Raw genomic sequence first — 47,729 nt, 5'->3', positions numbered from 1 at the left:
CGGGTCCGTTGAAATCGGAACGAAGCGGGATCGCTGAAGCCATGGCAAACCTCCGTTTGCCTCCATCGATTCAGACTTCGCCCGCCTTGGGAACCCCTACAGAGTCAGCTATCGCGCACGTTGGTATCAGACCATCATTACGATCGCGTGCAACGTCAATGGTCGGAGTACGGCGGTCGGCCAGACGCTGGCGGAACGATGCGATGTTGAGCTTCTCGTCGAAGCGCTCGGCCTCGACGACGAGGGCTGCGAGCTTGTCGGTGTCCGGCGCGTCCATATCGAGGATCTCGTTGCTTGCTTCGCGGAGCAGGCGATCGCAATCGACGACGACCCGGACGTCGGCACGGTGCCGCGTCATGGCAACATAGGTCTCGCGTGCGTCGGTGCGCGATCCGACATGAAACACCGCCGCTGCGGCCGTCCTACCCTGCACCGAATAGACCGTGCCTGCATAGGCGTGGGTGATCCGCGGCAGCGGCCGAACGGAGGTGCCGCGCTGTGGCGGCGCGTAATCGCTCCAGCGTAGGGCGACGGTCCTGCCGTCCTCGAGCTCTACATGGACGATGGGATCGGCAGCATCGCCTTCGCTGTCGATGGCGACCACGGTCCCCCGCGTGCCGTTGCGGATGCCGAGCGCCTTCAAATTGGCACCAAAGCGGATGCGGTCTCCCGTTGCGAGAGCCAAAGCCACGGCATTGTTGCGGCGATCGATCGCCCGAACATGAATGTCGGAAGCTGCAAGCGTCCCGGCTTGCCGAAGCGTCTGGCGAGCAAGGTGGTTGAGGAGAGCAGCGTCGCGGTTGGACCGGGTGACGATGACAACGTCGTCCTGATGCGCTTCGCGAAGATCGGTCCAGTGGCGGATCGTCTCGGACAGCGCCGTCACCTGATCCTTAGCGAACTGAATGGCGCCATGATCATGGTAAGCGCTGAACGCCTCGTCAAACCGGCCTTCGCTCATCGCGATGGAGGCGGAACGCTGCCAAGCGTGGTGCTGGCGCCGAATGACCGTCAGCGTCTCGACATGCCGCAACTCCTCGGCGATGAGAGCCAGGGGGTTGCCTTGCGAAACCGCCTCAAGCTGCCGGCGATCGCCGAAGGCGATGACCTTCGCGCCTGCGGCCGCCGCCGCGGTGAGAACCGCGGCCATGTCGAGCGTGCCCAGCATGCCCGCCTCGTCGAGGAGAATGACCGTACGGGAGTCGAGCGGAGGAAGCTCCTGCATGCCCCTCATCGTCGCGCCACCCTGAGCCTGCCGATCATACCGCCATTTGGCTACGGCCTGAGCCGGCACGCCAATCGACCTGGACAGCTCGTCGGCGGCAAGCCAGGTCGGCGCGAGCCCGACCACCTTGAGGCCGGAACGATCGGCAGCGGCTTTGATCGCGCTGGCAAGCGTTGTCTTGCCGGTTCCGGCGCCTGCTTCGATCAGCGACACACCGTGCCGGCTTGCGGCGCCCAAGACCGCCGCTCGCTGCTCCTCGGAAAGATGGCTGGCCTCCTCGATAGCATCGTGGATGGCATCGGCCTTGAAGAACTCGCGCTCGTCGGCCCGATTGCAGGCCTTCAGCATTGCGGCCTCGCGCTCCATCAGGTGCTCGGTCGTCCACGCGGCACTGCGGCCGTCCTGAAGCATCAACAGCGAACCGTCCGCCTGCAAGGCCTTGAGCTCCGCCTCGACGGCTGCGATCCCTATGCCTTCGCGGCTGGCTTCGATGAGTGACTGGCGCAGCACTTCGCGCCGATCGATGACGCTCTGGTGCGACAGGAGGGAGGAGGCGCCGCGCGCTGTCGGGCCTGAGCCCTCCACGGGGATTGGGTCGAGCTGCGGACCGTCGCCTCTGGCCGGGTCTACGCCATCTCGGCCGTTTCTATCGCCGCGGTGATCCGTCGGAGTTCGCTGCCGGGCGAGGTCCCGCCCTCGAGCTGCCTCCAGCGCCTGCTCCCACAACTGTTCCCGCGCCTGCCCGAACTCCTCATGCCAGCGTGCCTCGAGCTCGGCATCGGTTGGAAGCATCTCCTTTAACTGCCTCGTGCTGAGCGCAGCCAGCTGCTTCCGGACTCCCGACGCGGTCTCTCGGTCGCCGACGATGGCTTCGATCTCGCGGGAGCGTTTGGAGAAGGTCTCAATCAGGTCCTCACCGACGCCGACGATCTCGATCTGATCGCGACCGGCGGGCCTCAAGACGAATCCCCTCTCGACAAGCATTCGGGACAGCTCGGCGCGGTAGGCAGCGCCAATCGTCTTCGTCCATTTGAACATCGCGTCCGGCTCGAGCGTCCGCCAACGGCCATCGGCGGATCCAGCGACATTCATCAGGACACAATGAGTGTGGATGTTCGGATCGCCGGCGCGCGATGTCGTATGGGCAAAGCGGCCGACGATGATGTCGGTGGGTGCCTCGCGTATCGTCCCGCCGGCGCCGAGCCGCACTTCGAGAAGTGCCTGGCGTTCGACAAAGGAAAGGGCCGCTTCGACGGCTTTGCCTTGCAGCTCTTCGATCGCAGCACGCTGGACGTCGCTTCCGGCGGCCCAGAGCAGGGAGACTGACTTGGGCGCAGAGAACGTCACGTCCCAGCCGGCGCGATGGCGCTCGCCGGAGCCGCGAACAATTCCTTTGCCTGAACGCGGGTGTACGCCGGCGCAGAGATCGCGAAAGCTCTCCTTGTCGATGGGGGCCGCGTGCGTCACGACGCTGCTACCTGTCGACCACCACACGCCGCCGCCATCGGCGAGGTAGTACTCATCACGGTTGCGCGGACGAGCCTCACGATTGGGATCGCTGACGTAGTAAAGGCCTGCGTCGCGACCGGCGCCAAGCGCATGAAACGTAGCAGTCATCAGGATTGCCCGGCGTTCTGGAGCTTCGGTGCGAGCGACGTCTCGGCCCAAGCCGGGATGAGGTCGATCGCCGTCTTCAACACCGGGACAGGAAACTCGCCGTAGAGCTCGCCTTCGGTGCGGGGCGCATGTCCCTGGATGAAATCGCGGATCTCGGGACTCATGCCGACGCGCCGTGCCACCGTCTTGAAACGGTGGCGGAAGCCATGGTTCGGCGCGACGGTCGGATCGGCGACACCCAGCTCGCGGATCCAGGCCGCAAGGTTCTCGCCCATCTTCTTGTAGGGCGTCAGGGCAGCTCCGGTTGATTTGCCACGGGCGGTGAAGAACAGCGTCGAGCGCTGGCAGCCTTGCGCGAACTCGACGAAGCCCTGTTCGACGAGATGATCATGCAAAGGAACAACCCGGACCTTGTAGTTCTTCACACTACCGGCTTCCGGCGTGATGGTCAGGCTCCATACGCCGTCGATCATCGACACGTCTTCCTTCCGCAATTGCGTCAGCTCGTTGACACGTGCCCCGGTGTAGAGCGCCAACCAGGGAACCCAGCGTCTCGCGTCGATGTGGCAGGGCGCGAGCTTCTGCGGCGGCGTCTGGAAGGTTCCGTTGAGGACGAGCTGGACTTCCTGGTCGGTCAACCCGGGCCCACGGAGGGTCCGACGCTTCGGCACCCGGACGTTGAAGGCTTCGATCGGGTTGGCCGCCAGCTTCCGCTCGCCGACATAGTAGCGGAAGAGCGCCTTGGCCGAGGCGAGATATACGTCCTTGATCGTGCGCTGCGCCTTGCCCTCGGAGCGAAGCCATTCGATCCAGTCGGCGATATGAGTCTCGGTGATCCGCGCAAGGTCGTTGATGCCGCTGTGCGCGGTCAGCGTCCGGAGGGCCGGCAACCAGCGCTTTTTGGTGGCAGCCGATAAGCCCACAATCTGCGCATACGCTTCGAAGGCGGCCTCCAAAATTAGGGCCGGCTTCGCGGCAGAGGAATTGCGGTATTTTGCTTCTGCAGAACCCGCGGCGTAGTCGTTGTCGAGAACCCGTGCGGCACGGATGGGCAGTGCTTCACCAATCGCCTTCGCGATCCGGAGATCGACCGCGCCCCGCATCTCTGGGTCGATCCTGATCCCTCGCATACCAAAATAATCGGTGATCTCTTGACCACAGAGACGATTGAACTCCCTGCCAGCGCCAGGATCATCAGGACTCTCGATGAACTGGCTGACGACTGGGCCTAGGGCATCATCCCAGAACGGCGACCAACGGCCGCCTTCGATCTCCTTGCAGTAGGTGTCGAAGAAGTCTGCACTGTAGGCGTTCATTTGCTCGTAGGTCGGGCGGACGAGCCCCTGCCGCAGGTTCGTCCACCGCTCGACAAGGTCGGCCATCGCTCTCGAGAAGCGAACTCGTGCTTCGCCGACATCCTTCGTCCGCAGCGACTGCTTCTCGACAGCATGCCCAAGGAGGCTGACAAGGTCGTTCGGCACACGAACCCGCAGATAGTAGACGCCGCTCTTCGGATGCTTCCAGGGACGAGCCATTCGCAACACCATGTGTACCACCATTGTGTACCACGCGGCGATTGCGAAACCCTTACACTTTAGGGCGTAACTTGAATTCAATGACTTAGAGGATAACTGGCGGAGAGGGGGGGATTCGAACCCCCGATACGGTTGCCCGTATGCCGCATTTCGAGTGCGGTGCATTCGACCACTCTGCCACCTCTCCGGCCGTCCGCCCGCGTCGTCCGGGCGGCATCGTGTCTTCGGAAGCGGGACCGGTGCGGCCAGGGCCGCCCGCATCCGCCGCCGAACTGCCAAGGCATGGTCGGCGCTGTCAGCGCGCCGGTCTCTTAGCAAAGGCGCGCGGTTCGGCACAAGCGAAAAGGCGCGATCGTTCGTCTCCGCGCCGGCATGGCGGGCGCTGGGAGCAAGAAAACCCCTGAGACCCGAAGGAATCGACCGGATCGCTGCCTCGACCACGCGCCCGTATCGTCGTGCCGGTATCCCGCCTTCAGATCCGTGGTCGCGGTCGCGGTCATGGTCCCTCCCGTCCCGAGCGTCGAACGGCCTGGCTGAGGCCTGACCGGACGATGGCATTCGGCCCCGCGGACGGATCGGCGGGCCGTTACAGGCGGGGCTTGGCCACCCTGAGATGATCGGGCAGCAGCCCGCTTGCCTCCGCCGACCGGCGCAACGAGTTCAGGAGGCGCCGCAGGGAGCACCGCAAGCAGCGCGGCGCAACCGCCGGGCGAGCTGACGGCGAGCACCGGTGGCGATTGACGCGTGCCGCGCGGCGCCGGCCTATGGCGCTGACGGCGCCAGAAGCGACGGCAGTTCCGGCCAGCAGACGGCGGGTTCGCTGGGTGCCAGCAGATCAAGCAGCGCGGCGAGCAGCATCCAGGCCGCCGCGTCGTGCTGGAGGTGGTGGGTGAGAAAGCCGATCGGCTCTCTCGCCGGGCCGGCGGCGATGCGCAACGCGATCTCCCGGGCGAGGCCCGAATCGGCCTCTTCCGCCGTCAGCCCCCGCTTTGCCCGCCAGTCGATGATGTCGAGATGGGTGTTCACCTGGCGCGGGGCGCCGCCGCCGGCGGGGCCGAACACCGACAGGACCGGCAGGCCGAGCCCCGGCAGCGCGGCGCGACATGCGGCGCCGATCCGGTTCCAGGGTGGCACGAAGACCGGCAGGAAGCGCTCGGGGAACAGGTCGGCGAGCGCCAGGCGGCCACGGGCGATCTCCGACCGCATCACCGCGGTCGGCCGATGGTCGCCGAATTCGGCGCGTTTCTCGCCGGATGGCGCATGGTTCGCGTGGCAAAACCCGTGCTGCAGGAGGACGATGTCCGCCTCGCCGGCGAGCCTGTCGGTGAGCGCGCGCCCGCTGCCGGCCGGGATCGCCGCCAGCGCCAGCGGCACTTGCGCGGCGCGGCGCAGCGCCAGCAGCCGGTCCAGCGCGGCGCCAGGCGCCTGGACGTCGTCGTCCCGCCACCAGAGATCGAGCCGGCAGCCGGCGTCCCGCGCGGCATCGAGCCCGGCGGCGGCCAGCGGAAACAGCGCCCGGCTCACGCGGCCTGGCGCTCGGCGGCGCGCCGCAACAGCGCCGCGACGTGGTCGATTCCGGGCTCCGGCGAAAACGCGGCGCGCACCCGCGCCTCACCGGCTTCGGCGAGCGCCGCGGCCAGAGCCGGCTCGTCCATCAGCCGGGCGATGGCGGCCGAGAGCGCGGCGGGATCGCGGGACTCGACGAGCAGCCCGGTGACGCCGTCCTCGACCAGTTCGGGGATCGCCGAGATGCGTGTCGAGACGACCGGCAGGCGGTGCGCCTGCGCTTCCATCAGCACGTTGGGCATGCCGTCGCGGTCGCCGGAGCGGGCGATGCGCGAGGGCAGGACGAAAAGATCGGCGCCGGCCAGCAGCTTGAAGACATATTGCCGTTCGCGCGAGCCATGCCAGCTGATGCGCTCCCCGATCCCGGCGCGCGCCGCCTGCGCCTTCAGCCTGTCGGTCAGCGGCCCGCCCCCGACATGGTCGAGGCGCCAATCGCGATCCTTCAGCTGGCCGAGCGCCCGTACGAGGTCGGAAAACCCCTTCTTCTCGACGGTCCGCCCGATCGTCACGATGCGGAACGGCCCCTGCCGCTCGTACGGCGACGGCGGCCGGACTTCGGAGAGGTCGAGGCCGTGATAGACGAGTTCGACGCGTTCGGGGTCCGCGGCCAGCCCTTGCAGATGGTCGAGATTGACCTTCGTGCAGGTGACGCCGAAAGCGGCGGAGGCCAGCTTCTCGCGCAGTTCCCAATCCGGGCTCGTCCAGATGTCCTTGGCATGCGCCGAGAACGACCAGCCGACGCCGAGGATCGCCGCGACATAGCGGGCGACGGAAGCCGGCGTGTGGAGATAATGCGTGTGGATCCAGCCAACGTCGTCCGGCAGTTCGCGGGCAAGGACGCAGGCTTGGCCAAAGCGGCGATAGCGGTTCGCCGTCCTGTCGCGGGCGAGATCCGCCTCGAAGGCCTGCCGCGCGGCGGCGTAGCCCGGCTGGCGCGCGGCGAAGTCGCGGCCGGCGCGCACCCGCTGCGGATCGTCCTTCAGATATTCCGGCAGATACAGGATCTCGGCCCGGATCCGGCGATGCACCGGATGCAGCTGCCCTTCCGCCGGCTGCCGCAGCGAGACGATCAGCTGCTCGATGCCGCGGGCCTCGAGCCCGGCGATCTCCTGCGCGATGAAGGTCTCCGACAGGCGCGGGTAACCTTTCACGAGGGTCGCGATGCGCCCTTTGACGGGAAGCGCCCGATCATCCAATGCCTGCGTCTCCGGTTCGGTCCACGCGTCCCTTGAGCGACGCGGGAACACGCCGGGAGGCGCCGGCATCTAGGCGAATTGCCGCGCGCGCCGCAAGTCGCGGCCTCTCCTGGGAAATATGACAGTTTTGCCTGCGTCGGCGTGGCCTGCGGTCGATTGACAATCGCATCGGGCTCGCCGCTAACTGCTGCAATGGCCATGCGACAGGGACGATGCCATGCGGAAGACGACAGACGCGGGATCGCGGCGGCAGGGTAGCCGTTCCGCTGCCTTGGCGCTGTCGATCTGTCTGGCTTTTGCCGATCTGGCCGGCGCAAAAACCGCCCCGGTCGAAACCGCCGGCCTCGCCGCCGCGGTCGCCGACGGCAGCCTGCCGCCGATCGCCGAGCGCCTGCCGGAGCTGCCGCGGGTCATGCCGATCCACAGCGCCTGCCCGGCCGACCAGCTCGGCGGCACGCTGCGGATGCTGGGCGGCAGCGCCAAGGACACCCGCACCCTGCCGGTCTTCGGCTATTCCCGCCTGGTCGGCTACGACACCGATTTCACCATCGCTCCGGATATCGCCGCCGGGGTCGATGTCGAGGATGGGCGGGTCTTCAGTTTTCACCTCCGCCCCGGCATGCGCTGGTCCGACGGCGCGCCGTTCACCTCGGAGGATTTCCGCTATTTCTGGGAGGACATGGCGAAGAACCCGGCGATCGCCAAATTCGGCGTGCCGGTCGAACTGCTGGTCGACGGCGAGGAACCAGAGGTCAGCTTCCCCGGCCCCTACGAAGTCCGCTATGAATGGAGCCGGCCGAACCCGAACTTCCTCGCCGCGTTGGCGGCGGCGACCCCCTTCGAGATCTTCCGCCCGGCCCATTACCTGAAACAGTTTCACGAGCGCTATCAGGACCCGGAAACGCTCGAGGCAAAGGTCGAGGCGGAAGGCCAGCGCAACTGGGTCGCGCTGCATTTCAACAAGGATCGCGGCCAGCGCAACGACAATCCGGACATGCCGACCATCCAGCCGTGGAAGCTCGCCAACGAGCCGCCGGCGGAACGGCTGATCTTCGAGCGCAACCCGTACTTCCACCGCGTCGACCAGGAGGGACGGCAGCTCCCCTATATCGACCAGGTGTCGCTGACCATCGCCAATCCGGACCTGATCCCGGCCAAGGTGGCGAACGGCGAGGCCGACCTTCAGGCCGCCTATCTGGCCTTTCCGAACTACCCGTTCCTGAAGCGCGGCGAGAGCCGCAGCGACTACACGGTGCGGCGCTGGCGCTCGGGGCGCGGCTCGCATGTCACGCTGTTTCCCAATCTGAACGCCACCGACCCGGTGTGGCGGACGATGCTGGAAACCGCCGATTTCCGCCGCGCGCTGTCGCTGGCGATCAACCGCGACGATATCGACAAGGCGATCTTCTATGGGCTTGCCGAACCCGCCGCCAACACCGTCCTGCCGGGCTCGCCGCTTTTCGATCCGGCGTTGCGCACCAGCTGGGCCAATTACGACCCGCAGGCCGCCAACGCGCTGCTCGACGGGCTCGGCCTGATGCGCGGACCGAACGGCCTGCGCCGCCTGCCCGACGGGCGCGAGATGCGGATCGTCGTCGAAACGGCCGGCGAAAGCAGCGAGCAGAGCGACGTCCTGGAGCTTGTCCGCGAGGACTGGCGAAAGATCGGCATCGACCTTCTGACCCGCGAGGCCCAGCGGGAGATCTTCCGCAACCGGGTCAAGGCGGGGTCGACCCTGATGTCGGTGTGGAGCGGGCTCGACAACGGCCTGCCGACGCCGGCGACCGATCCGCGCGAACTGGCGCCGGCGACCGCCGAGCAGCTGCAATGGCCGGGCTACGGCATGTGGGTGGAAACCGGCGGCAGCGGCGGCGAAGCGCCCGGCGAGATCGCGGCGCTCGCCGGTGTCCGCGAACTCATCGCGCTGCGGCGCGCGTGGCGGGACACGCTCGACGAGGCCGAGCGAACGGCAATCTGGAAGAAGATGCTGGCGATCAATGCCGACGAGGTCTTCACCATCGGCATCGTCACCGAGGTCGACCAGGTCGTCGTCGTCTCCAACCGGCTGAACAACGTCCCGGTGCGCGGCACGTATAATTACGACCCGGGCGCCTATTTCGGCATCTACAATCCGGACGGCTTCTATTTCGACTGTGCGGCCGTGGCAGTGGCGGGCAATCCCTCGTGATCCGATATCTCGGCGGGCGTCTCGTCACCATGGCCTGGACGCTCGTCGCCATCAGCGTCATCGTCTTCGTCATCATCCAGCTGCCGCCGGGCGACTATTTGACCAGCTACATCGCCGAGCTGCAGGCCCAGGGCGAGAGCGTCAGCGGCGACAGGATCGCCTTCCTGCGTGAGGAGTACGGCCTCGACCGGCCGCTCTGGGAGCAATATCTCGTCTGGGCCAGCGGCCTCGTCCAGGGCGATCTCGGCTATTCGTTCGAGTACAACCAGCCGGTTGCCGACATCGTCGGCGAGCGCATGCCGATGACCATCCTGCTCAATGCGGCGACCATCCTGTTCGTCTACCTGGTGTCGTTCCCGATCGGCATCTACTCGGCGACGCATCAATATAGCTGGGCCGACCACGGGCTGAGCTTCGTCGGCTTCCTGGGCCTGGCGACGCCGAACTTCCTGCTGGCGCTGATCCTGCTCTATCTCGCCAATGTCTGGTTCGGCACCTCGATCGGCGGCCTGATGGCGCCGGAATTCATCGACGAGCCCTGGTCGCTGGCCAAGGCCGGCTCGGTCCTGTCGCATCTCTGGGTGCCGGTGCTGGTCATCGGCACGGCGGGAACCGCCGGCATGATCCGGCGGCTGCGGGCAAACCTCCTCGACGAGCTGAACCGGCAATATGTCGTCACCGCGCGGGCCAAGGGCCTGACCGAAAGCCGGCTGCTGCTGAAATATCCGCTGCGCATGGCGCTCAACCCGTTCGTCGCCGATCTCGGGACGCTGCTGCCGCAGATCGTCTCCGGGTCGGTGATCATCTCGGCGGTGATGTCGCTGCCGACCACCGGGCCGATGCTGCTCGCCTCGCTGCGCAGCCAGGACATGTATCTCGCCGGTTCGTTCCTGATGTTCCTCGCCGTGCTCACCGTCGTCGGCATGTTCGTCTCCGACGTGCTGCTCGCTCTGCTCGATCCCCGCATCCGACTGGGCAAGAGCACGCCGCGATGAGCAGCCTGCCGCATTTCGTCTCGCAGGAACCCTTCGACCCGGAGGCGACGATTGCCGAGGGCTCGATCGTCTCCGGCGCCTATGCGCGGGCCTCGCAGGCGAAGCTGATCTGGTGGCGCTTCCTGCGCCACCGCGTCGCCGTCGTCTCGCTCGCCTTTCTCGTCGTCAGCTATGTCTCGATCGTCTTCATCGAGTTCCTGGCGCCCTACGAGCTGCAGTCACGCCATACCGACTACATCTTCGCCCCGCCGCAATCGGTGCATCTGTTCCACGACGGCAGTCTCGTCGGGCCGTTCGTCTATCCGCTGCAATACGAGCTCGACCTCGACACGCTGCGGCGCGTCTATACGCCCGACACCAGCCGCCCGATGCCGCTCCGCTTCTTCTGCCAGGGCGAGCCCTACCGTTTCTGGGGCCTCGTCGAGGCTCGCACCCACCTCGTCTGCCCGCCCGAGGACGGCACGCTGTTCCTGCTCGGCACCGACCGGCTCGGGCGGGACATGTGGTCGCGCATCCTCTATGGCGCGCGGATCTCGCTGACCGTCGGCCTGGTCGGCGTGACGCTGAGCTTCCTGCTCGGCATCACCATCGGCGGGGCGGCCGGCTATTTCGGCGGCTGGGTGGACTCAGCCGTCCAGCGCGTCACCGAGATACTGCGCTCGATCCCGGAACTGCCGCTCTGGCTGGCCCTCTCGGCGGCGCTCCCGGTGACCTGGAGCCCGCTGCTGATCTATTTCGGCATCACGCTGATCCTGGCGCTGCTCGACTGGCCCGGGCTTGCCCGCGCCGTCCGCTCCAAGCTCTTCGCGCTGCGCGAGGAAGATTTCGTCGTGGCGGCGGAAATGCTCGGGGCGCGGCCGCGCCGGATCATCTTCCGGCATCTCCTGCCGAACTTCATGAGCCACCTGATCGCCTCGGCCTCGCTGTCGATCCCGACCATGATCCTTGCCGAGACGGCGCTGTCCTTCCTCGGCCTCGGCCTGCGGCCGCCGATCACCAGCTGGGGCGTGCTGCTGTCGGAGGCGCAGAACATCGAGGCGGTGGCGCTGTATCCATGGCTGCTGCTGCCGATGCTGCCGGTGGTGCTGACGGTGCTCGCCTTCAGCTTCGTCGGCGACGGGCTGCGCGACGCGGTCGACCCGCACCACTGACGGCGATGATCACTCGGCTGCGGCGGCAAGGCCGAGCGCGACCTGTGTCTCGGGGCAGAGGGTGAACAGTTCCATCTCCCGCTCGACGCCGTTCAGCATGTGCAGGCCCGTGGAACACCAGCGACCCGGCACCAGCGCGGCGACGTTGGCGCTGGCGAGCACGTTGGTGTCGAGCGACTTGGTCAGCTTCTCGATGCGCTCGACCTCGGTGACGGTGGCGCCGATGACGGTGAAGGCGAGACGCTCGGGCACGCCGATATTGCCGAAGACGACATCGCCGATATTGAGGCCGATGCCGAACTCGATCAGGTCGAGGCCGGCTTCCCGGCGAACGTCGTTGGCCGTATCGCGCATCTTGAACGACTCGCCCACGGCATCCAGCACCCGGGCGGTCAGCGCCTCCGGGTCGGTCACCTCGTCGATCGGAAAGATCACCAGCACGGCGTCGCCGATGAAGGCGAGCACCTCGCCGCCGGCGCGGATCGCCGGGCGGGCGGCGCATTCGAAATAGTCGTTGAGCAGCTGCAGGAACGCCTCGCTCGGCAGGCTGCCGGTCAGCCGCGTCGAGTTCCGAAGGTCCGAATACCAGACCAGCGCCCGCGTGGTGGCGCCGCCGCCGAGACGGATATTGCCGTTGAGGACGCTGCGGCCGGCCTTCTGGCCGAGATAGGTCTCGACGATGTTGCTGGTGATCTGCGACTGGATGATCGACTTGCAGGCCAGCGCGAAGGTTTGCTGGATGTCCTGCAGGACCCGCAGATCCTCGTCGGTGAAGCCGGTTTCCCGGTCGCTCGCCCAGATCACGATGATGCCGCCGGCCCGCCCTTCCATGAACATGCCCGGCTCGGCGAACTCGGTCCGCAGGGCGAGATAGTCGGTGTAGCCTTCCGCGGCGAGTTCCTCGAACAGCGGAAAGTCGAGGGTGCGGCCTGGCCCGACCAGCCGGCGCCGCAGTACCGGCAGGTTGGCATCCAGCATGTAGCGCAGCGGGCTGCGCTGCCACGCGTCGGTGTTGGCGTCCTGGTGATGGAAATGGTCGAGGATGGCGGAAGGCTGGTTGCGGTGCCAGCTGATCATCTCGGCGCGGAACAGCGGATGCAGCGTCGGCCAGTTGAGCCGCGCCCGCGCGATCGGCACGCCGATGCAGTTGAGCCGCAGGCAAAGCTGCTCGAAGATGGTTTCCAGCCGCGGCCTGCCGAGGGCTTCCTTCAGAAGCCAGTCGTCGACCTGTTGCGTCAGGCTCATCTCAGCTCGCCTCCACGATCCTTACCCGTTCAGCGATATCGAGTGTCAGCCCAGTCTCCGCAACCAGCGTGCCCGGAAAAACCGCCTGTGCCCGCCCGACGAGATCGGCGAGCCAGGTATCGGTGCGCGAGATGTCGTGGTGGAAGGCGACGAGACGGGGCACCCCCGCGGCACGGCAGAGCCGCACGCCCTCCTCCCAGGTCGAGTGGCCGAAGCCGCGATACTTGGGATATTCCTCATCCGTGTACATGCTGTCGTAGATCATGATGTCGGCACCGGCGACGAGGTCGATGATACCCTGGTCGAGGCCGCCGGGCCGGTGCTCGGTGTCGGTGATGTAGCAGACCGCCCGTCCGCCATACTCGACCCGGTAGCCGACCGCGCCATTGGGATGGTTCAGCCGAACGGTGCGCACGCGCAGGTCCGGGAAGAGGTCGAGCACGTCGGGCGGCCGGAAGTCGCAATATTTGATGTCGGCCGCGAACTGCTTCGGCGTGACCGGGAAATAGGGCGGGCACATGAAGCGCTCGACCATCTCCCGGCAGGTCGTGTCGTCCTCGAAATGCCCGGCATGGATACGGACCTGCGTACCGGCATGATAGAGCGGCATGAAGAACGGCAGGCCGATGATATGGTCGAAATGGCAATGGGTGAGCAGCACGTCGATGTCGCGCGCCTCGCCATTGTAGAGCTTGCGGCCGCAGCCGACGACGCCGGTGCCGGCGTCGAGCACGATCACGTGGTCGCCGCAGCGCAGCTCGACGCAGCTCGTGTCGCTGCCGAAGCGGGTATTGGCGGCGGCGGGCGCCGGAATGCTGCCGCGGGCGCCCCAGATGGTCAGCTCGAAGCGGCTCAAGCCTCGCCGCCTCTCGACGCCGCCAGATTGCGGGCGCGCACGAGCTCCTCGTTGGTGTGGGTCAGGCGTTCGGCGAGACCGCGCATCACCTCGGCGGCGATCTCCGGGAACTGCTTCAAAAGCTGCAGGAAGGACTCCTTGCGCACCCTGAGCGCAGTCAGGCTGGTGCGAGCGGTCACCGTGGCGGTGCGGGGGGTGTCGCAGAGGATCGAGATCTCGCCGACGACGTCGCCGGACCGGAGCGTCGCCACCAGGTAGTCCCCGGCTTCCGTCGCCACCGAGACGTCGGCCTCGCCATCCACCAGCACATAGGCCGCGTCACCGGGCTGGCCCTGGCGGCAGATGACCTGCCCGGCGCGATAGGCGATCGAATCCGAGGTGAAGGCGATCAGCTTGAGCCGCGCCGGCTCGATGCCGGCAAAGATCGGCACGGATCGCAGAAGGTCGATTTCAGACTTCAAAAGCGTCAATTCGGGCCTCTCCGATCTACCGTTGGGGTCGCCATCGCGTCACGCCGGCTCGTCGACCGGCTGCGGGACAGGGGCATCGATCATGGTCATTCGGCCAGCGCGAAATTCCAGGGTCCGGTCGAAGAAGCGCGCGTGATCTGCATGACTCAGGACCCAGAAAACTGTCTGCCGCGGGACACCAAGGGCCTCGCGCGAAGCAAGGACGCGCGCAATTGTCGCCTGCTGGCTGTCCCCGTCAAGGGCCGAGAGCGGTCGATTGAGGACCAGCAGGTCGGGCCGCTTCAACAGGGCCCGGCCCAGCGCGAGCTTCTGCTGCTGGCCGGCCGAGAGGCGCTTGGCGCCGCTGCCAATGTCGAAATCGAGACCGATCTCGAATACCACCTCGGCAAGGCCGGTATCGTATAGCGTCGCGACCAGCACCTCGTTGATCCTGGCCGCCGCCTCGGCGTAGCGGTCGACGACGCGGCCGAACAGGACATTGTCCTGGAAGCTGGCAGCACGATTGAGCGCCGTCGGCGAATGCACCGAAACCGCCTGGGCCATGTCCGGCTCGAGTTTCTCGCGGAAGCGGGCACGGGCCGCCAGCACCGCCGACTTGATCCGGTCGTCGAGCAGGCCGAGCCGGTGCCGCGGCTCGATATAGCCGAAGGCGAGTTCCTGGAAGGCACGCCGGTATTTGCCCGAGTGCGGCCCTTCGCCGGCGGTGCGGCGCAGCGCCGTGCGATAGTCGTCCACCTCGTCCGGCGACATCAGGTCGACGCTGTCCATCAGCGGGTTGTCCGGCGACAGATCGCCGAAGATCTCGATCAGGGTCTCGGCGATCTGCCGCCCCATGTCGAAAAGCATCACGTCGAGGCCGGTCTGCTTCAGCACTTCGCGCATCTGCGGGCGCTCGGCCAAAGGATTGCCCATCAGCGCCTCCGGCAGCGGGATGCCGAAGACGAGGTTCTCGACCAGCGTGGCGTAGTCGGAATAGCGCTCCGGATCGAAGGTCTCGAAATAATCCTCGTAGCCGCCTTCCGAAAGCCGCTCGCGGAACCGCCCCCGGGCCGCCAGAACCCGTGGCGCGATGTCTTCGGGGAGATCAGCCGGAAGCCGGTTGCGCAGACCGAACCGGGCGATGTCGATCCGCAGGTCGACGATGTCGAGCACCTCCGCCAGCCGGCCGGACATCTGCTGCTGCCCCTCGACGCCCGCCGCTTCGTAGTCGATCCAGTCTTCGGGGGAGGCGCCACTGGCGTCGCCCGACCGCCATGCCTCGGCCAGCCGCTCCGCCGCCTTCGGGTCGAAACCCTCCTGGCGGGTCATCGGCGCGTGGCGCAGGCCATAGAGAAGGGCGTCACGCACCGACATCTGCGCGAAATAGAGCCCCGAACTGCTGTAGCCGACGCGCCGCCCCACGAAGGAGTCGGGCAGATGGTCGAGCGAATGCCCGTCGATGCTGATCCGCCCGCTGGCGGGATCGACGAGCCGTACCAGCGCGTCGGCCAGATACTCGCCGCCGCCGCCGACGGGACCGGTTGCCGCCACCGCCTCGCCGGGCGCCAGCCGCAGGCTGGTGGGCTCGAGGAGATCGTTGCCGCCCTCGTCGGCGATCCTGAGGCCGACGATGGCGATGTCGCCCTCGATATGGGCGGGGGTGTCCTGCGACACCTTCTGTCGCGCCGGGTCGATCAGGTCCGGCATGGTAAACTGCTCGGTGATCTGGGCGTATTTCGACTGCACGTCGACGCGGAACTGGTCCCAGGCGATGAGCTCCTTGAGCGGCGCGGGAAGATCCTTGTAGGCGGCGATGACGGCGACGAGCTGGCCGATGTCCAGCCGCCCGACAATGACGAAATAGCCGCCGACAAGATAGAAGATGAAGGGCGTGGTCTGGGCCAGAAGATTGTTGATGAAGTTCACCAGGAACTTCCAGCGGAAGAAGTCGGTGCGGATGCGCAGGATGCGCCCGAGCCGGCCGCCGATCTCCGCCCGCTCCCAGCTCGACGTGTCGTTGACGCGGATCGAGGGGATGCTGTCGACGATCTCGCCGATCCGGCCGGACAGGAGCCGGGCGGTCAGCTGCCTTGCCCGCGCCAGCACGACGAGGCGGCGGCGCATGCGCGGGATGATGATCAGCTGCACGAGCACCACAGCGCCGGCGACGCCGCCGAGCCAGACATTCTGCAGGAAGATGAACAGGAGTGCCGTCGCCGCCTGGCTCAGCAGCAGCGCCGGATCGGCGAAGGCGCTGCCGCCGAAGCCGCCGACCGGCTCGGTCTCGTCCTTGATCATCGAGGCGATCTCGGGCCCGCGCACCTGCTTGAAGCGCCCGGTGGGGAACCGCAGCACGCGGTCGACGAGGTCGTAGCGCAGCCGCCGCAGCAGCTGCTCGCCGAGCCGGCCCTTGTAGTTCGACAGATAGAACTTGAAGAGCCCGTTGACGACGACGAAGAACAGGAACGTCAGGCTCAACGCCAGCAGCATGCCGAACCGATCGAGTTCGAGGCCCCCGAACAGCTGCAGCGTGCCGCCGCCGAGGAAATCCGGCAGGGTCGGCGTCCAGCGGAACAGCGATTGCGTTTCGCCCGCCGCCCACTCGCCCTGGATCGGACCGTTGACGATCCGCTTCGGCAGGTCGAGCGTCAGGTAGTAGAGCGGCAGCGACAGCGCGAGGACGAAGAACAGCCACAGCTGCTGGCGCTTGGTGTGGCGCCAGACATAGCCGAAGATGCTCTCGTCGAGCTGGTCCCCCCGCGTTGCCATCTCACCCTCCGGTAAGGGCGAGGGCGGGCGACGCGGCGAGGAAATCGAGATTGGTCGCCCGGACGAAATGGCCGGGCGAAGCTTCCAGCAAAGGCCTGTCGCGGCCCTCGACGACGGCGAACGGCTCCGGCCAGTCCCGCTGCCCGATCTTGCCTACCGCCGGCAGATGGTCGAAATCCAGCTTCCTCGCCGGGTCGGCGTGCGGCACCGCCTGCATCAGCAGGCGCGTGTAGGGATGCAGCGGGGCGCGGAACAGCTCCTCGCGCGGCGCGAGTTCGACGAGCTCGCCGTCGCACATCACCGCGATCCGGTCGGCGACGTAGTTCACCACCGCCAGATTATGCGAGATGAACAGGTAGGTCAGGCCGCAAAGCCGCTGCAGGTCCTTCAGGAGGTTGAGGATCTGCGCCTGGACCGAGACGTCGAGCGCCGCCACCGGCTCGTCGCAGATCAAGAGTTCCGGCTCCAGCGCCAAAGCGCGGGCGATGCCGATCCGCTGGCGCTGGCCGCCGGAGAAACTGTGCGGGTAGCGGCCGGCATATTGCGGCTCGAGCCCGACCGCCGCGAGCAGCCGCTCGACGCGCTGCCGCCGGTCGCCGGCCGTGCCGATGCCGTGAATCTCCAGCGGCTCGGCGAGGATCGCGCCGACGCTCATGCGCGGATCGAGCGAGGAGAACGGATCCTGGAAGACGTACTGCATCCGCCGCCGCGCCTCGAAGAGCTGCGGGCGCGAGGCGGTCGCGAGATCCATGCTTCCGTCGCGTCCGCCATGCAGCACGACCGAGCCGGTCGTCTGCGGCACGGATCCCATGATCGCCCGGGCGAGCGTCGTCTTGCCGGATCCGGATTCGCCGACGAGACCCAGGCATTCACCCCGCTTGACCGTGATCGAGACGTCGCGAAGCGCATGAATGGTCTGTGCCGGCGCCCGCGACAGGAGCCGCCGGTCCCGGCGCAGCGAGAAGCTCTTGCCGAGTCCGGTGACCGTCAGGAGCGGCGCCCCGGGCGGTACACTGTCCGCGTCGTCGCCGCGCTGCATCAGCGCCTCGGCGTCGACCTTGATCTCGCGAATAGGCTTCAGCCGCCGCGCCTCGCCGGGCTCGAGATCGGGGACCGCCTTCATCAGCGAGATCAGATAGGGGTGCTGCGGCGCGTCGAAGATCGCCGCTGCCGTTCCCGCCTCGACGACCCGGCCGTGATGCATCACCACCACTTCCTCGGCGAGATTGGCGACGACGCCGAGATCGTGGGTGATCAAGAGCACCGCCATCTTCAGCTCGGCCTGCATGTCGCGCAGGAGCTTGAGGATCTGCGCCTGCAGCGTCACGTCGAGCGCGGTGGTGGGCTCGTCGGCAATCAGCAGCGCCGGCTGGGCGATCACCGCCATGGCGATCATCGCCCGCTGGCGCAGCCCGCCCGAAAGCTCGAACGGATAGGACCGCATGGCGCGGGCGGGATCGGGGAAGCGCACCAGCCGCAGCGTCTCCAGCGTCAGCTCGCGCAGTTCGGCGCCACTGGCGCGGCCGTGCACTTCCAGCACCTCGCCGATTTGGTCGCCGAGCGTGTGCAGCGGCGAGAACGACGTCATCGGCTCTTGGAAGACGATCGAGATCGCCCGGCCGCGGATCGCCCGGAAACACGCGCTGCGCGGCGACAGGGCGGCGAGGTCGACGACGCCCTGTTCCGGATCGCGGAAGAGGATGCGCCCCGATGTGATCGCGGCGCTCTTCGGCAGGAGGCCGAGGACCGCCTGCGACGTGACGGACTTGCCGGAGCCGGATTCGCCGACCAGCGCGACGGTGCGCCCCGCCCCGACCCGCATCGACAGGCCGGACACCGCCTTGACCATCCCGGCCATGGAGCGGAACTCGACCGACAGATCCTCGATCGAGAGGAGCGTCTCGGCCGCGGGGCCGCTGCTCGTCGCCCGCTTCTTGCGTTCCAGAACCGGTGCGTCGCTGGCCAAGACGGCCCCCTCCCCGACCATGAACGAAGGCTGCCGCGGGTCGTGCGGGTGGTTCATGCGACGGCCACCGCCCGGCTGGCCCGGGACCGGAAACGCACCGTTCGCGCGCCACCGGCAGGAGCGCTGCAACCCTTGCCGGCATAGCACTGGGGCCACGGCCAAGTCATGCGGATTTTAGTCCCTTGAGAGACCCCTCGTCGGCGACAGGTGCCGTGCCCAGCGCCCCCTGCGCCAGCGCCTCGAGCATCCGGGCGGCATGCGCCGCGCCGTCGAGGTCGATGGCCGGCCGCGGGCCGGCGGATCCGGCCAGTGCGGTCCGGATCGCGGCCGCGAGCGTTTCCGGCGACAGCGCCGTCTCGGGAACGACCGCAAGCAGTCCGAGCGCTTCCATCCGCTTCGCCCGATGCTCCTGCTCGGTCTCGTCCCCTTCGGCATAGGGCACCACCACCGCGGGCGCCTCGGCCCGCAAGAGGTTCATCACCGTGTTGTAGCCAGCCTGCGATATCGACAGCGCGCAGCCGTCGAGCCGCGCCTGGAACTGCGGGTCGAAACGTTCGACGATCGTCCGCTCGTCGGCTTGGCTGCGCAGCGCCTGAAATACGTCCTCCGGGCAGCGCGGCCCGGTGAAGAAGCGCCAGACGCGGTCGGCGAGCGCGGTCTGCGGGCGCGCGGCCATCGCCGTCGCCATCAGCGCTCCCGCCGCGGCGCCGCCGCCGGCAGAGACGATCACGTCGCCGGTCTGCGCCCCCCTTTGCCGATCGCCGGCCTCGGTGACGTAGCCGGTATAGTGGATCCGGTCGGCAAGGCTGGCGGCATGCGGATAGGTCTCGTCGAAGGTGAACAGTGCCGGGTCGGAATGGACCAGCACCGCATCGAGATGGTCGCGGGCGATCTCGGCGCCTCGCGCCGCCCGTTCTGGGTGCTTTGTCTCGACCAGGATGTCGCGGACCGAGGCGACGCATTTCACCCGTGGCCTGTCGCGGGCCGCACGCGCCAGCAGCGGCTCGAGCTCGAAGCGGAACCGCCAGCGGCCGAACGGAAACATCTCCATGAGGACGATGTCGGGCTGCAGCCGCTCGTAGAGATCGAGCAGCGCGTCGCGTCGCGCATCCCGCCAGGCGTCGGTGATCGGGTTGCCGTCGCCATCGTAGAGGACCTTGAAGTTCGCCCCGTCGAGCCGCGTCGGCGGCAGCTGCGCGATCTCGGCGCCGGCGAACGGCATTTCGGCGACCGGCATGCCGCCGAGCGCGACGGTCACCGCGATGCCGCGCGCGGCCATGGCCGCGACGAGCAGTTCGGCGCGGCGAAGATGGCCGACGCCGAGCAGATGCTGGACGTGAAACAGGACGCGCATCAGACCGCCACCGCTTGCCGGGGTGCGTTACCGGCTGCCACGACGGTACGAAGCGCTTCGTCGAGGCGTGCGGCCGCACGATCGATATCGTGATGCGCCAGGGCCCGCTTGGCTGCCGCCCGCCCCATCGCCGACCGCGTCGCCGGATCGAGCAGGCGCCTCACGCCCGCCGCAAACCCGTCCGCGTCGCCTGCCGCCGCCAGGAAGCCGGTGACGCCGTCTTCGACGACGCCCGCGACACCGCCGCTCCGCCCGGCAACGACGGGCAGCCCTGCCGCCTGGGCCTCGATGAATGCCATGCTCCAGGATTCCTTGATGGCCGGCCAGACATAGAGGTCGGCGGCGGCATAGAGTTCGGGAACCGCGTCAGGGTCGGCCGCACCGTGAAAGGCGACCCGAGCCCCGAGCGGTGCGAAGGCGGCACGGACAGCGGCTTCCGCAGGACCGGCGCCGATCAACAGAAGCTGGAAGCGTGGCGTGTCGATCATGGCCAGGGCTGCGGCGAGCACACGGTAGGAGGCAAGCTTCTGATCGTCGCGCATCATCGCGACGGTCACCAGCCAGGGCAGTGCGGGGTCCAGCCCGTGGCGCGCCGCGAGCTTGGCGCGGGTCGCGCCGCGAGTGCCGGTCGCCGCCGCGAAGGGTCGCGTATCGACGAAAGGCGGTAGATCGAGATAGCGCGTCTGCGGCTGCAGATGCGCCCTGACGCCCGGTCGGTCGGCCGGATTGAACCCGATCACCAGCTCGGCACGCGCGAGCGCCGCAAGGCTAGCCTCGTAGCCCGGCTGCCAAAGCCCGCCGCGCTGCTTGCCGGCCACCGAGGCCTCGGCGACGACGTAGGGAATGCCGAGACTCCCCGCGACGTGCGGGCCGATCCAGTCGGGCGCCTTGTGATAGAGGTGATAGGTGAACCACAGGTCGAACGGCCGGCCCTGCCCGGCATGCCGCGCGACGAGCCTGTCCGCGACCCGTCGGCCGAGATCGCGCAGCCGGCGCTGGCGCGCCGGGTCGCCGCGATCGTAGCTGCGCAGGCGCGAGGGAACGACGACGTCGTGGCCGGCCTTCCGCAGGGCCGCGACCAGCAGGCGGCCCACGGTGCGATCGCCGGAAGGGGTCGGATCGTCCAGCGCCTTCATCGGCGCATAGAACGCGACTTTCATCCCGTCCCGGTCCTCGGCAGCAACGGCCGCGCCTTGCCTGCCCAGGATTCGCCCCGCGAGCCGGAGCCCCGGCCGGCGGCGATATAGCTGTCGGTGAGGGCGCAGATCGTCTCCAGCCCGCCCAGGATGCCGTCGATCGCGGCAGACTTCGGCCGCGCCTGGGTCGGCAGCGCCCGGATCGCCTCGGCCATGGCCGAGGCATCGTCGAAACGATCGTCCGGCAGCATGCGCAGGAGCCCCAGCGCCTCGGCCTGCGACGCGCGAATCTGCTGTTCGAGCCGCGGCTGGCTGCGCGGCACGACGACCGCCGGCTTGTCGAAGGAAAGGATCTCGCAGAACGTGTTGTAGCCGCCCATCGCGACGACGCCCTCGGCGTTCTCGAACAGCGGCTCGATGCTCGCGGCGAAGGTGATCGCGTCGACCTCGTCGAGTCCGGCCGCGCGGCGCTTGAAATCGGCCTGCAGGGCGGCGTCCATGAACGGGCCGAGCACGATCTTGGCGCGCACGCCGATCGCCTTGTCGCTCTCGTAGGCGCGCAGCACCCAGTCGACCAGCATCGCCCCGTCGCCGCCGCCGCCCGTGGTCACCAGCACGTAGGGCTTCTCGCCGAGGCGGATGCGCTCCGGCAGGGCCCCGGACGGCTCGTCGGCGCGATGCAGATAGCCGGTGAACACTGCCTTGCGGCGGACCGCGTCCGACACGCCGATGCCGGCGAGCGGATCGCAGATCTGCGGCAGGCCGTAGATCCAGATGTCGTCATAGAGGTCTTCGATGGCGGCGAAGGAGCCCTTGCGCGTCCATTCCTCCACCAGCCGCGACGGCTCGTCCATGATGTCGCGGAGCCCGAGCACCAGCCGCGCGCCGTTGCGGCGCAGGAGCTTCAGCGAGTCCTCGACCTCGCCGCGCATGCCGAGCGGCTCCTTGTCGACGATGAAGATGTCCGGGTTGAAGATCTCGGCGGTCTTCTTGATCACCGCGCTGCGGATCTCGGTGAGGTCTTCGAGGGAGAGGCCCGGATTGGACGGCGCATAGGTGTCGGCGCCCAACTTGACCACGCCGGGGACCCGGATGAAGTCGACCTGCGGCGGAAAGCTGAAGGAGCCGACGACCGGCGAACCGGCGACGATGAGAATGGTGATGTCCGGGCGGTGGGCGACCAGCGCCTGCGCGATCACGCGGCAGCGCCGCAGATGACCGAGACCGAACGTGTCATGACTGTAGATCAGGACGCGGGGGGGCCGAGCTTGCATCAAAAACTCCTGGCACCGCCGCCCTGCTTCCTGCACCTTACACTGGCGTCTTTTCTGCTGCGACGCAAGATCGCATGGTCCTACGTCGACTGCTTCGGCGGATGCCGCACCCAGATGGTGCCGTCATCGCCGCGTACAAGGTGACGGACCTTACAGGACCAGCGAGCCAGGGCGCGGACATGGCGAAACGATCCGACCTCCTGGCGCCGTTCAAGGGCTCGCCCCGGGGACGAACGATCCCCGACCGCGTCAGGGACGTCGTCGAGCAATTCGATCGACGCAGCGAGCAGCTGATCGGCTGGGTGCAGCTGACGCTCGGCTGCTTCCTGGCGATCCTCTATCTGGTCGCGCCGCGGCCGACCGATGCGCTGATGCAGCAGCCGGTGCCGGTGAGTCTTGCCATCTATCTCGCCTTCACCGGACTGCGCCTGTTCCTGTCCTATCGGATGCGGCTGCCAGGCTGGTTCCTGGCCCTCTCCATCGTCGTCGACATCGCCCTCCTGTTCGGGCTGATCTGGTATTTCCACATCCAGTACGGTCAGACGGCGAGCTTCTATCTGCGGGCGCCGACGGTGATGTACGTCTTCGTGTTCATCGCCATCCGCGCCTTCCGCTTCGAGCCCGCCTGGGTGCTGGGAGCCGGGGTGACGGCGGCGGTCGGCTGGCTGCTCATGGCGCTCTACGCGATCTGGGCCTCCGGGCCGGAAAGCATCACCCGCAGCTACGTCACCTATCTGCAGGGCAACGGCATCCTGATCGGCGCCGAGGTCGACAAGATCGTCGCGATCCTGCTCCTGACGACGGTGCTGGCACTGGCGCTGGCACGGGCAAAACGCCTGCTGGCGGTGGCGACGCGCGAGCAGATCGAGCGCGAGGAACTGCGCCGTTTCCTGCCGACCGACGTCGAACGGGCGATCACCGAGGCGCCGTCGGGCATCGTCGCCGGCGCCGCCGAGGAGCGCGACGCGGCGATCATCGTCCTCGACATCAGGGGCTTTTCGGCCTTCGTCAACCGCAGCGAACCGAAGGACGCGGTGCAGACCCTCGTCGGCCTGCACCGGCTGATCGTCCCGGTCGTCCAGCGCCATGGCGGCGTCGTCGACAAGTATCTCGGCGATGGCGTGCTCGCGACCTTCGGCGCCACACGGCCCTCGCCGACGGCGGCAGCGGACGCGCTCCATGCCCTCGTGGAGATCATGGCGATCGCGCGGGAATGGTCGACGGCGACCGAACTCGCCGGGCTGGCCCTGCGCATGAACGGCGCGGCGACGGCCGGAAAGGTCGTCTTCGCCGCGCTCGGCGACGAATTCCGCCTCGAATACACGGTGATCGGCGACGCCGTGAACCTCGCCGCCAAGCTCGAGAAGCACAACAAGGCGGCATGCACCGCCGCGCTGACGACGCGCGAGACCTATGCGCTGGCCTTGTCGCAAGGCTTCAGCGCGCAGGTGCCGGCGGAACTGCGCAGCGCCTGCCTTGTGCAGGGCGTGGCCGGCCCGATCGATATCGTCGTGCTCGACCCGTAAGCGCTCATGGCAGTTTCTGGTCGAGCAGGATCACCTCGGAGAACAGATGGTCCACAGCTGCCGGCGCCAAGTCCGGCGAGCGGAACCAGCGCGGCAGGACGATGGGCTCGACCGTGCCCTGGTCGTCGCCGGACGCCATCCAACGCGAATCCACCGCCAGCACGCCGTTCTCGCCGGTGACCAGCGTGTCGGCGATAGCCTGTGCCTCGGCCGAAAGCCGGGCCGGATCGCTGGCGTGGAGGATCTCGTGATAGGCGACGGCGTCGCCCTTCAGCTTGCGCTGGAACACCAGCCACAACCCCGGATCGCCGACCAGCGCGTGATGGATGTCGAAGCCCTGATGGGCGTCGAGAACCCTCTGCTGCACTGCCGTCAGGCGTTCGCGAATGGCGGCGGGATCGCGCAGGCAGGGCAGCTTTGCCCGCCCTCTCCCCTCGCGCGGGCGAAACAAGCTGCGCGTCGCGTCGAGAACGTCGAAGCCGAGGGCGCGGATCTTGCGGCCGGTCGCCCGGCGCGCGGTCATCGTCGCATAGGTCACGTCCGGCTGCGCCATGCCGGCCCGCAGCAGTTCGTCGCCGGTGCCGTCGCCCCGATAGTCGGCGAGAAGATACCAGGACGACAGGTCGCAGAAGCGCCGGACGTCACGGCCGACCGGCCGGTCGCTGTAGATCGTTCCCATGAAGCCGACTATACGGCCGCGATCCTCCACCAGCCACCCGCGCTCCACGCCCGGCGGCCGCCACGGATAGTCGAGCAGGCGCCGCCACCGCTCGGCCGGGATGCGGGCATTCATCCGCTCGTGCAGCAGACGGGCGACGGGGTCGATGTCCGCGTCCCCCGCGGGCCGGACGATGGCGCTCATCGCGGCGCGACGCCGGTATCGGGCGCGAACAGCGCCGCGGCACTGCGGAACCGGACCGCTTCATGCGCCGCCAACGTGTCGAGCAGCTCGCCGAGAAAGGCCCAGGTCTCCGGATCATGATCGAGGTGATGGGTCAGGATGCCCAACGGCTCCCGTGGATCGGTGCGGCCGAGGCGCCGATCCGCGAGACGCTCGGCGGCCAGCCGGATCAGCTTCTCGCGTCCCGCAAAACGGGCCCCGCCCTTCCAGGTCAGGAGATCGAGATGCGCGTTGATCTCGGTGAAGCCCGGTGCCGCCTGCGGCGCAGCGCGCGGACCGAACACCGAGACGCCGCGAAAGACGAGGCCGGGCAGCGCAGCGGTGACCTGCGGCTCGATGCGATTCCAGGGCGGCACCAGCACGGGAACGAAGCGGCCGCCGAAGCTTGCCGCGAGCCGGTCGCGACCCGCTGCCAGCTCGTCCAGCAAGGGTTCGAGGTCCCGCGCGCCGCCGCATTCAACCGCACGGGCGCCTTCCGCGGCATGGTTGCGATGGGCAAAGCCGTGCTGCAGCACCGTCAGATGGGGGTCGTCGAGGGCCGCGGGCAGTGCGTTCGTCATCGCGTCCGGGATCACCGCCAGCGACAGCGGAATCGCCCGGCTCACAGCCGCCACCTTCAGCCGGTCCAGCGCCGGTGACGGCCGGGCGGCATCGTCGTCCCGCCACCATACATCGAGCGTGCGGCCCGCGCCCGCCCATCTGTCCAACTCGTCGACCAGCTCGTCCTGCATCGTCGATGCCTAGACCGGAATCCCCGCGGACGGCAACGCCGGCCCGGGTTCCGCCGCTTTCCGTCTTGACCCCCGCGGCGTTCACCCGCAAACCAGCGTCATGGAGACGCCCGCCCCGGACATCGACATCAGACGGCTGCGCCTCAGCGACGCCCGCGAACTCGCGCCGCTGATCTCGGCCTACAACCAGTCGCTGTTTCGCGGCCCGCCCGGATCGCCCGACGCGTTCTACGCCGAGCAGCTGCTGCAGGACCGCACAGCCGAAGTGCTCGGCGCGCGGCTCGACGGCGAGCTCGTCGGCTTCGTGGTCTATTACGACATTCCCGATCTTTGGACCGGCATGCGCTCGGGGCTCGCCGACCACATCTTCGTCGCCCACCGCCACCGCCGCAAAGGCATCGCCAAGGCGATGGTCGACCTTCTGGCGGAAGAGGCCGACAGCCGCGGCTGGTCGAAGCTGGTGCTGCACGCGCCGCGCAATCCGGGCGCCGGGCGCGGCCTCTACGAGCGCGTCGCCGAGCCGGCGGACTGGTCGAGCTTCGTCATCCGCTTCAACGATCGCGCGCTCGACATGCGCTGATTCGGGCGGGTCGGCTTTGCGACGGGTCGATACCCACGGGAATTGCCCGCGCGCTGTTGACGCAACTAATCGATTAAGCCGGCGATGGCATTGCGGCAGCACCTGCCCGGCCTTGCGTTCGCAGCTGCGATAGTCCTTTTAGGCGACGTCTCATCGCTGTGCAGCATCGCGCAATCCGCCTATACCGCGCGGCGAAGAAACCGAATGCGAGGACGAGAAGGCACCCATGTCCGACCTCAGATCAGCGCGGCCTTTGTCGCCGCATCTTTCGATCTACAAATTTCGCCCGACCATGGCGATGTCGATCCTGCACCGCATCACCGGTGCGGCGCTCTACGGCGGCACGCTGCTGCTCGTCTGGTGGCTCGTCGCCGCGGCGAGCGGCCCCGAGGCCTTCGAGACCGCGTCGGACTTCTTCGGCTCGATATTCGGCCGGCTCATCCTCTTCGGCTACAGCTGGGCGCTGCTCCACCACATGTTCGGCGGCATCCGGCACCTGATCTGGGACACCGGCCACGGCCTGTCGAAGGAGACCTCGACGAAGCTGGCCATCGCGACGCTGGTCGCGTCCCTTTCGATGACGCTGATCCTCTGGATCGCCGTCCTGGCGTTCGGTTGAGGAGGCGACGATGCAGAATTTCAAGACCCCGCTCGGCCGTGTCCGCGGCCTCGGTTCGGCCCGAGAGGGCACCGGTCACTTCTGGCAGCAGCGCCTGACGGCGATCGCCAACATCGTCCTGATCACCTTCTTCGTCATCCTCCTCGTCTCCCTGCACGATGCCAGCTTCGTCGAGCTGCGGCTGGCCTTCGCTAATCCGCTGGTCGGGATCGCGATGGCCCTGGTGACGGTGTCGGCGACCATCCATATGCGGCTCGGCATGCAGGTGATCATCGAGGACTATGTCCACGGCGCCGCCAAGCTGCCGCTTCTCATTCTCAACACCTTCTTCGCGGTCGTCGTCGCCGGTGCCAGCCTGTTCGCGATCGTCAAGATGAGCTTCGGAGCCTGACCATGGCCAGCAACGGCAAAGTCAACGGCGCCGGCCAGCCGCATCGTTCGGCCCCGGCACAGAACGGCAAGGCCTACAGCTTCGTCGACCACACGTTCGACGTCGTCGTCGTGGGCGCCGGCGGCGCCGGCCTCCGCGCGACGCTCGGGGCGGCGCAGGCCGGCCTGAAGACCGCCTGCATCTCGAAGGTCTTCCCCACCCGCTCGCACACCGTCGCGGCGCAGGGCGGCGTCGCCGCCTCGCTCGGCAACATGGGCGCGGACGACTGGCGCTGGCACATGTACGACACCGTCAAGGGATCGGACTGGCTGGGCGACCAGGACGCCATCGAATACCTCGTCCGCGAGGCGCCCAAGGCGGTCTACGAGCTCGAGCATTTCGGCGTGCCGTTCTCGCGCACCGAGGACGGGCGCATCTACCAGCGCCCCTTCGGCGGCATGACCACCGACTACGGCAATGGCCCGCCGGCACAGCGCACCTGCGCCGCCGCCGACCGGACCGGCCATGCCATCCTGCACACGCTCTACGGCCAGTCGCTGCGCTATTCCTCGGAATTCTTCATCGAGTATTTCGCCATCGACCTGATCATGGACGAGGAAGGCGTCTGCCGCGGCGTCGTCGCCATCAACATGGATGACGGCACGATCCACCGCTTCCGCGGCAAGAAGACCATCCTTGCCACCGGCGGCTACGGCCGCGCGTATTTCTCGGCGACCTCGGCCCATACCTGCACCGGCGACGGCGGCGGCATGGTGCTGCGCGCCGGCCTGCCGCTGCAGGACATGGAATTCGTGCAGTTCCACCCGACCGGCATCTACGGCGCCGGCTGCCTGATCACCGAGGGCGCCCGCGGCGAAGGCGGCTACCTGACCAATTCCGACGGCGAACGCTTCATGGAGCGCTACGCCCCCTCGGCCAAGGACCTCGCCTCGCGCGACGTCGTTTCGCGCTCGATGACCATGGAAATCCGCGACGGCCGCGGCGTCGGCAAGAACAAGGACCACATCTTCCTGCATCTCGACCATCTGGATCCGGCCGTGCTGCACGAGCGGCTGCCGGGCATCTCGGAATCGGCGCGAATCTTCGCCGGCGTCGACGTCACCCGCGAGCCGATCCCGGTGCTGCCGACGGTCCACTACAACATGGGCGGCATCCCGACGAACTATCACGGCGAGGTGCTGACCAAGAAGAACGGCGACCCGGATTCGGTGGTGCCCGGCCTGATGGCCGTCGGCGAGGCCGGCTGCGTCTCCGTCCACGGCGCCAACCGGCTCGGCTCGAACTCGCTGATCGATCTCGTCGTCTTCGGCCGCGCCGCGGCGCTGCGCTGCGCCGACACGGTGACGCCCGGCGAGGACCAGCCGGACCTGCCGGTCGGCGCCGGCGACAACTCGCTCGCCCGTCTCGACCGCTTCCGCTACGCCAATGGCGGCACGCCGACGGCGGTGCTGCGCGACCAGATGCAGCAGACCATGCAGTCGAACTGCGCGGTGTTCCGCACCGGCGAGATCCTCGAGGAAGGCCACGAGAAGATCCACCAGGTCTGGGCCGGCTCAGAGGACGTCAAGGTGACCGACCGGTCGCTGATCTGGAACACCGACCTGATCGAGACGCTGGAATACGACAATCTCATCGCCCAGGCGGTGGTGACGATGGATTCGGCCCGCAACCGCACCGAGTCCCGCGGCGCCCACGCCCGCGAGGATTTCCCCGATCGCGACGACGCCAACTGGATGAAGCATACGCTGTCCTTCTGCGACACGGTGGGCAAGACCGTGACGCTGGAAGACCGGCCGGTGCACACCTACACCCTGTCCAACCAGATCGAATATATCGAGCCGAAGAAGCGGGTGTACTGAGGCACGGCGGCGAGGAGCCGCGAGATCGGCCGGCCGTGCGCCGGCTGGTCAGGGACATCGTTGCCGCGACGCGTGACCCGCCTGGGCTGCCACATCGCGGCTGCGACCCTAAGTCTGGCTGGGGACACCTTTTCACCGGCCCGAGCAAGCGGCCGGATCAAGCAATTCGGAGGAATCATGGACAAGTTAACGCGCGCCGGCCTTGCCGGCCTGACGATCCTCGCGCTCGGCGCCCTGCCGCTCGGCGCGCATGCTCAGAGCGATCCGGCCCCCGCCGCCTCGGAAGCACCAACTGAATCGACCGGCAGCGACGCCGCGCCCGACCCGGCCGCGACGGAAACGCCGCAGGACCCCGCAGCCTCGGGCGGCGATGCCAGCGATATCACCCCCTCGGGCGGACCCGGTGGCGGGACGACGACGACCGATGACGCGTCAGACGATGCGGAAACCGATGCAGAGGACGAGACGAGCGAACAGCAGTCGGGCCAGCCCCGCAATGCCGTGGGCGACAAGTTCGAGCTGCCGCGCGTCTCGAAAGGCAACCAGGTCGAGCTGATCGCCGGTCTCTGCGGCGTGCAGATGAAGCAGATGACGCCGCTGGCCTGCACCTGCCTTGCCGAACAGGCGCTGGAGAAGCTGTCCGATCCGCAGCGCGACTATCTGATCGCCAGCGCCGTCGCGCCGCCGGTGGCCGAGCGGATGCTGGGCGACGGGCGCGTCGGCCAGCCTGACCAGGCGATCATCTTCGCGTTCCTCAACGCCACGTCGGAGGCCTGCGTCACCGGCCGCTTCGTCGAGCCGGCGGAAGGCACGGCCCCGCAGGCGACGCCGCCCGCGACTGCCCCTTCACCGGACGGCGCCGCGCCGGCCGACGGCGCCGCGCCCGCCAACTGATCAAGACCGGGGAGCCGGCGACAGCCGGTTCCCCGTCCGTTCACACCGCTAAAAACCCGCCACCCGGATCAACGCTCGACTCCCTGGTCCTGCAAGCCGAATGACGCCGGGCGCGTTTGCGACACGGCGTGAAGCGCCGCGCGCCGTCGCCGAGGCAGGGGGCAGGCGCGATGCCGGTATCCGTGAAACCCCGCTCGGCCAGATCGAGGATCGCTGCCGAAACCGGCGAAACCACCCGATAATTCAACCGATTCAATGGCCCGCTGCGCGGTTTCGTCTCTGGCGTTTTGCACCGCAACCTTTATGTTGCGAACGATTCCAATCGCACTGATCCCCACCTGAAACTGGACTGATCATGGTCGAGCTTGCGCTTCCGAAAAACTCCACCCTCACCAAAGGCAAGGTGTGGGACCGGCCGCAGGGCGCGACCAATGTCCGCGAGTTCAAGATCTACCGCTGGTCGCCGGACGACGACGCCAATCCCCGCACCGACACGTTCTATGTCGATGTCGACGATTGCGGGCCGATGGTCCTCGACGCGCTGCTGTGGATCAAGAACAAGGTCGATTCGACGCTGGCGCTGCGTCGTTCCTGCCGCGAGGGCATCTGCGGCTCCTGCGCCATGAACATCGACGGCGCCAACACGCTGGCCTGCACCAAGGGCATGGACGAGGTCAGCGGCGCCATCGCCGTCTACCCGCTGCCGCACATGCCGGTGATCAAGGACCTCGTCCCCGACCTCACCGTCCCCTATGCGCAGCTGCGCTCGATCGAGCCGTGGCTCAAGACCGAGACCCCGGAGCCCGAGCGCGAATGGCGCCAGAGCCATGGCGACCGCGAGAAGCTCGACGGGCTCTACGAGTGCATCCTGTGCTTCTGCTGCCAGACTGCCTGCCCGTCCTACTGGTGGAACGGCGAGCGCTATCTCGGGCCCGCCGTACTGCTGCAGGCCTATCGCTGGCTGATCGATTCCCGCGACGAGGCGACCGGCGAGCGTCTCGACGACCTCGAGGATCCGTTCAAGCTCTATCGCTGCCACACCATCATGAACTGCACCCAAACCTGCCCGAAGGGGCTCAATCCGGCGAAAGCCATCGCCGAGATCCGCACGATGATGGTCGAGCGGCGGGTCTGACAGGCACGGCGACTGACGCAGCACGGCCACACCTGGCCGTGAAACGGCCCTCCGGGTCCGCCCCGTCGCCGACCTGCCCGCTTGCGGTCATCTTTCTGCGGTCACGGATACGTCATGAAGACGATCCGATCCTCACGCCGCCTTTCGCTCTCCGCCATCGTGTTGTTGCCACCGCTCGCCCTTGCCGGCTGCGTCGGCACCGGCACCGAACTGGAGGAAGCGATCACGCCGCTCAGCTACGGCCCCAGCCAGGAATGCCTCGCCCGGGCGATGTATTTCGAGTCCAACCGCTCGAGCGAGAGCGGCATGCTGGCGGTCGGGACCGTGGTCATGAACCGCGTCAATTCGGGCGAGTATCCGAAGGATGTCTGCGCCGTGGTCGCGCAGCCCAAGCAGTTCGCGCCCGGCGTCATGACCCGCACCATGGGTGCCGGCAAGGACCTCGCCATGAAGACCGCCCACCGGGTGCTATCCGGCGAACGCCACGAGCCGGTCCGCGATGCGCGGTTCTTCCATACGGCCGGCCTGTCGTTTCCCTATGGCAACATGCACTACACGGCGATCGCCGGCGGCAATGCGTTCTACGAAAAGGTCTCGCGCCGTCATCGCCCGGACTTCAAGCACGCCTCGCAGGCCGAAGTCGCAGCCGCTGGTGCATCGGGAGCGATCGACGGGATGCGGCAGGGCGTGACCGCCGCTGCGCCCGCGCCGACGGCGGCAGCCATCAAGCCGGTGCGCAAGCCGGCCGAGCAGAGCCCCTTCATGGCGATGTGGAACGGCCTTGCCCGCAAGGATGCGCCGAAACCAGCAAGCCCTCCGGTCGAGCTTGCAGCACCGGCGGCCGATGTGAGCGTGGCACAGGCAACGACCGCAAAGGATGCCGCTTCGATCACGCCGGTCGCGGACGCCACGCTGCCCGGGGTGACGACCGCGACGGCCGTTCCCGCCGCGGAGACGCAGATAGCCGCATCGCCTTCGACCGGGAATGGCCTGGCCGAACGCGGCGGTCGCGTTGCCAGCCCGACACCGCGACCCTAACCTTCGGCGCTTTCCGGAAGCTGCCAAGGGTCGCCCAATGATCATCGACCGTCCCGCCGCCGCGACGACCGCCGCCGCCGTCGGGCCGATCCTCTACGCCCGCGGCGGCGATGACGAGCAGCATTCCCTTGCGGCGCTGCTTGTTCTGCCGGAGGGCGCCCTCCCCCCGGAACTGCTACCGGAGGACGGCGCGGCAGCCGTGCCGATCGTGCTGGCAAGCTGCTTCGGGCGGACCGTCTGGCGCTACGATTTCGCGTTGCCGGCCGACCGCACTGCCACCTATCGGCTGGGCGACCAGCAGTTCACCGTCGCCTCGCCGGCCGCCAGCGACCGGCGCATCGTCTATGTCTCCTGCAACGGCCAGGAGACCGGCGATCTCGACCGCGAGGATGGCGAGCGCGACGCGATGTGGACGCGCCTTGCCGCCGAGCACCGGCGGACGCCCTTCGCGCTGATGCTGCAGGGCGGCGACCAGCTCTATGCCGACGACGTCCTCCATGCCCATCCGAGCGTCGAGCGCTGGGCGACCGCACCGCGCGACGCGCGCGGCGACATCGCCTTCGAGCCGGCGGCGGACGACGCCGTCCGGCGCTTCTATTTCGAGCGCTATATCGGCAATTTCGGCCGCGCGGCGATGCGGACCGTTGCTGCCGAGATCCCGTCGGTGATGATGTGGGACGACCACGACATCATCGACGGCTGGGGCAGCCATCCGGCAACGCTGCTCGACAGCCCCATCGGCCGCGGCCTCTTCGCCGCAGCCCGCGACATGTTCCTGCTCTTCCAGGTCGCCGCGACCGATGCGGCCCTGCCGTCGACCGTCATGGACCAGAGCGGCGAGACGCTCGGCCTTGTGCTGCGCTATCCGGACCTGGCGCTCCTCGCGCCGGATCTTCGCAGCGAACGGCGCCCGGATCGTGTAATGGGCCCGGCGGGCTGGGCTCATTTCGAAGCGGCATTGGCGGCAACGCCCCCTTGGGACCGCGTCCTCCTGATGTCCAGCGTGCCGGCGCTTGGCCCACGGCTCAGCTGGCTGGAGGCACTGGCCGACATGCTGCCGGTGCGCAACAAGTACGAAGACGACATGCGCGACCAGTGGCAGAGCCGCGTCCATCGCGACGAATGGGTCCGCTTCCTCTCCTCCTGGCCGAGCGACAGGAAAACGCCGACCAGCCGCTCACCCTCGTCTCCGGCGAGATCCATCTGGCGACACGGGGCGAGATGCTCCTCGCCGACGAGTCGCTGCTGCACCAGCTGGTCGCCTCCGGCATCTCCCATCCGGCGCCGTCGCGGGCCTATCCGGCAATGCTCGGCCTCCTGGCGCAGTGGGGCGAGTCGCCGGTGCCGGGCTATCCGATCCAGCTGCGGCCGCTGCCGGGACAGCGCAGGACTTACGCGGCGGAGCGAAATTACCTCGTGCTGTCGTTCGACGAGGAAGCCGTGGCGGCCGAGTGGGAACTCGAGCGCAGCGGCCGGACGCCACCGCTGGCGATCTGATCCGGCATGCCGCCGAGGTTAACTTATCGGCCCGGCGAGCCGATGAACCATGGCATGAATGCGACGATTTTGACGCAATTGCGCCAGTCTCAGGACGAAAATTCTCCGTGTCGCCCATGTCTTGCGGCAAACCGGCGAAAAGTTCCACGATCTTAGAATGACCCTATTCCCTTCAAGTTTTCGTCACAGGAGTTGCCGAGAGAGGCCCTGTCGAATTCATCGCAGGAAAAATTGAATGAAGCTTCTTCTGAGAACCGCCCTGACCGCGGCCCTCTTTGCCGGCACGCTTGCCGGTGGCTACGCTGTCGGGACGGACGAGGTCGTCGCACAATCACGCCACGCGGCATCAGGCGCCGCATCCTATTACGGCAAGCGTTTCCACGGCCGCACCACCGCCAATGGCGAACGCTTCAACATGAACTCGATGACCGCTGCCCACCGCACGCTGCCTTTCGGCACCAAGGTGAAGGTCACCAACCGCAACAACGGCAAGTCTGTCGTCGTGCGCATCAACGATCGCGGGCCGTTCCACGGCAACCGGATCATCGACCTGTCGCAGGGCGCCGCGTCGCAGATCGGCATGATCAGCTCCGGTGTCGCGAACGTCAGCCTGAACGTCCTCTGAGCCTTCGGCTCGCGACCTGGGGGACCGCCATCGGCGGTCGGGGAGACGGCGCCTTTACGGCGATCCGTCGATACTGAGGGGGGCGAGGACACGCTGCGGCTGTCCTGCCTGTCATGCCGCCCGAGGCGGCCTTCAGCCTTTTCTTCCTGCCCTGCCCATCGCCTGCGACGATACCCTCGCGGCGCAAGAACCCCGTTCTATCCGCTACGCTGGCATCTCCGACGCTTGACAGCCGGCACGCCGCTGCTACCGTCGCGCCCATCCAAGGGGAGTTCCGGCAAGGAACTGAGAGGCTGACGGCCGCCGAAAGGCGCAGCGCGCGGCGACCCTGTGAACCTGATCCAGTTCATACTGGCGTAGGGATGGGAAAGCCGCGAACGATGGACAAAATCGTCATCTGATGAGATGCCGGCATGCCGCCCGCAAGGGAGGCGCGTCGGCACGCGGCCGTTTCGATCACCCACGGCGGGACTGGATCTCCAAGGCGCACAGCGCACGGAGAGACCATGACCATGCCCAAAAAGCCGCAGCCGGCCGTCACCACCGGCTCCCTGCCCGCCTCGACCAAGATCAAGATTCCGGGAACCCTCTTCCCGGAAATGTCCGTGCCGATGCGCGCCATCGCCGTGCATCCGAGCGCCGGCGAGCCGGACCTCATCGTCTACGATGCCTCGGGCCCCTTCACCGACGAGACGATCGAGACCGACATCGCCCGCGGCCTGCCGCGGCTCCGCGAGTCCTGGATCGCGGCGCGCGGCGACAGCGAATTCTGCGCCGCGCGGCCGGTTCGTCCGGAGGACAACGGCAATTTGCCGGCGGAGAAGGTCACGCCCGCCTTTCCGGTTCCGACCGCCCCGCGCCGGGCGATCGATGGCCGCCCCTTGACGCAATACGAATACGCCCGCGCCGGGATCGTCACCGCCGAGATGGAGTATGTCGCGATCCGCGAGAATCTCGGCCGCGCCGGAAAGCCGGCCCCGGTGCGCGACGGCGAGCCGTTCCAGGCGGCGATCCCCGATCTCATCACGCCGGAATGGGTGCGCGACGAGGTGGCTTCCGGACGGGCGATCATCCCGGCCAACATCAACCATCCCGAGCTCGAGCCGATGGCGATCGGGCGCAACTTCCTCACCAAGATCAATGCCAATATCGGCAACTCCGCCGTCACCTCGTCGATGGAGGAGGAGGTCGACAAGCTGGTCTGGGCGATCCGTTGGGGCGCCGACACGGTGATGGACCTCTCCACGGGCCGCAACATCCACAACATCCGCGACTGGATCATCCGCAACGCCCCGGTACCGATCGGCACGGTGCCGATCTACCAGGCGCTGGAAAAGGTCGACGGCATCGCCGAGGCGCTGACCTGGGAGGTCTATCGCGACACGTTGATCGAACAGGCCGAGCAGGGCGTCGACTATTTCACCGTCCATGCCGGCGTCCGCCTCGCGCATATCCCGCTCACCGCCGAGCGGGTGACCGGCATCGTTTCGCGCGGCGGCTCGATCATGGCGAAGTGGTGCCTCCACCATCACCGCGAGAGCTTCCTCTACGAGCATTTCGCCGAGATCTGCGACATCTGCCGCGCCTATGACGTATCGTTCTCGCTCGGCGACGGCCTGCGGCCGGGCTCCATCGCCGACGCCAACGACGCGGCCCAGTTCGCCGAACTGGAGACGCTCGGCGAACTCACCGCCATCGCCCGCGCCAAGGGCTGCCAGGTGATGATCGAGGGTCCCGGCCACGTGCCGATGCACAAGATCAAGGAGAATGTCGAGCTGCAGGTGAAGCTCTGCGGCGACGCCCCGTTCTACACGCTCGGACCCTTGGTCACCGACATCGCCCCCGGCTACGACCACATCACCTCGGCGATCGGCGCGGCGATGATCGGATGGTTCGGCACGGCGATGCTCTGCTACGTGACGCCGAAGGAGCATCTGGGGCTTCCCGACCGCGACGACGTCAAGATCGGCGTGATCACCTACAAGATCGCGGCCCACGCCGCCGATCTCGCCAAGGGCCACCCGGCGGCCAGGTTGCGCGACGACGCGCTGTCGCGGGCCCGTTTCGAGTTTCGCTGGGAGGACCAGTTCAACCTGTCGCTCGACCCCGACACGGCGCGATCGTTCCACGACGCGACGCTGCCAAAGGAGGCGCACAAGGTGGCGCATTTCTGCTCGATGTGCGGGCCGAAATTCTGCTCGATGAAGATCAGCCACGACATCCGTGATGCCGCCCGGCTGGACGCCGAGAAGCAGGACGGCATGGCTGCCATGGCGGAGCGCTACCGGCAGGGCGGCGACCTTTACATGCCTCTCGAACCGGTGGCGGGCGAATAGAGGGAACAGCCGGGCGCGAGGCGGGTTCTTCTGCGAACGAAGAAGGGAGATCCACATGCCAGACCCCGATCCGAAGCCCGAGGGCAAGCCGCCACCACGGGACGCAGAGACCGAAGACGACGGCCTGCTCGACAACGCCATCGAGCGCACCGACAACGCCTTCCATGGCCGCAAGGATGACGAGAGCCTGATCGGCCGCGACATTCCGCTCGACGTGCAGGAAGCGGAAGAAGAGGAAGCCAGGGACGAGGACTGGCGCAACTACTGAGGGACGCCGGTCCCATTCGACGAAAAACCCGCGTCGGTCCTGCCGGCGCGGGGTTTTGCTTGCGGAAGCCCGAAAGCCTCAGCGCCAGTGGCGCACGTCGACGAAGCGGCCGGCGATCGCGGCCGCGGCGGCCATCGCCGGCGAGACAAGGTGCGTCCGCCCGCGATGGCCCTGACGGCCCTCGAAATTGCGGTTCGAGGTGGAGGCGCAGCGCTCGTAGGGCGCCAGGCGATCCTCGTTCATCCCGAGGCACATGGAACAGCCGGGCTCGCGCCAGTCGAAGCCGGCGGCCTTGAAGATCGCGTCGAGGCCTTCGGCTTCGGCCTGCGCCTTCACCAGGCCCGAGCCCGGCACGATCATCGCCGAGACGGTATCGGCGACCCTGCGGCCCTCGACGATGCCGGCAACGGCGCGCAAATCCTCGATGCGGCCGTTGGTGCAGGAGCCGATGAACACCCGGTCGATGGTGATGTCGGTCATCGGCGTACCCGGCGTCAGCCCCATGTATTCCAGCGCCCGCTGCTTGGAGCGGCGCTTGCCCTCGTCGTCGATCGCGGCCGGATCCGGCACGACGCCGTCGACGGCGACGACGTCCTCGGGCGAGGAACCCCAGGAGACGATCGGCGGCAGGCTCGCCGCGTCGAGCCGCACGATCTTGTCGTAATGCGCCCCCGGATCGGAAACGAGCGTGCGCCAGTATTCGACCGCCTGGTCGAACGCCTCGCCCTTCGGCGCACGGGGCCGGCCGGCGATATAGGCGAAGGTCTTTTCGTCCGGCGCGATCAGCCCGGCGCGCGCGCCGCCCTCGATCGACATGTTGCAGACGGTCATCCGGCCTTCCATCGACAGCGCGCGGATCGCTTCGCCGGCATATTCGATGACGTAGCCGGTGCCGCCCGCCGTGCCGATCTCGCCGATGATCGCCAGGATGATGTCCTTGGAGGTGACGCCGTCAGGAATCTGGCCGTTCACCTCGACCAGCATGTTCTTGGCCTTGGCCTGGATCAGCGTCTGGGTGGCGAGCACGTGCTCGACCTCAGACGTGCCGATGCCGTGCGCCAGCGCGCCGAAGGCGCCATGCGTCGAGGTGTGGCTGTCGCCGCAGACGATCGTCGTGCCCGGCAGGGTGAAGCCCTGCTCCGGCCCGATGATGTGGACGATGCCCTGCCGGCGGTCCGCCGCGTCATAGTACTCGATACCGAAATCCGCGGCGTTCTGCGCCAGCGCCTCGACCTGGATGCGGCTTTCCTCGTTCTTGATGCCGAGCACGCGGTCCGGCGAGGTCGGCACGTTATGATCGACGACGGCCAGCGTCTTCTCCGGCTGGCGCACCTTGCGGTCGGTCAGGCGCAGCCCCTCGAAGGCCTGCGGGCTGGTGACCTCGTGGACGAGATGGCGATCGATGTAGATCAGGCAGGTGCCGCCCTCCTGCTCGGCGACCAGATGGTCGTCCCAGATCTTGTCGTAGAGGGTACGCGGTGTGGTCTGGCTCATGTTGGTCGTCCTTGTCGGCGGGAAGGTCCCGGCCGAGCGCGAAGGGTCGGATGGCAATCGGCGAAAGCATCGGTGTCGCGTCGCGGCGAGGCGACGGCACGGGTCCGGCTACTGGCCGCCGGCGACGACCAGACGGTAGAAGAACCGGCCGGGCAGGCGCGCGCGATCGGAGAGCTTGGCGAAGCCCTCGCTCGTCGGCAGCAGCGGCCGCGCCCGCGGTTTTGCGATCCGGAACATGGCCTCAATATAGCAACAGGTGTGACGCCGGACAATCGCACGTCGATGCCGGCATGAAATACGCATGAAACACCGATGCTGCATTCCGCCCGCCCGGGCCGGAAACAGCCGGCTCATCTGTACTTCACAGGGATTCACCATGCGACACAGCTTCATTGTCACGCTCGCGGCAGCATGCGCCGCCCTTACCGCGCTGCCGGCCTTCGGCGACGACGCCGTCCCATCGGCCGAGCGCGGCCACGTCGTCGCCGTCGTCAGCGGCTGCCACGACTGCCATAGTGCCGGCTATCCCGAGTCCGGCGGCATTCTCGACCCGGCAACGGCCCTCGCCGGATCGGGTGTCGGATTTCGCGGCCCGTGGGGCACGACCTACCCCAGCAATCTTCGCCTCGTCGCGGCCGAGCGGGACGAGGCCGGCTTCGTCAAGCATCTCAGTACGCTGAAGACGCTGCCGCCGATGCCGTATTTCAACCTGCATGCCATGCCGGAGACCGACATAAGGTCGCTCTTTCTCTACATCCGGTCGCTGGGCGAGCCGGGTGAGCCGGCACCGGCGTATGTCCCGCCCGGCGAGGAACCGACGACGCCGTACATCGTGTTCGCGCCGCCGACGATGCCGGCTGGCTGAGGATCAGTCCGGCACCGCGAGGCCCTCGATGAAGCGGGGCGTGTGCTTGGCCTCGAAATCGGCCTCGCGCACCAGCCCGTCGAAATGCCGGGTCAGTTCCTGCACCTGGCGCCGCTCGCGGAACGCCATGTAGAAACGGCCGACATAGACCGCGGCCTGCAGCGGACCAAAGATCGTCACCGGCGCCGAGAAGACCTTCTTGCGGTCGAACAGATAGAGCCTGAGCGAGGGGTAGAGCTCCTCGCTCAGGCGCCGCATCCGCTCCAGCTGCGCCCGGCGTTCGGCTGCCGGCAGCCCCCGCCAGTAACCTTCCCCGGCAGCAAAAGCCTCCAGCGAGTCGATCGGCATGGCGATCTCGTAGTCGGTGTCGGGCGCCTGCAGATAGGCGAGGCGCTGGCGCATGTCGGCGATGGCCTGGTCAGAGGTGCGGCCGAGAAAGTCGCCATACTCGAAGCGGAGCACGTCTTCCGATTTCAGCATGTCCGGCAGCGTCGCCGGCACGTGCCTGATCTTGTAGCCGCGCGCCTCCTCATGCCAGCGATACATCGATTCGTCCGACGGCGCCCGCGCCGCTTCCTCTATGCGCATCGCCGCTTCCAGCATGTCGGCGCCGCGCTCGCGCCGGTCGGTCAGGCCGAGCAGCCAGTCGCAGGAAACGCCAAGGGCGAATGCCGCTTCCGCCGCGAACTGCGCATTGGGCAACCTGCCGTCATCGGAGGAGAGAATCAGCGAGACCGTCGAGCGGTCGGCCTGCGTCGCGCGGGCCAGCGCGCTCTTGGAGATGCCGCGGGATGCCATGGCTGCAGTCAGCCGCTCGCGGAACAGCCTCGATCGATCTCTCTTGTCCATTGATGATGATTATCACGATTCCAGAATAATATCTGCAAACGTGACTCTCGGCATGAATATTCGCGGGATTCCGCATGACGCGGTCCTGGCCTAAAAGATCAGTGTCACTCGCGAGCGACGAGCCCTACGCGGCCTTCGTCCCGCACTTCGAACATCACCATCGATTTCGCCGCCGGCCGCGTGCCGCGCGGGCGGTTTCGGCTTGCCAGGAGTCAGCACAATGGAGACACGCAGCCGGAGCCTCGCCAAGGCCGCATCCTGGCAAGCGCTCGGCCTCGTGACCATGTCGCTGCTCGGCTTCCTCTTCACCGGCTCGCTCACCACCGGCGGCGGCCTCGCGCTCGCCTCCTGCCTGCTCGGCTTCTTCACCTACCTGGCGCATGAGCGGCTCTGGGCCGGCATCGGCTGGGGCTGGTCCTCGGCAGTCCGCGCCACGGCAGCGCAAGGCGATCGCGGCGGTTGATTGGCGGCGCGTCAGGAGCGACACGGTCCACCCCCCGCCTGACCCCCAACTGAATTCCTCTTCCCCGAACGCAAAAAGCGGCCACAAGGGCCGCTTTCGCGTCATCTCGAACAGTTCGAGACTTATTCGGCGGCGGCAGGCGCCGTCTTCGCGGCTTCCTTGTCCGCCTTCGCCTTGTCGCGCGCCTCGGTGGCGATCTGGCGGGCGTCGTCGTTCAGCTTGCGCGCGCGGGCATTGGTCGCCTCGACGATACGGGCCGACTTGCCGCGGCGATCGCGCAGGTAATAGAGCTTGGCGCGCCGCACCTTGCCGCGCCGCACGACTTCGACCGAATCGAGCATCGGCGAATACACCGGGAAGACGCGCTCGACGCCCTCGCCGTAGGAAATCTTGCGGACGGTGAAGCTTTCCTGGAAGCCGGCACCGGCGCGGGCGATGCAGACGCCCTCATAGGCCTGGACGCGCGTGCGCGTGCCCTCGGTCACGCGGACGTTCACCCGCAGCGTGTCGCCAGCCGAGAATTCGGGGATCTGGCGGATGGCATTGATGCGAGCAGCTTCGGCCGCATCGAGTTCGGAAATAATGTTCATGGCATAGCCTCAATTCGTTTCATGCCGGAAAGGCGTCTTAACCCCGACATGGCCGCCGTGACGGTCAAGTTATTCTGAGGAAATCGGACTGGCCCTTACACGGCTTCGGGCCGATTGTCACTAGGAAGAGCGCGCAAAAACCGTTGGCAATGTCCTGCTTGGCGGCCCGGGCGCTTGCACTTTTGCTGCCGATCATGCGATGGCGCAGTGCTTCCCGCCTCAACCGCCGCGGAATCTGCCTGCTCGCGCCGGTCTTCGCATATCTCCCGAAAGCCTGCCATGTCGCTTCTGATGATCGCCCTTCTTTTCGTGGCCGGCTTCCTGTCGGGAGCGATCAACGCCGTGGCCGGCGGCGGCACCTTCATCACCTTCGGCACGCTCAGCCTGATCGGGGTTCCGCCGATCGTGGCCAACGCCACCGCCTCCATCGCGCAGCTTCCAGGCTATTTCACGTCGTCGCTCGCCTATCTGAAGGATATCAAGAAGTTCTGGCGCGGCGCGCTGGTGCTGGCGGCGGTGTCCATCGTCGGTTCGCTCGGCGGCGCGCTGTTCCTGCTCTATCTCGACAACGAGGAGTTCGCGGCGCTGGTCCCCTGGCTGCTGCTCGCCGCCACCGCCCTTTTCGCGGCGGGTCCCTGGATCGCGCCGTCGCGCGACCGCGACGAGACGGCGCCCCGCAGCCGCATCGCCGGCCCGATCGTGCAGTTCCTCACCGCGATCTATGGCGGCTTCTTCGGCGCCGGCATGGGCATCATGATGCTGGCGACGCTCGGTCTCACCGAAAGCGGCGACTACCATCGGCTCAACGCGCTGAAGAACGTCCTGGCCAACGTCATCGCGATCGTCGCCATCGTCGTCTTCGTCTCAGGCGGGGTCGTCTACTGGGTCGGCGCGCTGGCGATGATTCCCGGCGTCGCGCTGGGCGGCTATGCCGGTGTCTGGATCGCCCGGCGCGTGCCGCAGATCGCGGTGCGCTGCTTCGTCGTCGCCGTCGGCCTTTTCCTCGCCGGCTATTACTTCGTCACCGGCTGAAACCGTGGACAGTGCCGCGTCCTGGCTGCGGCGCGCGGCGGCTGGTGCTAGGCTTCCCGGATGGAGACCGGAGATGACCCATGGCGCGGCACTGGCCTGACATTCCCTATCTCGCCTGGCGGGAGACCTGCCAGGCGCTGCAGCTCTATCTGCAGATCGTCGGCAAGTACCGGCTGGCCCACACGCCGTGGCTCAACCATTCCTGGACCGCCACCTTCTACGTCACGGCCCGCGGCCTGACGACGTCGCCGGTTCCGGACGGGCCGGGCATCGAGATCGTCTTCGACCTCATCGACCACCGCGTCATCGCCACGAGCAGCGACGGTGGCATCGTCAGCTTCGCGCTGGAGCCGATGACGGTCGCCGGGTTCCACGCCCGATTCGTCGCGCTGATCGACGAGCTCGGCGGCACGCCGCGTTTCCACGGCCGACCCAACGAGGTCGCCGATCCGCTCGCCTTCGTCGACGACCACCGCGACCGACCCTATGACGCCGACGCCGTCACCCGCTTCTTCCGGGCGACCGCCGCCGCCGACCGGGTGTTCAAGGCTTTCCGCACGTCGTTTCTCGGCAAGCAGAGCCCCTCGCATCTCTTCTGGGGCAGCTTCGACCTGGCGGTGACCCGCTTCTCGGGCCAGAGGGCCCCGCTGCATCCCGGCGGCATCCCCGCCCTGCCCGACAGCGTCACCCGCGAGGCCTATGACCACGAGGTCGCCTCGGCCGGCTTCTGGCCGGGCGGTGGCGGCATCGATTATCCCGCCTTCTACGCCTATGCCTATCCGACACCCGGCGGCTACGCGGCTGCCACGGTCGAGCCGGAAGCGGCGTTCTGGGCGAGCGGGCTCGGCGAGTTCATCCTGCCCTACGACGCCGTGCAGGGTGCCGACGACCCGGACGCGACGCTGCTGGCCTTCCTGGAATCAACCTATCTCGCGGCGGCCAGCCTTGGCCGCTGGGACCGCGATGCGCTGGAATGCGCGCCGGGCATTGCCGGCCAGCCGCGCGAAATCGCGGCTAGCCCCGCCCCGGCTGCCGAGGACGCGCCGGAGCCGACGCCGATCGACCCGGCCGGCATCCAGCGCGAGGAAGGTCCGGCCAAGGGCCGCTATCTGCTGCGGGGCGACGGGCTGGAGGCGGAGATGAGCTACAGCCGCGCCGGCGCGCGCCTGCTGATCATCGACCACACCAGCGTTCCGGACGCCTGGCGCGGCCGCAAGGTCGGCGAACATCTGGTGCGGCGGGCGGTGGAGGACGCGCGGGCCGCCGGGCGCCTGATCCTGCCGCTCTGCCCATTCGCCAAGGCGCAGTTCGACCGCCATGCCGAGTGGCACGACGTGCTCGACAAGCGTTAAGCCGAGGCGGCGTCCCGCCTTGTCGTCAGCGCTTCAGCAGGTCCGGCCGGCGCGCCGCGGTGATCCGCTCCGCCTCGGCCCGTCGCCAGCGTTCCACCGCGCCGTGGTCGCCGGAGGTCAGCACCGCCGGGATCGTCTGGCCTTCCCATTCGGCGGGGCGGGTATAATGCGGGTGCTCCAGGAGGCCCGCCTCGAAGCTCTCGGCCTCGCCGGACAGGGCGTTGCCCATGACGCCCGGCAGGAGCCGCACAACAGCGTCGAGCAGCACCAGGGCGGCGATCTCGCCGCCCGAGAGGATGTAGTCGCCAATCGACACTTCCTCGAGCCCGCGGCCCGCGATGACCCGCTCGTCCACGCCCTCGAAGCGGCCGCAGACGATCACCGCGCCCTCGCCGACGGCAAGTTCACGGACGCGGCGCTGGTCGAGCGGCCGGCCGCGCGGGCTCATCAGAAGGCGCGGCCTTGTATCGCCCGCCGGCGCCGCATGGTCGATCGCCGCGGCCAGCACGTCGGCCCGCATCACCATGCCGGCACCGCCGCCGGACGGCGTGTCGTCGACCATGCGATGGCGGCCGACGCCGAAATCGCGGATCTGGACGGTCTCCAATGCGACGTCGCCGCGCTCCAGCGCGCGGCCGGCCAGCGAGACGCCGAGCGGGCCCGGAAACATCTCCGGATAGAGCGTCAGGATGCTCGCGCGAAAGCTCATGGTCGTCTCAGGCCAGCGGCTCGCTGCTGGCCACCTCGATGATCTTCAGATCGCGAGCAAGCACCGTCACGCGCTTCAGCGCGGCGTGCCAGGCGGCGATGTGCTCGGCCTTGCCGTGGCGCGCGAGATCCTCGCGGCTTTCCCACTCCTCGTAGATCCGCACCAGGCCCGGCTCGAGCAGATCCTCGGCGAAGGCGTAGACGAGGCAGCCCTGTTCCGCGCGCGTCGCCGAGACGACCGCGACCGCGTCGGCGCGCACCGATTCGAGGTCCTGCTGCGACAGGCGAAGGGTTCCGGCGACGATGATCATGATGGCTCCCGATGATTGCGCGGGCTGGCCCGCTTCCCGTCACGGGATAGGTCGGCGCGGTCGCGAAGGCAAACCCGCCGGGGGATTCGGCTCAGCTGCCGCCGGAGGGCTCGGCTTCTTCCGGACCCGGCGCGTCGTCGTCTTCGGTCTCCACCAGCCCGGCAGCCACAGGATCGACGATCATCACGCCGGCCTCGACGTCGAGCTCCGGCACCGCGGCGGCCGAGAACGGGATCATCACCGTCGGCCCGCCCGGCGGCTGGATCTCGACGATGTCGCCGGCCCCGAAGTCATGGAAGGCGACGACCTTGCCCACCGGCTCGCCGGCGATCGTCTGCACCGCGAGACCCACCAGGTCGCCGAGATAGAACTCGTCGTCGTCCTCGGGCTCGGGCAGCACCGAGCGGTCGACGAAGAGCTCGCGGCCGTTGATGCGCTCGGCGTGGTTGCGATCCTGGACCTCCGCGAAGCGCACCACGACGACGTTCTTCTGCGGCCGCGCCGACTCGACGGTGTAGCGGTTGCCCGAAGCGTCGAAGAGCGGCCCGTAGGCCCCGAGCGCCGTCGGATCCTCGGTGAGCGAGCGGACGCGGCATTCGCCCTTGATGCCGTGTGCCCCGCCGACGACGGCAAGCAGCACGGGATTGACGGGGGCGGACGGTTGGTTCGGCATCGGGCTCGGCTATCCTGGTGGCAGGCGCCGATCCATGCCGGGATCGCGCGGTTTCGGCAAGTCCGGCATGGCGGGCTTATCCCGACGCCGCCGCGGGAAGCTCTCCCGACCCGTCCTGACGCCGGTTGCGGTCGGCGTTGGCATAATGCTCCCGCTTGGCAGCATACATCTGCTGGTCGGCGCGGCGGACCGCGTCCTCGAGCCGCTCGCCGGGCTCGGCGGTCGCCATGCCGAGCGAGAAGGACAGCGGCGTGCCGGGGTAGAACTGGTTGTTCACCTCCACCAGCTCGTGGATCGACTCGATCATCCTGGCGCCTTCCTCGGCGCCGCTGGCCGGCATCATCACCACGAACTCGTCGCCGCCGATCCGGGCGGCGTGGCTCGGCTTGGCCACCGCCTCGTTCAGCACTTCGCCGGCCCGCCGCAGCAGCGCGTCGCCCGCGGCATGGCCCAGCGTGTCGTTGACGTCCTTCAGGCCGTTGAGGTCGGCCACGACCAGCGTGATCGGCTCCGGACCCTTGCGCTCCAGACGATTGAGTTCGTCGACGAAGAACGAGCGGTTGTAGAGCCGCGTCAGGATGTCGTGCTTGCCGAGATATTCGAGATAGGCCTCGGCCTTCTTGCGGGCGGTGATGTCGGCGAGCGCCACCTGCACCAGCGACCAGTCGGACTCGTAGCCCGGAAACACGGAGAACTGCATGTGGACATGCAGTTCCTCGTTCTCCAGCGAGTAGTTCACCACCTCGCGCTGCTGGAACAATTTGCCCTGCCACAGATCCACCAGCTGTTCGCGGAAATGCTGCTCCATCGCGTCGCGGAACACGTCGGCAAGACGGGCGAGCAGCGTCGCCTTGTCCGGCGCCTTGAACAGTTCGAGCGTGTGCCGGTTGACGTCGATGACCCTGATCTCGCTCATGCAGCGGGTCACGAAATCCGGATGCACGTCGAGAAAGGTGCGGAAATCGACGACGCCGCGCTCGCGCACCTCGTCGATCAGCCGCTTGACGACGCTGAAATCCTCGACCCAGAGGGAGATCGGCGAATGCTCGAACAGGCCGCGGGCGAAAGCCGCGCTTTCGGCGACCCGCCGGCGGCCGGACTCGCGCTCGGTAACGTCCTCGGTGGCAATCAGGACACGGCCCCAGTCGGCCTCGTGACCCGGCAGGATGCGCGCCTTCAGCTGCACGTCGAGGCGGCGGCCGGAGAGCGTGTAGTTGACGGCCAGGCTGGTGAAGGCGTCGCGCCCCTCCCAGAGCTGCGCAAGCTCGTCGACATGGGTCGACAGCATGTCGCCGGAAAACACCTGGTCGAGATTATCCGACAGTTCAGCGAAACTCTTGGCCTCGAAGAGCTCGAGGGTTCGCTGATTGACGGCGATGACGCGGATGCGGCGGGCGGCCTCCCGGACCCGCTCGGGATCGGCGGCGAGATGCTCCCGAAGGTCGGTGACGCCGCTTGCCCGCCAGTCGTCGAGCAGCGCCTTGACGCCGCTGAAATCCTCCAGCCAGAGCGGCACGGGAGCCAGCTCGAAGGCATCGGTTCCGGGAAGATGCCCCGAAGGGGTCTCGGCAGGCGGCATGTTCGCACCCTCACGCCAGGCCCGCATGACGCAGGCCCACTTACGGGAACGGCGCCCTGGGGCGCCGTCCACTCACATCCGTCAACTTGCAGCCGAAACTGGTCCGACGCTTACTCGGCGGAAGCGGTCTCTTCCTCGGCGGCAGGCGCCTCTTCCTCGACCGGCGCATTCTTGGCGGCTTCGGCCTCGGCAGCGGCGGTCGCGGCGTCTTCCTCGCGCTGCTTGCGCTCGGCCTCGCGCTCCTGCGCCTTCTTGCCCGGCAGGCCCTTGGTCAGGTTCTTGCGCTCGGGACGGTTGGCGATGCCCGCCTGGTCGAGGAAGCGCAGCACCCGGTCGGTCGGCTGCGCGCCTTCGCCGAGCCAATGCTTGATGCGGTCTTCCTTGAGCGTGACGCGCTGCGCGTCCTTCGGCAGCAGCGGGTTCCACGAACCCAGCTGCTCGACGAAGCGGCCGTCGCGCGGGCTGCGTGCGTCGGCGACGACGATGTGATAGTAGGGGCGCTTCTTCGAGCCGGCCCGGGCAAGACGCATTTTCAGTGGCATTTCATTCTCCTGTCGATGATGGCATGCCGCGCGCGGCGGCGATGGCTTCGTGGTGGCGGATGACTTCCTTCACGATGAAGTTCAGGAATTTCTCCGCGAATTCCGGATCGAGTTCGGCCTCGAGGGCGAGCCGGCGCAGCCGTTCGATCTGTTCTCGCTCCCGGGCCGGATCGGCCGGGGGCAAATCGTTCTCGGCCTTCAGCGCGCCCACCACCTTCGTGCAGCGGAAGCGCTCGGCCAGGATGTGAATCAGCGCGGCGTCGATATTATCGATCGAGCGGCGCAGCGTGGCGAGCCGGGCCTTCGGGTCGGCCTCGTCCCAGCCGGATGTCGGCAGGACGGTCATTTC

44 protein-coding genes, 1 tRNA gene and 1 riboswitch (1 of these 46 running past the window's edge) are annotated in these 47,729 nt (G+C 67.8%); of the genes, 19 read left to right on the top strand and 26 right to left on the bottom strand.

Annotated features, from left to right (window positions below; all coding sequences use genetic code 11):
• Positions 1–70 precede the first annotated feature (70 nt).
• From mobF to GTW51_RS12635, 5 genes are all read right to left on the bottom strand, one after another.
• Complete coding sequence (gene mobF / locus GTW51_RS12655) at positions 71–2,842, bottom strand: MobF family relaxase (RefSeq protein WP_163044292.1); 2,772 nt, start codon at positions 2,840–2,842, stop codon at positions 71–73.
• Positions 2,842–4,389, bottom strand: coding sequence for a DUF6538 domain-containing protein (locus GTW51_RS12650; protein WP_163044291.1), 1,548 nt, complete (start codon positions 4,387–4,389; stop codon positions 2,842–2,844). The genes mobF and GTW51_RS12650 overlap by 1 nt, the downstream gene beginning before the upstream one ends.
• Positions 4,390–4,474: 85 nt before the next feature.
• Positions 4,475–4,564 (bottom strand) — tRNA-Ser (locus tag GTW51_RS12645).
• Between the two features lie 575 nt (positions 4,565–5,139).
• A complete protein-coding gene (locus tag GTW51_RS12640) occupies positions 5,140–5,901 on the bottom strand; it encodes a polysaccharide deacetylase family protein (protein WP_163044290.1) in 762 nt (253 codons plus the stop codon).
• A complete protein-coding gene (locus tag GTW51_RS12635) occupies positions 5,898–7,139 on the bottom strand; it encodes a glycosyltransferase (RefSeq protein WP_246233050.1) in 1,242 nt (413 codons plus the stop codon). The genes GTW51_RS12640 and GTW51_RS12635 overlap by 4 nt, the downstream gene beginning before the upstream one ends.
• A 217-nt stretch (positions 7,140–7,356) precedes the next feature.
• Here GTW51_RS12635 and GTW51_RS12630 point away from each other — a divergent pair, with 217 nt between their 5' ends.
• Genes GTW51_RS12630 through GTW51_RS12620 form a run of 3 tightly spaced genes read left to right on the top strand, consistent with a single transcriptional unit; the run spans position 7,357 to position 11,473 of the window.
• Positions 7,357–9,327 (top strand): ABC transporter substrate-binding protein, encoded by a 1,971-nt coding sequence (locus GTW51_RS12630; protein WP_163044288.1) that lies wholly within the window; start codon positions 7,357–7,359, stop codon positions 9,325–9,327.
• Positions 9,324–10,322 (top strand): ABC transporter permease subunit, encoded by a 999-nt coding sequence (locus GTW51_RS12625; protein ID WP_163044287.1) that lies wholly within the window; start codon positions 9,324–9,326, stop codon positions 10,320–10,322. Before GTW51_RS12630 ends, GTW51_RS12625 begins: the two co-directional genes overlap by 4 nt.
• A complete protein-coding gene (locus GTW51_RS12620; RefSeq protein ID WP_163044286.1) occupies positions 10,319–11,473 on the top strand; it encodes an ABC transporter permease in 1,155 nt (384 codons plus the stop codon). Before GTW51_RS12625 ends, GTW51_RS12620 begins: the two co-directional genes overlap by 4 nt.
• Before the next feature lie 9 nt (positions 11,474–11,482).
• Here the strand turns inward: GTW51_RS12620 and GTW51_RS12615 are convergent, their stop codons facing one another.
• The 8 genes from GTW51_RS12615 to GTW51_RS12580 form a co-directional block, all read right to left on the bottom strand.
• Positions 11,483–12,718, bottom strand: coding sequence for an adenylate/guanylate cyclase domain-containing protein (locus tag GTW51_RS12615; protein WP_163044285.1), 1,236 nt, complete (start codon positions 12,716–12,718; stop codon positions 11,483–11,485).
• Between the two features lies 1 nt (position 12,719).
• Positions 12,720–13,574: an MBL fold metallo-hydrolase gene (locus tag GTW51_RS12610; protein ID WP_163044284.1), complete on the bottom strand. Its 855-nt coding sequence runs from the start codon at positions 13,572–13,574 to the stop codon at positions 12,720–12,722.
• On the bottom strand, positions 13,571–14,044 hold the full coding sequence (locus GTW51_RS12605) for a cyclic nucleotide-binding domain-containing protein (protein ID WP_163044283.1): 474 nt from the start codon (positions 14,042–14,044) through the stop codon (positions 13,571–13,573). Before GTW51_RS12605 ends, GTW51_RS12610 begins: the two co-directional genes overlap by 4 nt.
• Positions 14,045–14,083: 39 nt before the next feature.
• Entirely contained in the window at positions 14,084–16,792 is a 2,709-nt protein-coding gene (locus GTW51_RS12600; protein ID WP_163044282.1) for an ABC transporter transmembrane domain-containing protein, read from the bottom strand.
• A gap of 1 nt (position 16,793) precedes the next feature.
• The gene (locus GTW51_RS12595; protein ID WP_203566055.1) at positions 16,794–18,650 is read right to left on the bottom strand and encodes a dipeptide ABC transporter ATP-binding protein; all 1,857 of its coding nucleotides are present in this window, start codon (positions 18,648–18,650) and stop codon (positions 16,794–16,796) included.
• Between the two features lie 271 nt (positions 18,651–18,921).
• Entirely contained in the window at positions 18,922–20,112 is a 1,191-nt protein-coding gene (locus GTW51_RS12590) for a glycosyltransferase family protein (protein WP_163044280.1), read from the bottom strand.
• Positions 20,112–21,272 (bottom strand): glycosyltransferase family 4 protein, encoded by a 1,161-nt coding sequence (locus GTW51_RS12585; protein WP_163044279.1) that lies wholly within the window; start codon positions 21,270–21,272, stop codon positions 20,112–20,114. The genes GTW51_RS12590 and GTW51_RS12585 overlap by 1 nt, the downstream gene beginning before the upstream one ends.
• Positions 21,269–22,522 carry a glycosyltransferase family protein gene (locus GTW51_RS12580; protein ID WP_163044278.1) on the bottom strand — a complete coding sequence of 418 codons (1,254 nt, stop codon included), beginning with the start codon at positions 22,520–22,522 and terminating at the stop codon, positions 21,269–21,271. Before GTW51_RS12580 ends, GTW51_RS12585 begins: the two co-directional genes overlap by 4 nt.
• Positions 22,523–22,701: 179 nt before the next feature.
• On the opposite strand from GTW51_RS12580, the gene GTW51_RS12575 reads away from it, so the two are divergent.
• Positions 22,702–24,048: an adenylate/guanylate cyclase domain-containing protein gene (locus GTW51_RS12575; RefSeq protein ID WP_163044277.1), complete on the top strand. Its 1,347-nt coding sequence runs from the start codon at positions 22,702–22,704 to the stop codon at positions 24,046–24,048.
• Between the two features lie 4 nt (positions 24,049–24,052).
• Here the strand turns inward: GTW51_RS12575 and GTW51_RS12570 are convergent, their stop codons facing one another.
• Together GTW51_RS12570 and GTW51_RS12565 are read right to left on the bottom strand one after the other, a co-directional pair.
• The gene (locus tag GTW51_RS12570) at positions 24,053–24,910 is read right to left on the bottom strand and encodes a GNAT family N-acetyltransferase (protein WP_163044276.1); all 858 of its coding nucleotides are present in this window, start codon (positions 24,908–24,910) and stop codon (positions 24,053–24,055) included.
• Positions 24,907–25,680 carry a polysaccharide deacetylase family protein gene (locus GTW51_RS12565; protein ID WP_163044275.1) on the bottom strand — a complete coding sequence of 258 codons (774 nt, stop codon included), beginning with the start codon at positions 25,678–25,680 and terminating at the stop codon, positions 24,907–24,909. Before GTW51_RS12565 ends, GTW51_RS12570 begins: the two co-directional genes overlap by 4 nt.
• Before the next feature lie 100 nt (positions 25,681–25,780).
• On the opposite strand from GTW51_RS12565, the gene GTW51_RS12560 reads away from it, so the two are divergent.
• The 11 genes from GTW51_RS12560 (at position 25,781) to GTW51_RS12510 (ending at position 36,922) form a co-directional block, all read left to right on the top strand.
• Positions 25,781–26,260 carry a GNAT family N-acetyltransferase gene (locus tag GTW51_RS12560; RefSeq protein ID WP_163044274.1) on the top strand — a complete coding sequence of 160 codons (480 nt, stop codon included), beginning with the start codon at positions 25,781–25,783 and terminating at the stop codon, positions 26,258–26,260.
• Between the two features lie 226 nt (positions 26,261–26,486).
• Positions 26,487–26,879: a succinate dehydrogenase, cytochrome b556 subunit gene (gene sdhC / locus GTW51_RS12555; RefSeq protein ID WP_163044273.1), complete on the top strand. Its 393-nt coding sequence runs from the start codon at positions 26,487–26,489 to the stop codon at positions 26,877–26,879.
• Positions 26,880–26,889: 10 nt separating this feature from the next.
• On the top strand, positions 26,890–27,270 hold the full coding sequence (sdhD, locus tag GTW51_RS12550; protein ID WP_163044272.1) for a succinate dehydrogenase, hydrophobic membrane anchor protein: 381 nt from the start codon (positions 26,890–26,892) through the stop codon (positions 27,268–27,270).
• Positions 27,271–27,272: 2 nt separating this feature from the next.
• A complete protein-coding gene (gene sdhA / locus GTW51_RS12545) occupies positions 27,273–29,129 on the top strand; it encodes a succinate dehydrogenase flavoprotein subunit (RefSeq protein WP_163044271.1) in 1,857 nt (618 codons plus the stop codon).
• A 177-nt stretch (positions 29,130–29,306) separates the two neighbouring features.
• Entirely contained in the window at positions 29,307–30,023 is a 717-nt protein-coding gene (locus tag GTW51_RS12540) for a hypothetical protein (RefSeq protein WP_163044270.1), read from the top strand.
• 355 nt (positions 30,024–30,378) lie between these two features.
• Positions 30,379–31,158 carry a succinate dehydrogenase iron-sulfur subunit gene (locus GTW51_RS12535; RefSeq protein ID WP_163044269.1) on the top strand — a complete coding sequence of 260 codons (780 nt, stop codon included), beginning with the start codon at positions 30,379–30,381 and terminating at the stop codon, positions 31,156–31,158.
• 114 nt (positions 31,159–31,272) lie between these two features.
• On the top strand, positions 31,273–32,196 hold the full coding sequence (locus GTW51_RS12530; protein ID WP_163044268.1) for a cell wall hydrolase: 924 nt from the start codon (positions 31,273–31,275) through the stop codon (positions 32,194–32,196).
• 37 nt (positions 32,197–32,233) lie between these two features.
• Positions 32,234–33,715, top strand: coding sequence for an alkaline phosphatase family protein (locus tag GTW51_RS12525; protein WP_246233048.1), 1,482 nt, complete (start codon positions 32,234–32,236; stop codon positions 33,713–33,715).
• A 213-nt stretch (positions 33,716–33,928) separates the two neighbouring features.
• A complete protein-coding gene (locus GTW51_RS12520) occupies positions 33,929–34,318 on the top strand; it encodes a septal ring lytic transglycosylase RlpA family protein (RefSeq protein WP_163044267.1) in 390 nt (129 codons plus the stop codon).
• 255 nt (positions 34,319–34,573) lie between these two features.
• Positions 34,574–34,698, top strand: a riboswitch (TPP riboswitch).
• Between the two features lie 126 nt (positions 34,699–34,824).
• Entirely contained in the window at positions 34,825–36,654 is a 1,830-nt protein-coding gene (gene thiC, locus GTW51_RS12515; protein ID WP_163044266.1) for a phosphomethylpyrimidine synthase ThiC, read from the top strand.
• Positions 36,655–36,709: 55 nt separating this feature from the next.
• The gene (locus GTW51_RS12510) at positions 36,710–36,922 is read left to right on the top strand and encodes a hypothetical protein (protein ID WP_163044265.1); all 213 of its coding nucleotides are present in this window, start codon (positions 36,710–36,712) and stop codon (positions 36,920–36,922) included.
• Positions 36,923–37,000: 78 nt separating this feature from the next.
• Here GTW51_RS12510 and leuC read toward each other — a convergent pair whose 3' ends face one another.
• Positions 37,001–38,416 (bottom strand): 3-isopropylmalate dehydratase large subunit, encoded by a 1,416-nt coding sequence (gene leuC, locus GTW51_RS12505; protein ID WP_163044264.1) that lies wholly within the window; start codon positions 38,414–38,416, stop codon positions 37,001–37,003.
• A 108-nt stretch (positions 38,417–38,524) separates the two neighbouring features.
• Positions 38,525–38,770, bottom strand: coding sequence for a hypothetical protein (locus tag GTW51_RS23555; protein ID WP_203566050.1), 246 nt, complete (start codon positions 38,768–38,770; stop codon positions 38,525–38,527).
• Positions 38,771–38,792: 22 nt separating this feature from the next.
• On the opposite strand from GTW51_RS23555, the gene GTW51_RS12500 reads away from it, so the two are divergent.
• Positions 38,793–39,281, top strand: a complete 489-nt coding sequence (locus GTW51_RS12500) for a cytochrome C (RefSeq protein WP_163044263.1) — start codon at positions 38,793–38,795, stop codon at positions 39,279–39,281.
• A gap of 3 nt (positions 39,282–39,284) precedes the next feature.
• Here the strand turns inward: GTW51_RS12500 and GTW51_RS12495 are convergent, their stop codons facing one another.
• On the bottom strand, positions 39,285–40,130 hold the full coding sequence (locus GTW51_RS12495; protein WP_163044262.1) for a transcriptional regulator: 846 nt from the start codon (positions 40,128–40,130) through the stop codon (positions 39,285–39,287).
• A 220-nt stretch (positions 40,131–40,350) separates the two neighbouring features.
• Between GTW51_RS12495 and GTW51_RS12490 the strand changes: the two genes are divergently transcribed.
• Positions 40,351–40,593, top strand: a complete 243-nt coding sequence (locus GTW51_RS12490; RefSeq protein WP_163044261.1) for a DUF2061 domain-containing protein — start codon at positions 40,351–40,353, stop codon at positions 40,591–40,593.
• A 122-nt stretch (positions 40,594–40,715) separates the two neighbouring features.
• Here GTW51_RS12490 and rplS read toward each other — a convergent pair whose 3' ends face one another.
• Entirely contained in the window at positions 40,716–41,183 is a 468-nt protein-coding gene (rplS, locus tag GTW51_RS12485) for a 50S ribosomal protein L19 (protein ID WP_163044260.1), read from the bottom strand.
• 279 nt (positions 41,184–41,462) lie between these two features.
• On the opposite strand from rplS, the gene GTW51_RS12480 reads away from it, so the two are divergent.
• Both GTW51_RS12480 and GTW51_RS12475 read left to right on the top strand, forming a co-directional pair.
• Entirely contained in the window at positions 41,463–42,215 is a 753-nt protein-coding gene (locus GTW51_RS12480; RefSeq protein ID WP_163044259.1) for a sulfite exporter TauE/SafE family protein, read from the top strand.
• Positions 42,216–42,295: 80 nt separating this feature from the next.
• Positions 42,296–43,567, top strand: coding sequence for a DUF5996 family protein (locus tag GTW51_RS12475; protein ID WP_163044258.1), 1,272 nt, complete (start codon positions 42,296–42,298; stop codon positions 43,565–43,567).
• Positions 43,568–43,592: 25 nt separating this feature from the next.
• On the opposite strand, the gene trmD is transcribed toward GTW51_RS12475, so the two are convergent.
• The 7 genes from trmD to ffh form a co-directional block, all read right to left on the bottom strand.
• Entirely contained in the window at positions 43,593–44,276 is a 684-nt protein-coding gene (trmD, locus tag GTW51_RS12470) for a tRNA (guanosine(37)-N1)-methyltransferase TrmD (protein WP_163044257.1), read from the bottom strand.
• A gap of 7 nt (positions 44,277–44,283) precedes the next feature.
• Positions 44,284–44,586 (bottom strand): putative quinol monooxygenase, encoded by a 303-nt coding sequence (locus tag GTW51_RS12465; protein ID WP_163044256.1) that lies wholly within the window; start codon positions 44,584–44,586, stop codon positions 44,284–44,286.
• A 91-nt stretch (positions 44,587–44,677) separates the two neighbouring features.
• Positions 44,678–45,259, bottom strand: coding sequence for a ribosome maturation factor RimM (rimM, locus tag GTW51_RS12460; RefSeq protein WP_163044255.1), 582 nt, complete (start codon positions 45,257–45,259; stop codon positions 44,678–44,680).
• Positions 45,260–45,335: 76 nt separating this feature from the next.
• The gene (locus GTW51_RS12455) at positions 45,336–46,838 is read right to left on the bottom strand and encodes a sensor domain-containing diguanylate cyclase (protein WP_163044254.1); all 1,503 of its coding nucleotides are present in this window, start codon (positions 46,836–46,838) and stop codon (positions 45,336–45,338) included.
• A gap of 110 nt (positions 46,839–46,948) precedes the next feature.
• Positions 46,949–47,380, bottom strand: a complete 432-nt coding sequence (gene rpsP, locus GTW51_RS12450) for a 30S ribosomal protein S16 (protein WP_163044253.1) — start codon at positions 47,378–47,380, stop codon at positions 46,949–46,951.
• Between the two features lies 1 nt (position 47,381).
• A complete protein-coding gene (locus tag GTW51_RS12445) occupies positions 47,382–47,726 on the bottom strand; it encodes a chorismate mutase (RefSeq protein WP_163044252.1) in 345 nt (114 codons plus the stop codon).
• On the bottom strand, positions 47,723–47,729 hold the 3' portion of the coding sequence (gene ffh / locus GTW51_RS12440) for a signal recognition particle protein (protein WP_163044251.1). Its footprint extends 1,562 nt past the window's final position; the window shows 7 of its 1,569 coding nt (coding positions 1,563–1,569); the start codon falls outside the window, past its right edge; the stop codon is at positions 47,723–47,725. Before ffh ends, GTW51_RS12445 begins: the two co-directional genes overlap by 4 nt.

It is taken from the genome of Aurantimonas aggregata, assembly GCF_010500835.1.
GTDB lineage: Bacteria > Pseudomonadota > Alphaproteobacteria > Rhizobiales > Rhizobiaceae > Aurantimonas > Aurantimonas aggregata.
The sequence above is the reverse complement of the archived record's forward strand: the minus strand, read 5'-3'. Positions and strand labels throughout refer to the sequence as shown.

Excerpts from the sequence above, each read along its gene's own strand:
- mobF (WP_163044292.1), bottom strand. The coding sequence starts at position 2,842 with ATGACTGCTACGTTTCATGCGCTTGGCGCCGGTCGCGACGCAGGCCTT.
- GTW51_RS12650 (WP_163044291.1), bottom strand. The coding sequence starts at position 4,389 with ATGGTGTTGCGAATGGCTCGTCCCTGGAAGCATCCGAAGAGCGGCGTC.
- GTW51_RS12630 (WP_163044288.1), top strand. The coding sequence starts at position 7,357 with ATGCGGAAGACGACAGACGCGGGATCGCGGCGGCAGGGTAGCCGTTCC.
- GTW51_RS12620 (WP_163044286.1), top strand. The coding sequence starts at position 10,319 with ATGAGCAGCCTGCCGCATTTCGTCTCGCAGGAACCCTTCGACCCGGAG.
- GTW51_RS12615 (WP_163044285.1), bottom strand. The coding sequence starts at position 12,718 with ATGAGCCTGACGCAACAGGTCGACGACTGGCTTCTGAAGGAAGCCCTC.
- GTW51_RS12600 (WP_163044282.1), bottom strand. The coding sequence starts at position 16,792 with ATGGCAACGCGGGGGGACCAGCTCGACGAGAGCATCTTCGGCTATGTC.
- GTW51_RS12595 (WP_203566055.1), bottom strand. The coding sequence starts at position 18,650 with ATGGCCGGGATGGTCAAGGCGGTGTCCGGCCTGTCGATGCGGGTCGGG.
- GTW51_RS12590 (WP_163044280.1), bottom strand. The coding sequence starts at position 20,112 with ATGCGCGTCCTGTTTCACGTCCAGCATCTGCTCGGCGTCGGCCATCTT.
- GTW51_RS12585 (WP_163044279.1), bottom strand. The coding sequence starts at position 21,272 with ATGAAAGTCGCGTTCTATGCGCCGATGAAGGCGCTGGACGATCCGACC.
- GTW51_RS12580 (WP_163044278.1), bottom strand. The coding sequence starts at position 22,522 with ATGCAAGCTCGGCCCCCCCGCGTCCTGATCTACAGTCATGACACGTTC.
- GTW51_RS12575 (WP_163044277.1), top strand. The coding sequence starts at position 22,702 with ATGGCGAAACGATCCGACCTCCTGGCGCCGTTCAAGGGCTCGCCCCGG.
- GTW51_RS12570 (WP_163044276.1), bottom strand. The coding sequence starts at position 24,910 with ATGAGCGCCATCGTCCGGCCCGCGGGGGACGCGGACATCGACCCCGTC.
- GTW51_RS12565 (WP_163044275.1), bottom strand. The coding sequence starts at position 25,680 with ATGCAGGACGAGCTGGTCGACGAGTTGGACAGATGGGCGGGCGCGGGC.
- GTW51_RS12560 (WP_163044274.1), top strand. The coding sequence starts at position 25,781 with ATGGAGACGCCCGCCCCGGACATCGACATCAGACGGCTGCGCCTCAGC.
- sdhC (WP_163044273.1), top strand. The coding sequence starts at position 26,487 with ATGTCCGACCTCAGATCAGCGCGGCCTTTGTCGCCGCATCTTTCGATC.
- sdhD (WP_163044272.1), top strand. The coding sequence starts at position 26,890 with ATGCAGAATTTCAAGACCCCGCTCGGCCGTGTCCGCGGCCTCGGTTCG.
- sdhA (WP_163044271.1), top strand. The coding sequence starts at position 27,273 with ATGGCCAGCAACGGCAAAGTCAACGGCGCCGGCCAGCCGCATCGTTCG.
- GTW51_RS12540 (WP_163044270.1), top strand. The coding sequence starts at position 29,307 with ATGGACAAGTTAACGCGCGCCGGCCTTGCCGGCCTGACGATCCTCGCG.
- GTW51_RS12535 (WP_163044269.1), top strand. The coding sequence starts at position 30,379 with ATGGTCGAGCTTGCGCTTCCGAAAAACTCCACCCTCACCAAAGGCAAG.
- GTW51_RS12530 (WP_163044268.1), top strand. The coding sequence starts at position 31,273 with ATGAAGACGATCCGATCCTCACGCCGCCTTTCGCTCTCCGCCATCGTG.
- GTW51_RS12525 (WP_246233048.1), top strand. The coding sequence starts at position 32,234 with ATGATCATCGACCGTCCCGCCGCCGCGACGACCGCCGCCGCCGTCGGG.
- GTW51_RS12520 (WP_163044267.1), top strand. The coding sequence starts at position 33,929 with ATGAAGCTTCTTCTGAGAACCGCCCTGACCGCGGCCCTCTTTGCCGGC.
- thiC (WP_163044266.1), top strand. The coding sequence starts at position 34,825 with ATGACCATGCCCAAAAAGCCGCAGCCGGCCGTCACCACCGGCTCCCTG.
- GTW51_RS12510 (WP_163044265.1), top strand. The coding sequence starts at position 36,710 with ATGCCAGACCCCGATCCGAAGCCCGAGGGCAAGCCGCCACCACGGGAC.
- leuC (WP_163044264.1), bottom strand. The coding sequence starts at position 38,416 with ATGAGCCAGACCACACCGCGTACCCTCTACGACAAGATCTGGGACGAC.
- GTW51_RS23555 (WP_203566050.1), bottom strand. The coding sequence starts at position 38,770 with ATGAGCCGGCTGTTTCCGGCCCGGGCGGGCGGAATGCAGCATCGGTGT.
- GTW51_RS12500 (WP_163044263.1), top strand. The coding sequence starts at position 38,793 with ATGCGACACAGCTTCATTGTCACGCTCGCGGCAGCATGCGCCGCCCTT.
- GTW51_RS12495 (WP_163044262.1), bottom strand. The coding sequence starts at position 40,130 with ATGGACAAGAGAGATCGATCGAGGCTGTTCCGCGAGCGGCTGACTGCA.
- GTW51_RS12490 (WP_163044261.1), top strand. The coding sequence starts at position 40,351 with ATGGAGACACGCAGCCGGAGCCTCGCCAAGGCCGCATCCTGGCAAGCG.
- rplS (WP_163044260.1), bottom strand. The coding sequence starts at position 41,183 with ATGAACATTATTTCCGAACTCGATGCGGCCGAAGCTGCTCGCATCAAT.
- GTW51_RS12480 (WP_163044259.1), top strand. The coding sequence starts at position 41,463 with ATGTCGCTTCTGATGATCGCCCTTCTTTTCGTGGCCGGCTTCCTGTCG.
- GTW51_RS12475 (WP_163044258.1), top strand. The coding sequence starts at position 42,296 with ATGGCGCGGCACTGGCCTGACATTCCCTATCTCGCCTGGCGGGAGACC.
- trmD (WP_163044257.1), bottom strand. The coding sequence starts at position 44,276 with ATGAGCTTTCGCGCGAGCATCCTGACGCTCTATCCGGAGATGTTTCCG.
- GTW51_RS12465 (WP_163044256.1), bottom strand. The coding sequence starts at position 44,586 with ATGATCATCGTCGCCGGAACCCTTCGCCTGTCGCAGCAGGACCTCGAA.
- rimM (WP_163044255.1), bottom strand. The coding sequence starts at position 45,259 with ATGCCGAACCAACCGTCCGCCCCCGTCAATCCCGTGCTGCTTGCCGTC.
- GTW51_RS12455 (WP_163044254.1), bottom strand. The coding sequence starts at position 46,838 with ATGCCGCCTGCCGAGACCCCTTCGGGGCATCTTCCCGGAACCGATGCC.
- rpsP (WP_163044253.1), bottom strand. The coding sequence starts at position 47,380 with ATGCCACTGAAAATGCGTCTTGCCCGGGCCGGCTCGAAGAAGCGCCCC.
- GTW51_RS12445 (WP_163044252.1), bottom strand. The coding sequence starts at position 47,726 with ATGACCGTCCTGCCGACATCCGGCTGGGACGAGGCCGACCCGAAGGCC.